Source organism: Candidatus Spyradosoma sp. SGI.093, from assembly GCF_050314555.1.
Classification (GTDB): domain Bacteria; phylum Verrucomicrobiota; class Verrucomicrobiia; order Opitutales; family UBA953; genus Spyradosoma.
Window position 1 is genome coordinate 401386 of the sequence record NZ_JBNPNH010000001.1, and the last position, 56418, is coordinate 457803.

The following is a 56418-nucleotide window of genomic DNA, read 5'->3' on the forward strand; positions in this document are numbered from 1 at the left end:
AAACGCCTGCGCCGCCGCGCCCGGCTCGCCCGAGGCGCATCTCGGCAAGGCGGTCGCGCAGATTCTTCTCGAGAAAAAGGCGGAGGCGCGCGCCTCGCTCGCCCGCGCGGAAGCCCTCGCGCCGCAGGATCTGCCCCTGCTTTTCCAGATCGCCGAAGCCGACCGCGCGCTCGACGGCGCGACCGAAAATTCCTTCCGCATCGCGGAAAAGCTCGACAAGACCGCGCCCAACGCCGCGCGCGTCCGCCAGCTCAATTCCGTCATTCACATCATCCGCGGCGAAAACGGAGCGCGCCCCGACGACGCGGCGCAGCCCGACCGCAGCCTCTTCGAATTTTAAGCATTCCGATTTTCCATGGACGAACGCAAACGCCTTTTTCTGAAAATCCGACTCCGCGTCGCGGCGAAGACCTACGGCGCGATCGCGCTGCTGCTCGCGCTTTTCGCGGGAATCGCCGCCGCGGAAATCGCGCTGACGGAAAACCGCGGCGACGCGCGGGACGCCGTCCGAAACGCGATGCGCGCCCGCGGCGACGGCGAGGACGCGGCGACGAAGCTGCTCCCGACGCTGCCGTTCGCGGAGAATCCGGACTTCGCCGACTTCAAGAACGGACGCCGCTCATGAACGCTCCCGCGACGATCGTTCTCGGCACGCGCGGCAGCCCGCTCGCGCTCGCGCAGGCGGAACTCGCCCGGGCGGAACTCGCGCGCGTCTTTCCCGGCGCGGAAATCCGTATTCGGAAATTCACGACGCAGGGCGACAGACGCCTCGAATGGTCGCTCGAAAAGACGGGCGGCAAAGGGCTTTTCACGAGCGAGCTCGAGGAGGCGCTGCTCGCCGGGGAAATCGATATCGCCGTGCACAGCGGCAAGGATCTGCCGACGGAGACGCGCGCCGGGCTCGCGCTCGCGGGCTGCCTGAAACGCGCGCGCGCCAACGACGTGCTCGTCGTCCGCGAAGGCGTCTCCGTCCCCGAGCGCGTCGCCACGGGATCGCCGCGCCGCCGCGCCCAGGCCGCGAAGATTTTCCCCGAAGCCGCGTTTTCCGAGCTGCGCGGGAACGTCAGCACGCGCCTGCGCAAAATCGCCGACGGCGAAGCGGACGCCACGTTCCTCGCCGCCGCCGGGCTCGCGCGACTCGGCGTCTCCGCGTTCCCGGGGCTGATCTTCCGCGAAATGCCGCTCGAGCTCATCGTTCCCGCCGCCGCGCAGGCCGCGATCGCCCTGCAGTGCCGCGAGGCGGACGCCGCGAAATTCGCCGCCGCGGGCGACGCCGAGACGACGCACGCCGTGAACGTCGAACGCGCCTTCCTGAGCGCCCTCGGCGAAGGCTGCCACACCGCGTTCGCCGCGCACTTCGACGGCGGGCGCATCCTGCTCTTCCGCGAAGACGTCGGCTTCGTCGCCCGCAGGACCGCGTTCCCGCGCGAACCCGGCGCGCTCGCGCGGCGCGTCTCGCAGATCCTTTCCGAAATTTTTTCCGCATGAAAAACGATTCCGAAAAATCCAAGTCTCTCAAAGGCAGACGCGTCGTCGTCACGCGCCCGAAGGAACAGAGCGCGGAGCTCCGCGACCTGCTCGCCTCCCACGGCGCGGACGTGCTCGAAATGCCGCTCATCGAAATCCGCTTCGGCGGCGACGAGGAGCTCATTCCCGAAATTCTCGCGGGCTTCGGCGAATACGACTGGCTCGTCTTCACGAGCGCGAACGGCGTGCGCGGCTTCTTCCGGCACTTTTTCGCGCGCTACAAAGACCTGCGCTCGCTCGGTCCGTGCCGCATCGCCTGCGTCGGTCCCGCCACGGCGCGCGCCGTCGAGGAGCTCCACCTCGAAGTGGACTGCCTCCCGGAAACGCACACGGGCGACGCGCTCGCGGAAAAACTGCTCGCGGAACACGGCATCGAAAACCTCAAGATCTGCGTCGTCACGGGCAACCGCAATCCCGACGCGCTCCCGAAAAAGCTCGAGGAAATCGGCCGCGCGATCGTGGACACGTTCCCGGTGTACGCGACGGAGGACGCGGACCTTTCCGAGCACCCGTCCGCGCGCGCGTTCCGCGAAAAGGGCGCGGACGCGATCGTCTTCGCGAGCGGCTCGGCGGTGAAGTCGTTCCTTTCGCAGGCGGCGGCGCTGAAGCTCGAAGCCGCCGCGACGCGCCCGCGCGTCGTCGCCATCGGCGAGCCGACCGCCTCGACGCTCCGCGCCTCGGGCATTCCCGTCGCGGGAACGGCGCGCGCCGCCACCCCCGCCGCCGTCCTCGAAGCCCTCATCGACGCCCTGAACGCCGACTGAGCGTTCCCGCGTTTCGATACTCTTAAAAACAAAAAATCCCGCCTCGTCCTCCGACGAAGCGGGATTTTTCGCGAAGAAAAGTTTGTTTCCGCGGATTTCGAGGAAGCGACTGGAAAGATCGCTTCTCCGAAAAGAAAACTTCCGTCGACTCAGCGGTCTTCTTCGGGTTTCGGCGAAGAGCTTTCCGCGGGAACGGCGACGAGCGCCGTGCTTTCGCAGCAGAGCTTCTTCAGGCGTTTTTCGAGCTCGTCGAGGCAACGCTTCGGCGTCAGCCAACGGTCCGCGATCCGCGCGCGCAGCAGGTTCCAGCCGAGCCCGCGGAGCACGTCTTCGCGCAGGATTTCGCGGTCGCGCACGGCGGCGGGAGCGCGACGCCCCGAGCCGTCGCAGAGAACGCCCGCGACGAACGCGTCCGGATTCGCGGGATCGACGACGGCGACGTCCACGCGGACGCCGGAAACGCCGACGTCGCGCACGCAGTTCCAGCCGCGTTTCCGCAGTCCTTCCGCGACGGCGTCCTCGACGCGTTCGCGGGAACGCGGCTCCGCGGCGGCGTCCTTTCCGCCCGCGTCGGGCGCGGGTTTCGCCCCGGCGCCGGCGGGAATTCCCTCGGACGCGAAGCGCAGGAACTCGCGCAGATCCGCCGCGCCCGCGCTTCCGGACGTGATTTCGCCCGGGCGCATCGACGTGAAGACGCGCATGCCGGCGCGCGCGCGCGTGATCGCGACGTTGAGCCGGCGCTCTCCCCCGCCCTGATTCACGGGACCGAAATTCTGCGCCACCTCCGCGGGAGCGCCGTCGGCGCGTTCCTTCGCGGGGCCGTAAGTCGTCGAGAAATAAATCACGCCGCGCTCGTCGCCCTGCACGTTTTCGAGATTCTTGACGAAGACGGGCTCGGCGACTTCCTCGGAGAAATACCTGCGGATTTCCGGATTCGCCTCCTGCGCGTCCTCGAGCAGCTTTTCGATGAGCGTCTGCTGCTTTTCGTTGAAGGTGACGACGCCGACGCTCGAAAATTCGTCGTACGTGAAGCCCGGGCGCGAGAGGTCGGCGACGATCTGCTCGACGAGCGCGCGCGCCTCGACGGGATTCGTGCTCTTGGCGTAAACGCCCTTTTCGACGAAGACGCATTCGAGCGCGCGGTCGCGCGTGCGCGGCGCCGGGAACGTGGCGAGCTCGCCGCCGTAGTAGCGGCCGTTCGAAAACGCGATGAGCGATTCCGCGCGGGAACGGTAGTGCCACGAAAGCTTCATCGCGGGAACGCCGCAGTTCCTGCATTCATCGAGGACGCTTTCCGCGTCGGGAACGCCCTCGCCCGCCTCCGCCGCCTTTTCGGCGCGGGAGAAGAAGCTCGTCGGCGGCAGCTGCTTCGGGTCGCCGACCACGACGGCGCTCCTGCCGCGCGCGAGCGCACCGACCGCGTCCCAGGCGCAGATCTGCGAGGCTTCGTCGAAGACGACGAGGTCGAACGGCTCCGCCTCCGCGTCCAGATACGTGGCGACGGAAAGCGGGCTCGCGAGCATGCAGGGCTTGAGCAGGAAGCGCAGGCGCGGCGTCTTTCCGAAGAACTGCCGCAGCGACTGGTGGCGCTTTCTGTTGATTTCGGCGCGCGCCGCCGCCAACTCTTCGACGAGCTCCGCGCCGAAGACGCCGCGGGCGCGGGCGATCAGGCGTGCGCGGACGGCCTTCGCGGAAAGCCGGCGCAGGGCGTCGTCCGCCGCGCGGAATTTTTCGAGCAGCGCGCGCTGATTCGCCGCGGAAGTCTCCTTCAGCGCGGGATCGGCGTCGAAAACCGCCTCCGCCCAGCGGCGGCAGTAATTGGTCTCGAAGACGCGTTCGACGGCGTCCGCGGCGAGGCTTCCGTCGAGCAGCGCGGCGGCGAACGCCGCCATGCCGTTGTCGGAGGCACGCTTGGCGGCGGCGTTCCATTCGCAGACGGATTTCCAGAACTCGCGCGCGTCGAGCGCCTCTTCGGCGAAGGCGCGCGCGCTTTCCGCCGAGGCGAGCGCGGTCTCGGGAAGCGGCGCGGCGAAGCGCTCTTCGAGCGCGGCACGGGCGGCGGCGAAAGCGTCTTCGGCGGCGTTCACGTCGGCGAGCGCCTTTTCCGCGGCGCCGCCGGGCGCGCAGACGTTCCCGCGGAACGCGGCCTCGACCGCGGCGCGGAACGCCCCGCGCGCGTCGGGCGCGAGCGTTTCGGCGGCGGAATCGACGGCGGCGCGGGCGGCGTCGAGCGCGTCGAGCCGCGGGAGCGCGCCGCAGTCGGACAAATCCTTTTTGAGTAGCGACGGGAACGCGTCCGCGAGCGCGGAGAACTTTTCGGCGAACTCGCGCTTCTTGTCGCGCAGCGCGACGAGATTGCCGAGATCGACGCGCGGATCCTCCGGCGATTTTTCCGAGCCGCCGGCGAGCACGCGCAGCGCGCGGACGACCTTGCGCTGCTTGAGCCAGCGCGGGAGCGCCCACGAAATCTTCGATTCGTCCCAGAGGCGGAGCAGCGCGTCGAGCTCGGGCGCGTCCGTCGCCGTCGCCGCGTAGGGCAGCGAAAGCAGCCCGCGGTGCGTCGCGCAGGTTTCGGAGAGCTTCGCGGCGTCGCGCAGGGCGGCGAGATTTTTCGCGCCGTCCGCGCCGAAGACGAGCGTTCCCGCGTCCGCTTCGCCGCGCACGGCGATCAGCGCCGCGACGAGGCCGCGCAATGCGCGCAGACGCTCCCGCGGGAGCGGCGCCTCGCCCGCGAAATCCGCGAGCCGCGCCGCCGAGAGAAACGCGTCCGCGCGCGCGCCGAGCTCGCGTGCCCTGTCCGCGAAGGCGCCGGCGGCGGCTTCCGCCGCGCGCTGAAATTCCATGGACCAGACGCGCGCGGCGACGCTTCCCGCGGCGCCCGAGAGCTTTTCGCCCGCGGCGTCGAAAGTCCTGCCCAGTTCCTTCGCGATGTCCTGCTTCTTGCGGCGGTTGCCTTCCGTCGCGTCCACGGGATTCTTCCAGGAAAGCTCGATCTTCGGGTCGTTCTCGCGGCAGCAGACGACGCCGATCGCCTCCGCGAACGAAAGCCCGTTTCTGCGCCTGTCGTGGAGCCCCTTCGAGATCCGCGAGAACGCGACGCGCAGCCCGCCGATTTCCGCGGCGGCGGCGAGGCGGAGTTTTTCGGGATCGTCCGCGCCGGAGGAGGCGCTTTTTTCGGCGAGCTCGAGCGCCGCCCCGAAGCTCGCGTAGGCGTCCTTGCGCGCCGCCTTTTCGGAATGCAGCTCAAGGCAGAATTCGCCGAGCCCGATGTCCTTCAGGCGCTTGAAAACGACGTTGAGCGCCGCCGCCTTTTCCGCGACGAAGAGCACCGTCTTGCCCTCGGCGAGCGCGTCCGCGACGAGGTTCGCGATCGTCTGGCTCTTGCCCGTGCCGGGCGGCCCGACGAGGATGAAATTCTTGCCCGACGCCGCCGCGCGCACCGCGGCGAGCTGCGACGAGTCCGCCGGGAGCGGGCAGAAAAGCTCGTCCGCGGCGACCTTTTCGTCGAGCGTGCGGACGTCCGGGAACGGAATCTTCGTCTCGAACGTCGTCGGCGCGTCGGCGAGCAGATGATTCACGACGCGGGAACGCCGGAGCACGTCCGCGCGCTTTTCCAGGTCGAGCCACATCTGGTATTTCGAGAACGAAAGATTCGCGAGCGCGCAGGTCTCCTCGACCGCGAAGTCGGGGCGGCTCTTCACCGCCCGGCGGAAAACGTCGAAGATCTCCCGCACGGCGACGCCCGCGCCGTCGGTCGGCAGCTCTTCGCAGAGCGCGTCGAGCCTTTCGCCGCACAGGCCGTATTCCCGGCGCAGCAGCTCCACGAGCGTGAGATTGATGCGCACGCCTTCGTCCGCCGCGCGGATTTCGGCGCGCTGCCCGCTCCGCAACGAAAGCGTCGCGGGAACGAGGAGAATCGGCGCCGCGAGCGTGCGGTTCTTTTTGTCCTTGTCGCTTTTCCAGCGCAGGAATCCGAGCGCGACGAAGAGCGTGGTCGTTCCCGTCTCTTCGAGGCTTTTGCGGGCGTTTTTGTGAATCGCCGCGAGGCGCGCCGCCGTGCGCTCGGCGGCGGTCCTGCCGGCGTTCCTGCCCGCTTTCGGCGGCGGCTCGACGATGATTTTTCCGGAGGCGAGCGCGCGCGCGACGAACGCCCTGCGCTCGGCGTCGCCCGCTTCGTCCGCGGCGGCGAAGCCCTTGATTTCCGGCGGCGAGAAGATTTTGAAGCCGCGGACCTTGCCGTCGGCGTCCGGCGCGAGCGCGTCCTCCAGCGCGTCGAGCCCCGCGTCGTGGATCCGCAGCGCCTTGCCCGAATCGAAATTCAGCAGCCTGTTCTTCAGCGAGAGGTCGAGCAGGCGCGCCTTCCAGCGCTCAATGCGCGTCTTCGCGGCGGAGACGCCGAACTCGACGTCGTCCTCGGCGTCCACGTCCGCGCCGTCCGCGTCGCTCTCGTCGTCCGCGAGCACGCCCTCGACGACCGCGGACGCGGCGGCGGGCTTTTTCGCGGCCGCGGGCGCGTCTTCGACGACGGCGTCGGCGGCGAGCGCCTTCGCGGCGCCGGGAACGGCTTCGTCCTCGATCACCTCGAAGGTCTCGACGAGCGCGGTCTCGGCGGCTTCGAGCGCGGCGGCAGGTTTCGCGGGAACGCGTTTTTCCGGCGCGGCGGCGAGCTCGCCGGGCGCGGGCAGTTCGGGAACGCCGGACGCGGCTTCGGCGGGAACGGGAGACGTTTCCGCGGGAACGATCTCGGGCACGGTTCCGAGGCTGCGGCGCTCGGGAAAATTCGGGTCAAACTTCGACATAATCGGCGATTTTCTCGGTTTTTCCCGCGCATGGCAAATCTTCAATTCGCGGTGAAGCGCGGCGGGAGCCTTCTTTTCGGCGCGAAAAAATCCGCCGCGGGAACGCGTCCGGCGGCGGATTTTTTGCGGAGAGATTTGCGCGGAAGCTTATTTTCCGGGCTTGCCGTCGAAGACGAAGACCTCGAAGGGCTTCAGCTTGAACGTGATTTCCTTGTCGAGCGGAATCGTCGCGCCGGTGATGCCCTGAAGGCTGCGCTGGCCGCTCTTGAACGCGGGCGTGAGCCGGATCGAGCCCTGCACGAACGCGGGAACGTCGAGCGCCTTGCGCAGCGTCGTCGTGAACGTCTTTTCCTCCTTGGAGGAGTTGCGGAGCGCGAGCGTGGCTTTGCTCTTGTTCCACGCGGCCCAGCCGTAAACGCTTCCGGCGTTCGCGCTCTTGTCCCACGGATTGCCGCCGACCCAATGCACGTCGTCGAACACGTCGGCGTTCCCGCGGAACCACTTGATGCACTCGGCGAGGTCGCCCCAGAGGTCGAGCTCGGTCATCAGGTCGTTGTCCACGTAGAGTTCCTGCAGGGCGCTCCCGCACGCGAACGCGCAGCGCATTTCCTTGAGGGCGCTTTCCTTGTTGCGCGGCATGCAGGCGGGCGGACCGAACTTCGTGACCATGAGCCCGTGCGTCATCAGCGAATTGATCGGGCACAGCGGCGAGCCCTGGACGAAGACTTCGTGCACGAGGCGGTCGCGGTAGGTGATCCATTTTTCGCGGTTGTCGCCGTCGCCGATCATGCCGTGGTCGTTTTCCTGGCGCCACACGGAATCGGCGATGTGGAACCAGAAGGGCGACGCCCAGGTGCCAACGGTCGTGTTGAGGAAGAGGTCGCCGCGTTTTTTGCGCAGCGCGCGCTCGACGCTGATGATGCCCTCGGCGTCTTCCTCGCTGCCGGGACCGTCCGCGTGGAACTTCGTGCTGATGCCGTCGAACTTGAAGTAGCGCATGTCGTAGTCCGCGATCATCTTCGAGCACTGACCGACGAACGCGTCGAAGTATTCCTTGTTGGAAAGCTGGAAGTTCCCGATCTGATTGTTCGGGTGATTTTTGTTCCAGAAGCCCAGGCGCTGCGCTTTGGACGAGCCGTAGCCGCCGACCGGTCCGAGCCACGCGCCCATTCCCGCGCCCTGCTTGCGCGCGGCGGCGTCGATTTTCTTGAAGCCGTTCGGGAAGCCGACGTGGAATCCCCACAGCGAATTGAAGTCGTCCCAGCCGTCGTCCCAGACGAACGCGTCGATTCCGACTTTATATTTCTTGAAAAGATTTTTGTCCCAAGCGGCGACGACGTCGAGGCACTGCTGCTCGTTCATGCGCTTCTTCGGATCGGGGAAGTCGTTGCGGTTGATGTTGAGCTCGTACCACGAATTGTAGTGCACGAACGGGCGCCACGGCATCACGCGCTCGCGCTCGTTGTAGGCGAGGAACGAGCGGCGCTCCTGCCCGAGAACGAGCGAGCCGACGACGGCGGAGACTTCCCACACGTCGCCCTTCTTCAGCGTCGTCTTGCGCGACCACGTTCCCGTCATCTTGTCGCCGGAGACTTCGTTCTTGCCCATCGGCGTTTCGAGCGCGGCGAAGGCGTTCTTCGTCACGACGGGCGATCCGCGCGTGTTGCCGAGCACCTTCGCGCCCTTCATCGTGAGCGCGAGCGGCACGATCGCCGTCATCGGCGTGTCCTTTTTCGCGGAAATCCTGAGCTCCTGGCGGACGTAGTGCGAACCGTCGCGCAGCACGGCGCGCCATTCGACGACGAGGTCGCCCTTGGTGAACTTGCCTTCGAGCGCCTGGCCGGGAAGGCGCTCGGAGAGCTTCAGCGCCTTCGGGTCGCCCTTGAGCGCGACTTTCTTGATGCCGCCGCAGCTCATCTTGGACGCGGGAACGCTTTCGCCGTTCCCGAGCACGATTTCAAAAAGTTCCGACGCGGACGCGACTTTCTTCCCGTCGATCTTGACCGCGAAGCCTTTGCTCGGCGAGAACTGGGCTTCGACGATCTTGTTGCCGTTGGCGAGCGTCGTCGAACCTCTGGCTACGGCGACGTCGGGCTGTTTTTCGGAGGGATAAATCACTTCCGCGTTCAGCAGCGGGAGCGCCGCCGCAAGAAGCGAAAGGGTGAGGAGCAATTTTTTCAGGGATTTCATAGACTGTCCGAAACGCTAAGCGAAACGGCGCTTTTCCGCAACGGGAAAGAAGGGAGGAACGGATGAGGGATGGTGAATAGTGGATAATGAATAATGGGTGAGGGATGAGAGGTGAGAGAAATTACACCTTACACGTTACACCTTAAACCCTACACCATAAACAGCGGCGCAACCGCTCCTGGCTCAGCCGCTTTAAGCTTTCAGAAACACTTTCGCGCGGGCGCAGAGCCAGAGAATCAGAAAGAGCACGAGCGCGTTCCCGCAGGCGACGAGCGCCTCGAACGCCGCCGGCTCCGTGAACTGCGCGAGCCCGCGCAGCAGCGGCCGCGAGACGCCGTCGAAGCTCACCAGCCCGACTTCCGGCGAGAGCATGTACGCGAGCACGGAGTTCATGCCGACGAGCTTCAGCCAGCCGCTCCCGCGCTTGAGGCCCGCCCAGTCCATCACGCCGAAGAACGCCGCCATCAGCAGCATGCCGTAGCCGCTCGTCACGAGCACCATCGAGCTCGTCCAGATCGTCTTTATGACGGGCGCGACGCCGCAGAAATCCAGGATCCAGCCCGCGCACGCGAGCGCCGCGCCCGTTCCCGCGAGCGCGAAGAACTTCCGCGCGGGCGAGAGCGCGGTGTTTTTCAGCAGCGCGCCCGTGAACACGCCGCTCGCGACCGTGGCGACGAAATTCAGCGACGGAAAAATCCACGCGTAGTGATACCACGGCGCGAAGACGACGCTCCCGTCCTCGGCGACGCGCGCGCCGTCCGTCCAGCGGCCGAGCAGAAATTCGTCGATGCGCTCGGGCAGATTCGTGTCCGGATTCCAGTCGCCGAAAATCGCGCACGCGAGCCACGAGACGAAGAGCAGCGCTCCCGCGACGGCGATCTGCGCGCGCATCCGGCAGTGCAGAAAAAGCAGCGCCGCGCCCGCGTAGCCGATCGCGATCGCCTGAAGCGTGTTCGAAAGCGGCTTGAACGTCGCCGCGTCGAACGCGAGCAGATTTCCCTGCGCGGCCGCGCCGAGCAGCCAGAGCACGAGCACGCGCTTCGCGATGCGCAGATGCGCGCGCCGCATCGGCTGCGCGGGAACGCCGTCCGCGCCGGCGCGGAATTTCGCCATCGCGAACGGAATCGACACGCCCGCCATGAACAGGAAGAGCGGCATCACCATGTCCCAGCAGTTGAAGCCGCGCCAGGCGACGTGCGAAAACGCGTCCGCGAGCGGCTCCGGCAGCAGCCCGCCGCGCGTCATCACGTGCATGACGGGGCCGAGCATCGTCAGCGCGAAGAGGTCGAAGCCCCTCAGCGCGTCGAGCGAATCGAGGCGCGGAGCCTTGGCGGCGGGAACGGTCGTTTCTGCGGAATCGGACATGCCGTGAAGTGAAAGGCGGAAACCGGAAAATGGAAAGCGGAAAATGCCGCGGGAACGCGCGCGGCGGGAACGCGAAATTCGTTTGAGAAATTTTCCTTTTCCTGCAAAATGCCTCCCCCGTTGCCGAAGTGGCGGAATGGTAGACGCTGCGGACTTAAAATCCGCTGCCTTCGGGCGTGCGGGTTCGAGCCCCGCCTTCGGCACCAGAAAAATTCAAAAAAAAACATGCTCCAGACAACTGCAACGACGCGAGTCCGCTTTTCCGAAACCGACGCCATGGGCGTCGTCTATCACGCCAATTATCTGCCGTGGTGCGAGGTCGCGCGCACGCAGCTGCTCGCGGAAGTCGGGCTGCCCTACGCCCGCCTGCAGGATCTCGGATTTCTGCTGCCCGTGCTGGAGATCAATCTGAAATACCGCGCGCCCGCGCGCTTCGGCGACCTCGTTTCCGTGCGCGCCCGCATGGAGGAAATGCCGCGCGTGCGCATCCGCATCGACTACGAGATCTTCCGCGGAGACGGCGAGCTCATCACGACCGGGCATTCCCTGCACGCGTTCATGAACCGCGAGGGCGTCGCCGTCAAGCCGCCGACGTTCTTCCTCGAAAAGCTGCAGGCGGCGTTCGACGCGCGCGAAGGAGGCGCTCCGCGATGATTCCCCCGCCGAGAGAACATCGGGAAATCCGCCGCCCGGAATTCGTCGCCGACGCCCGGCTCTCCGCCGCGCAGAACGAAAAGCGGCGCCTGCGCCAGCGCCATCTCGCGCTGCGCGACGAAATCAACGGTCCGGAGGCGCTGACGCTCTCCGGCTTCGTCCGCAACGAGCTGCGCGCGAGCGAAATCTTCCAGCGCGCGGAATGCCTCTCGAGCTACATCTCCATCCGCAGCGAAGTCGGCAACCACGGCGGCATTCTGCGCTCGATCGAGGCGGGGAAAATCACCTGCGTGCCCAAGGTCTTCGGTAAGGAGCTGCGCCTGTTCCGCATCCGCAACATGGCGGAGGACCTCGCGCCGGGCACGTTCGGCGTGCTCGAGCCGCTCCCGCACTGCGAGGAGATTCCCGTCGAAGTCCCGACGCTGCACATCATTCCCGGCGTCGTCTTCGATCTGCACGGCAACCGCATCGGCTACGGCAAAGGCTATTACGACCGCTTCCTGCGCCGCGTGCCGCCGAGCGCGATCACGGTCGGGCTCGCGTTCGACTGCCAGGTCGTCGATTCCGTTCCCGCGGAGCCGACGGACGTCCCGCTGAAGTACCTGATCACGCCGGAACGCGGCTGGATCAGATGCAGCTGACGGCGTTCCCGCCGGCGAAAATTCCCCGGAGACGCCCGAAAGATTTTGCAATCCACGCGTTCTCGTGTAGCTTCGCGGGCATGGCGAAATATCTTTTTCTCGAATATCCGAAATGCTCGACCTGCCGCAAGGCGCGGGCGTTTCTCGAAACGAACGGCGTCGATTTCGAGGCGCGCCACATCGTCGAAAATCCGCCGACGGCGGACGAGCTTCGCGCGTGGATCGCGCGCGCCGGCGTTCCCGCACGCAAGTGCTTCAACACGTCCGGCCTCCGCTACAAGGCGCTCGCGCTCAAGGAAAAACTGCCCGCGATGAGCGAGGAGGAGCAGATCGCCCTGCTCGCTTCGGACGGCATGCTCGTGAAACGCCCCGTGCTCGTTTCCGCGGACGCGGCGCGATTCGGGTTCCGAAACTGGGAGACGCTCCCGGAAGCCGCGCGATGACGCCGCTCCCGTTCGCCCGACTCCGCGCGTGGGACGACGCCTCCGCGGACACGCGCGCCTTCCGCGAAATCTTCGACGCCGCGTTCCCGGAAGAAGAAAGGCGGACGGACGCGGACTGGCCCGCCGCGCTCGCCGACCCGCTCTGCAACGCGCGGCTCTACCGCGCCGACGGAGACGCGCGCGCGATTCTCGTTTTCTGGGACTTCGGCCGCTGCCGCTACGTCGAATACTTCGCGCTCGCGCCGGAAGCGCGCGGCGGCGGGCTCGGCAGCCGACTGCTGCGAGAATTTCTCGCGGAAAGCGCCGTTCCCGTCGTGCTCGAAATCGAGCCGCCGGAAGACGAGACGACGACGCGCCGCCTGCGTTTTTACGAGCGGCTCGGCTTCGCGCGCGACGCGCGGGAGCACTTCCACCCGCCGTACCGCGCGGGCTTCGGACGCCAACGGCTCGTCGTGCTCAACAGCGGCGGGAAACCGCTTGCCGCCGACGCGCGGGAACGCTTCGAACGCGAGCTCGAGACGCGCGCGATGCGCGGCGTTCCCGCGGCGAAAACGCGCTGAAAAGCGCCGCCCCGCGCGCCGCGAATAAATGAGACATTGCAACCCACAGAATTGGCACGGGGGGTGCAACAGGGAGGGGCATTATGGATTTCAATAAATTTACCGAAAAAAGCCGAGAGGCGATTCAAGGGGCGCAGACCCTGATGACCGAGCGCGGGAACCCGATGCTCGAAACCTGGCACGTGCTCGCCGCGCTGCTCGCGCAGGACGGCGGGATCGTGCCCGCGCTGCTCGCGAAGATGAAGCTCGACGCGGCGGGATTCCGCGGGAACGTCGAACGCGAGCTCGACCGCCTGCCGCGCGTCAGCGGCGGAGGGAACGTGCAGGAAGGCGCCGCCTCGGGAACGGTCCGGCAGGTGCTGGGCAAGTCGCTCGAGGAGGCTCGCGCGCTGGGCGACGACTTCGTGAGCACGGAACACCTCTTCCTCGCGCTCATCTCCGCCGCCCCGGAAATGAAGGGCGTGTTCAAGGCGTTCGGCGTGTCGCGCGAGAGCGTGCTCGCCGCGCTGAAGGAGCTGCGCGGGAACCAGCGCGTGACGACGGACAACCCCGAGGCGACCTACGACGCGCTCGGCAAGTACGGCGTCGATCTCGTCGATCTCGCGCGCAAGGGCAAGCTCGATCCCGTGATCGGGCGCGACGAGGAGATCCGCCGCGTCATCCGCATTCTTTCCCGCAAGACGAAGAACAATCCCGTGCTCATCGGCGAGCCCGGCGTCGGCAAGACGGCGATCGTCGAAGGGCTCGCGCAGCGCATCGTGCGCGGCGACGTTCCCGAAGGCCTGCGCGACAAGACCGTGTTTTCGCTCGACATGGGCTCGCTGCTCGCGGGCGCGAAATACCGCGGCGAGTTCGAAGAGCGCCTCAAGGCCGTGCTCACGGAAATCAAAAAATCCGACGGGCGCATTCTGCTCTTCATCGACGAGCTGCACACGCTCGTCGGCGCGGGCAAGACCGACGGCGCGATGGACGCGGGCAACATGCTCAAGCCCATGCTCGCGCGCGGCGAACTGCACTGCATCGGCGCGACGACGCTCGAGGAGCACCGCAAATACATCGAAAAGGACGCCGCGCTCGAACGCCGTTTCCAAAGCGTGCTCGTGGAGCCGCCGAGCGTCGAGGACACGATCTCCATTCTGCGCGGCCTGCGGGAACGCTTCGAGGTGCACCACGGCGTGCGCATCATGGACGGCGCGATCGTCGAGGCCGCCGTGCTTTCCGACCGCTACATTTCCGGCCGTTTCCTGCCCGACAAGGCGATCGACCTCGTGGACGAGGCGTGCGCGCAGATCCGCACCGAAATGGATTCGATGCCGGAAGAGCTCGACACGCTTTCGCGCCGCGTCATGCAGCTCGAAATCGAGGAGACCGCGCTGAAGAAGGAGACGGACGACGCGTCGAAGCTCCGGCTCGAAGCGCTGCGCAAGGAACTCGCCGAGGCGCGTTCCGAGGCGACCGCCCTGCGCGCGCGCTGGGAGGCGGAAAAGGACAGCGTCGGCAAGGTGCAGAAGCTCCGCGCCGAACTCGAAGCCGCGCGCCGCGACGCCGAAGTCGCCGAGCGTAAGGGCGATCTCGGCAAGGCGAGCGAACTGCGCTACGGGAAGATTCCGCAGCTGCAGAACGAGCTGAAGAAATTCGAAAAAATCGCCGAAGAAAAATCCGGCGGGAACGACAAGCTCTTCCGCGAAGCCGTTTCGCCGGACGAAATCGCCGAGGTCGTCGCGCGCTGGACGGGCATTCCCGCGACGAAGCTGCTCGAGGGCGAAAAACGCAAGCTGCTCGGCCTGCAGAGCGAGCTCGCGAAGCAGGTCGTCGGGCAGGAAGAGCCCGTGCGCCTCGTCTCCGAGGCGATTCTGCGTTCCCGCGCGGGCGTGCAGGATCCGCGGCGCCCGGTCGGTTCGTTCCTGTTCCTCGGACCGACGGGCGTGGGCAAGACGGAGCTCGCGAAGTCGCTCGCGCGCCAACTCTTCGACAGCGAGGACGCGATGATCCGCATCGACATGTCCGAGTACATGGAAAAGCATTCCGTGTCGCGGCTCGTCGGCGCGCCTCCGGGCTACGTCGGATTCGAGGAGGGCGGCCAGCTCACCGAGGCGATCCGCCGCAAGCCGTATTCCGTCGTGCTGCTCGACGAAATCGAAAAGGCGCACCCGGACGTGTTCAACATCCTTCTGCAGATTCTGGACGACGGCCGCCTGACCGACGGCCAGGGACGCACCGTCGACTGCCGCAACGCCGTGTTCATCCTCACGTCGAACATCGGATCGCGCTTCCTCGTCGAAGGCGTGACGGGCGACGAGATTCCCGACAAGGTGCGCGAACAGGTCATGGCCGAGCTGCGCGCGGGCTTCCGTCCGGAATTTCTGAACCGCATCGACGACATCGTGCTGTTCCGTCCGCTCGGGCTGAAGCAGATTTCCGCGATCGTCGATCTGCTCGTCGCCTCGCTGAACCGCCGGCTCGAAGACCACCGCATCACCGTGACGCTGGACAAGTCCGCGCACGAATGGATCGCGGAAAACGGCTACGATCCCGTTTACGGCGCGCGCCCGCTGCGGCGCTTCATCCAGAAGGAAATCGAGACTCCGCTCGCGAAGGAAATCATCGAAGGCAAGATCGCCGACGGGAACACGGTGAAGTTCACCAAGCCCAAAGGCGACGCGCCCGGCCTGAAGATCAAGGTCGAGAACGGAAAATGAGAAGAAGAGCTTAAAGCTTAAAGGGTTAAAGCTTAAAGGGAAGTCCGTTCGGACGGATTCGGAGGGCAAGCGGGAACGCTTGCCCTCCTGTGAAATTCGCGTTCCCGAAAAAGAAAATCTCTGAAAATCCCCGCAATCCCTGTTTTTCGCTTTTTGCGCCTCGGCGGGAATGGATTTCGGCGAGAAATAAATGTCGCGTTCCCGCGCGGGAACGCGTATTTTTTGCGCTTCCATTTTTTATCGATCTGAAGTTATGAGCGAAGCACAGAAAAACTCCCTCGCCGACATCTCGCACGACCTTTTCGCCGTGCGCTCGGAAAAGCTGAATCAGCTCCGCGCCGCGGGCGAAGATCCCTTCCGCGCCAACTGGGCGCAGACGCACACCTCCGCCGACTGCGCCGAGCTGATGCGCCCCGCGATCGAGGCCGCCAAGGCCGCGGGAACGGACGTGCACGAGATTCCCTCCTCGGCGGAGGAAGTCTCCGTCGCCGGGCGCGTGATCGCGATCCGCGTCATGGGCAAGGCGAGCTTCATGAAGCTGCTCGACCGCGACGGCGTGCAGCAGGTCTATCTCACGCGCGACATTCTCGGCGAAGACCGCTACAACAAGCATTTCAAGAAGATGATCGACATCGGCGACTTCGTCGGCGTGCGCGGCGAGCTCTTCGTGACGAAGACCGGCGAAGTGACCGTGCGCGCGCGCGCCTACGGGCTCGTCGCCAAGGCGCTCCGCCCGCTCCCGGAAAAGTGGCACGGCATCACGGACGAGGAGCAGGTTTCGCGTCAGCGCTACCTCGACCTCATCGCGAATCCGGAGTCGAAGAAACGCCTGCTTGACCGTTCGCGCATCATCGCCGAAATCCGCAAGTTCCTCTGGGAGCGCGACTTCGTCGAGGTCGAGACGCCCGCGCTGCACCCGATCGCGGGCGGCGCGGCGGCGCGGCCGTTCGTCACGCACTTCAACGCGCTGGACTGCGAATTTTATCTGCGCATCGCGCTCGAGCTGCACCTGAAGCGTTGCCTCGTCGGCGGCATCGAGCGCGTGTTCGAGATCGGCCGCGTCTTCCGCAACGAAGGCATGGACCGCCGCCACAACCCGGAATTCACGATGATGGAAATCTATCAGGCGTATTCCGACTACGAAGGCATGATGACGCTCATCCGCGAGATGATTCAGCACCTCTGCAGAACCGTCGTCGGCACGACGACGATCACGCGCTACGACGGGCAGGTCATCGAGCTCGGCGGCGAATGGCGCGTCGCCGACTACAAGGATCTCGTGCGGGAACGCACGGGCCGCGCCGACTGGTTCGAGCTTTCCAAGGCGGAAAAAATCGCCGAATGCCGCCGCATGGCGGACGAAATCCGTTCCCGCGCGCAGGCCGAGGCGGAGGCGCGCGGCGAAGAGCTCCGCAACAAAGACCTCATGGTGCCCGACCCGCGCGAGGACTGGGAGGACTACGAAGTCACCAACGAAGTTTACGGCAAGCTCATCGAGCCGAATCTGATTCAGCCGACCTTCGTCACGCACATCATGAAGGAGCTCTGCCCGCTCGCGAAGATCAACGAAAAGGATCCTAGCGTCATCGACGTCTTCGAGCTCTGCATCAACGGGCAGGAAATCGCGCCCGCGTATTCCGAGCAGAACGACCCGATCACGCAGCGCCGCATGTTCGAGCTGCAGGCGGGCGAGGAAATCCAGAAAATCGACCAGGACTTCCTCGTCGCGATGGAGCACGGCATGCCGCCGGCGGGCGGAATGGGCGTCGGCATCGACCGCCTCTGCATGCTCCTCACGGGCTGCGCGAACATCCGCGAAACGATTCTGTTCCCGACGCTGAAGCCGGACTACGTCTCCGGCCCGCAGAAGAAGGAGGCCTGAGCCGCGCGTTTTTCCCGAAGGCGCCGACGGAGAGAACTTTCGACACGGCTCTCCGCCGGCGCTTCGACTTTTTCCGTCCTTCCTCGTTTTCCCTTTTTCAATTTTCTCCATGCCCTGGTCCGTCTATTTGGCTTTGAAACAGCTTTTCCCGCCGGGAAAACGCTTTCCGGCGTTCGCGCTCGTCTCCATCGTCGGCGTGGCAATCGGCGTCTGCTCGCTGCTCGTCGTGCAGACCGTGATGAACGGCTACGCGCGGGAACACCGCGAAAACATTCAGCGCATGTACGGCCACGTGATCGTGCGCAACATCGACGACGGCTTCATTTCCGACTACCGCGCGGTCGCGGAAAAGCTCGAGCGCGTGCCCGGCGTCGTCGCGGCGGCGCCCTACGCCGAGGGGCAGGTCATGGTGAAGAACGGCGACACGCCCGCCCTGCCTTTCGTGCGCGGCATCGACCTGGAGCAGGAGGACAAGGTCATTCCCGTGCGCAGGAACATCGTCGCGGGAACGCTCGACGCGCTCGACGACGACCGCGTCGTCCTCGGCAGCGAGCTCGCGCGCCAGCTGCGCGTCCGCTTCACGCGCGGCTACGAGACGGCCGACGGCAAGCGCGTTCCCGCGCGCGTCCTTCCCGGACAGGTGCTCGAAATCTATTCGCCGACGATGATTTCCGACCTGCAGCGCGAGGAAGTTCCGCTGCCGGTCGAGCTCGAAGTCTGCGGCATCTTTGAATCTGGCTACCGCCCGGCGGACGAAAGCACGATCATCGTTTCGCTGCGCCGCATGCAGGAGCTCTACGGGCTGGGCAAAAGCGTGCACGGCATCCGCCTCCGCGTCGCCGACGCCGAAGGCGCGACGGCGATGCTGCCCGCCGTCAACGCGGCGCTCCCGCGCGGGCTGCGCGCGTTCTCGTGGATGTCCGTCAACTGGAATTTTCTTCAGGCGGTGCAGTTCGAAAAGACGATGCTGTTCTTTCTGATGTTCATCATCACGCTCGTCGCGTCGTTCTCGATCGCGAGCACGCTGTTTTCGGCGGTCGTGAAGCGTTCCCGCGAAATCGGCATTCTCGGCGCGCTCGGCGGGCGCCCGCGGCAGATTCTGACGATCTTCGCCGCGCAGGGGCTCTTCGTCGGCGCGATCGGCTACGGCTTCGGCTGCCTGCTGACGTTCGCTATCGTCGCCGGGCGCGACCGCATCGTCGCCTTCATCAATTCGATTTTCGGCGACGGCGAAATGATCCAGACGCAGTACATGTTCTCGCAGATTCCGGTGCACTACAGCGCGGCGGACTTCGTCATCGCGGCGGCGTTCACGCTGGCGACGACGACGGTCGCCGGGCTCATTCCCGCGATCTGGGCAGCGCGCAGAAAACCCGCCGAAGCCATGAGGGAAAGCTGAGGCGCGGGAACGCGAGTCCTTCCCTCGCCCGAAAACGGAACCACGAATGAACACGAAAGAACACGAAAAAGAAAAAATCATTTTTCGCGATGAAGTTTACGCGATCGTGGGCTGCGCCATGCGCGTCCAGCGCGCGCTCGGTCCCGGACTCCTCGAAAAGCCCTATGAAAACGCGCTCACGGTGGAGCTCTCGGAAGCGAAGATTCCGTTCGAACAGCAGAAACGCATTCAGATTTTTTACAAAAAAAGACTCGTCGGCGATTATTACGCGGACCTGATCGCTCACGGGAAAATCATCATCGAACTGAAGACCGTCGAGCGGATCACCAACGTCGAACGCGCGCAGACGCTCAATTACATGCGCCTTGCACAATGCCCCGTCGGCCTCATCTTCAATTTCAAAAAAACGATTCTGGAATGGGAACGGCTCGTGCTCTGAAAAAATTCGAGTTCGTTCGTGTTCATTCGTGGTTTCAATAAAATTTCATACGACATGGAAAAATCGCCCGTCCTCGCAGCCAACGCCATCAGAAAATCCTTCGCTTCCCCCGCGGGAACGATCGACGTCCTCAGGGGCGTCGATCTCGCCGTCGCCGCGGGCGAACGCGTCTCCGTCCGCGGCGAAAGCGGCGCGGGAAAAACCACGCTGCTGCAGATTCTCGGCGGCCTCGACGCGCCCGACTCCGGAGAGCTCTTCTGGAACGGAGAGCGCATCACCGGCCGCGGGAACGCCTTTCTCGCCAGGGCGCGCACGAAGCTCATCGGCTACGTGTTCCAGTTCTTCCACCTCGTCCCCGAGCTCACCGCGCTCGAAAACGTGCTGCTCGCCGCGCGCATCGCGGGAACGCCCGTGCGCGCCGCGCGGGAACAGGCGCGGGAACTGCTCGCGCGCGTCGGGCTCGGCGAGCGCGTCGGCCACCTCCCGGCAAAGCTCTCCGGCGGCGAATGCCAGCGCGTCGCGATCGCGCGCGCGCTCGTCAACCGCCCGCCGCTGATTCTCGCGGACGAGCCGACCGGCAATCTCGACGAACGCACGGGCGAATCCGTCATGAGCCTGCTGCTCGACGTCTGCCGCGAGCGCGACGCCGCGCTCTTCCTCGTCACGCACAATCTCGAGTTCGCCGACCGCGCCGACCGCCGCCTCGTTCTCCGCCGCGGCGTGCTCGAAGAGCTGAGCTGACGAGAGAGGTTAAGAGGTTAATGAGGTTAGGAAGGTTATGAGGCTGATCTCCTTCCGTTCCTTTTTCCCGTTGCCGCCGCGCCGCGGGAACGCATAGACTCCGCACATCATGAGCAAAAAATCTCCGAAAAATTCTTCCGAAAAACCTTTTGAAATTCCCGCGTTCCTGCGCGAGCTCCTCGAAGCGAAGGCGCCCACCGGGCACGAGTTCGAGGCGCAGGCCGTCTGCGACAGATACATGAAGAACGTCGCCGACGAATACCGCGGGGACGTCCTCGGCAACCGCATCGCCACGCTCAACCCGAAGGCGAAGACCTCCGTCATGTTCGCCGGGCACATCGACGAGCTCGGCCTACAGATTTCCTACGCGGACGACAAGGGCTTCCTCTATTTCAACCTGCTCGGCGGGCACGATCTCGTGATGCCCAGCGGCCGCCGCGTGCTCATTCTGACGAAGAACGGCGTCGTGCGCGGCGTCGTCGGCAAGCGCGCCGTGCACCTGATGAGCGCCTCGGAGCGCACGAAGGTGCCCGAGGTTCACGAAATGTGGATCGACATCGGCGCGCGCTCCCGCGAGGAGGCGCTCGCGCGCGTCGCGATCGGTGATCCCGCGGTTTACGACGAGACCGTCGAGCTGCTGAACGGCTCGATCGCCGCCGCGCGCGCGTTCGACGACCGCGCCGGCTGCTACATCGCGATGGAGGCGGCACGCCGCCTCGCGAAGGAAAAGAAGCTCGCCGTGCGCGTGGACGCCGTCGCGACCACGCAGGAGGAAATCGGCACGCGCGGCGCGCAGACCGCCGCGCAGGGGCTGAACCCGACCGTCGGCGTCGCAATCGACGTCACGCACGCCACCGATCACCCCGACGCGGACAACCGCAAGTTCGGGCGCATGACGCTTTCCGGCGGTCCCGCGATCTGCCGCGGGCCGAACATCAACCCGCTCGTCTTCGACAAGCTCGTCGCCGCCGCGGAAAAGGCCGGCGTGCCGTATCAGGTCGAGGCGGATCCGCGCCCGACGGGAACGGACGCGCGCGTCATTCAGATGGCGAACGCGGGCGTCGCGGCGGGGCTGATCTCCGTGCCGCTGCGCTACATGCACACGCCGGGCGAAGTCGTCGATCTCGCCGTCGTCGAGCAGTGCGTGAAACTCCTCGTCGAGTTCACGAAATCCGTCGGCGCGGACGAAACGTTCGCGTGGTGAAATCTCCCGCCACCATGCCGGAAGGAATCAAAGTCCAAAAGATGTTCGCGGGCATCGCGAAGCGCTACGACCTCGCGAACGTCCTGCTCAGCGGCGGCGCGTGCCGCTGGTGGGCGCGGCGGCTCGTGAAGCTCGTCGCGCGGGAACGCCCGCGGGAAATCGCCGACCTCGCGACCGGCAGCGGCGATGTCGCCTTCGCCCTGCGCCGCGCCCTGCCCGACGCCGAAATCCGCGCCTACGACTTCTGCGAGGCGATGCTCGACGTCGCGCGGGAACGCGCCGCCCGCCGACGCGAAAAGAACGCGGCGGAAAAGCCCGTCTCCTTCGCGTTCGGCGACTGCATGAACCTGCCGCTCGCGGACGCGTCGGTCGACGCGCTCACGATCGCCTACGGCGTACGCAACTTCGAAGACCGCGCGCGCGGGCTCCGCGAGCTGCGGCGCGTCCTGCGCCCGGGCGGCGCGGCGTTCATCCTCGAATTCACGCAGCCGGCGACGCTTTTCCGCCCGTTCTACTATCTTTACCTCAAGCTCGCGCTCCCGCTCATCGCGTGGGCGATCACGGGCGACCGCAAGGCGTACGACTATCTCGCGGGCTCGATCGAAGCGTTCCCGCCGAAGGAAGGACTCTCGGCGGAGCTCCGCGCCGCGGGCTTTTCGGACGTGCGCGCGCTCGGCATGACGTTTTCCGTCGTCGCCGTCCACATCGCCCGCAGGTGACGCGGGAACGCGCCGCGCGTCAGCGGTTTTCGCGCAGCGCGAAAATCAGGAAAATCGCGGGAACGAAGAGAAAGGCGCAGACGCACGCGGCGAGCGCGGCGATTCCCCCGACATCGAAAAACAGGCACGGAATCCCGCAGAGAAAAACGAGCATCGCCGCGCCCAGCGCAAAGGTCGCCAGGCGCCGCAGCGTTTCGGAAAGGCGCGTCGGCGCAACGTTCGTGTTTTTGAACATAGAGCGCGCCATTAAATCCTTTTTTCGCGCGCGCGCAACGAGGAAAAGCGTTCCCGCACGGGCGCGCGACGCGCGCGGCAGGTGATGAAGTGATGGCGGTTATGAGGTGATGAAGTTCTTTGCGCTCGGCTTCGCCGAGAGGAGCTTAAAAGCTGAAGAGTTTAAAAGTTGAAAAGAAAATTTTCCGTTAAGCTTTTAATCTTTTAAGCTCTTAAGCTCTACTCAACCTTCATAACTCCATAACCTCATCACTTCATCACCTGCGCTGTGCGCCTTCACGCCGCGTCGGGATCGGTGAGGACTTCGACGAGGACGGGACCGGGCGTCGCGAACGCGCGGGCGAGATCCTCGCGCAGCGTCGCGGGATCGGAGACGCGCACGCCGGCGCTCCCGCAGAGCTTCGCGAACTCCGCCAGATTCGGGTTGTGCAGGCGCGTCTCCCACACGCTCACGCGCGCGTTGCGCTGTTCGAGCGAAATCTTCGCCAGCTCGGAATTGTTGAATACGACGCATTTCACGTCCATGCCGCAGCGCACGACCGTCGTCCACTCGGCGAGATACTGCCCCAGCCCGCCGTCGCCCACGACGGCGACGACCGGGCGCCTGCCGAGCGCGGCGTTGTCCCGCGTCGCGCACCACGCGCCGATCGCCGCGGGCAGCCCCACGCCGATCGAGCCGAGGTAGAACGACAGCAGCGCGCGCTGATTCTTCGCCTCGAAATATCTGCCGAACGCGTAGGCGACGTTCCCGACGTCCACGGAGACGACGGCGTTTTCGGGAACGCATTCCGACAGCGCGGCGCAGACGGCGGCGGGAGCGATTTTCCCCGGCGCGCTCCGCTCGGCGCGGCGGCATTTCTCGGCGCGCCACTCCGCCCAGAGCGCGGCGACGCGTTCCCGCGGATCCTCCGCCGCGACGTTCCCGCGCAGCAGGCGCGTCAGCTCCGGAAGCGTCTCCGAAAGCTCGCCGAGCACGCCGCAGTCGATCTTGCGCAGGCGGCCGAGCGCGGCGGGATCGCGGTCGATCTGCACGGTCGGCTTGCCCTTCGCGATTTCGGAGTGATTGCTGAAGGAGACGCCGAGCCCGACGACGCAGTCGCTCTCCGCCATCATCTTCGCGGAGACGAGCGTGCCGCTGCGCCCGACGACGCCGCAAGCGAGCGGGAACGCGTCGGACACGAAGCCCTTGGCGCGATACGTCGTCGCGACGGCGGCGTTCACCGCCTCCGCGAACGCGAGCGCCTCGGCGACCGCGTGGCGGCAGCCTTCCCCGACGACGACGAACGGACGCTTCGCGCGGGAAATCAGCGCGACCGCCTCGGCGAGAGCGGCGTCGGACGCGCGCGTCGCCGTGCCGTTGAAGATTTCGCCCGCGGGCGTTCCCGCGGGAGCGTCGGGCGCGACGGGCACGTTCTGCACGTCGTCGGGCAGCACAATCTGCGCGACCGAGCGCGTCAGAATCGCGTGCCGTGCGGCGCGCGCAGCGACCGCGGCGAAATCGGACGAAGCCGTCGCCGTCTGCTGCAGGCTCGCGGCGGCGCCGAGCGCGCGCACGAGATCGATTTCCTGAAAAGCGTTGCGCCCGAGCTCGCGGCTCGGCACCTGCCCCGTGAGCGCGATCGCGGGAGCGCGGTCGAGCGCGGCGTCCGCGAGGCCCGTGAGGAGATTCGTCGCGCCCGGCCCGGCGATCGTCAGGCACGCGGCGGGCATGCCCGTGAGCTTGCCGTAGGCCGCCGCCGCGAACGCCGCCGCGCCCTCGTGGCGGATGCTCACGAACTCCATTTCGCCGCGCTCGGCGCAGCGGCGGATCGCGTCCGCCATGCCGAGATTCGAGTGCCCAACCATGCCGAACACGCGCCGCACGCCGAAGTTGCGCAGCGTCTCCGCGATCAGGTCGGACGCCGTGCGCTTCGCTTCCGCCGTTCCCGCGGGAACGGGCTCCGCGGCGGCGGCGACCTTTTCCGCCGGAGCTTCCGCCGCCTCGGGAACGGGCGCGAACATGTCCTTGCCCACGCCGCAGATCGGGCACGCCCAGCCTTCCGGCAGCTCGCCCCAAGCCTTGTTTTCCTTTTCTTCGTCATAGACGAAACCGCAAACGCCGCACTTGTATTTCATACGAAAATAAAACCATTCCAAATCGTCCCGCGCAACGCCTTTTTCCGACGCGGAGACACGGAGGAACGGAGAAACAGAGGTCTGCGGGAACGCGATTCTTCAAACGCAAAGAACGCAAAGATTTTTACTGGAAGTCTCAGAAGTCGATAGAAGTTTTCTTTTTGGGAAAAACCGGAAAGGCGCAGAAGAGAAAAAAGACTTTTTCTTTGTCCGGCTTCGCGGGAACGGAAAGGAGGGTAAGCGTCTCGCTTGCCCGCCGAATCCGCAGACACAAATTTTTTCCCGCAGATGACGCGGATTTCCGCGGATTTTTTGATTTCGCGAATCGCGTCTTCACGCGAACATCGACGCGCTTTCCGCGCTTTCCGGTCCGCGTTTCCGTCGCGCGGCGCGCGCGTCCGCCAGCTGCTTCAGCGCGCGGGCGCGTCCTTCCGGCGTTTCCATGTCGTTGCGCGTTCCTTTCGGCATCTTCATCCATGCGGGATTGTAGAAAATGCCGCGTTCCCGCAGTTTTTCCGCGAGCAGAAGCCTCATGAACTCCGAAACGCTCTTCTCCGTCTCCTGGGCAAGCTGTGACGCCAGAGCGAAAAGCTCCGGGTTCATCAGCACGGTGACTCGTTTCGGTTTCAACATCTGTAGAGAATTGAACGGACGCGTTTTTCTCCCTTCAAGGCAAGAGCCTTTCCGCAACGAAAATATCCTTGACCAAGTGATAATTATGACAGTAATATCTCGGCTAAAATTTAACCTCGTTACCATAAACTTCATGAAAAACATCATCGCAATCACATCACTCCTCGCCGCGGGAACGCTCCTCGCGAACGCGGCGACGGCTGTTCAAAACGAAGACAGCGGATGGACGCTTTCCGGCTCCGGCGCGGAAGTGAACTCGCTCTTCTCCGAGATTCTCGCGGGCTCCGACTATCAGGTCGGCGACGCGTTCTCAATTGACTTCAAGGTCACGAGCTCGACGTTCGACGGATATACGTCCGGCTCGGTCGCGACGCTGGCGGACAGCTACTATCTCTTTTCGCAGGCGGGAAGCTACCTCGGACTTTCAGCCTCGACCTCCAATCTTAGGAACGCCTCCAATGTGGATCCGGGAGCCAAAGCCGCCACATCCACCGACACGACGAACCTTCTTCACACGATTACGACCAACAGCGGCGAACTCGCCTATGGTTGGGTTTCGCTGAACACTGCGGGAACCGGTAGCAATGCCTCTGGACTCATCAATACGCAGATTTCCATCAGTACGGACGGAGCGAACTCCGTCATCCTGCTGAATTTCTCCAATGCTTCCGTGTACGACACGAAGATCGAGCTCGTCGGGACGGTTCTCGACGCGACGAAATTCGCTTTCAGCGACAAGATTTCCGCCGTCGACTTCACGACCTCGATTCCCGAGCCGTCGGCGTTCGGGCTGTTGGCGGGTCTGGGCGCGCTGGCGTTGGCGGGAACGCGTCGCCGTCGCGCGAAGAAGGCGTGAGCTGAATTTTTCTCAGTGTGTTAAATAAGTGGCGTCCCCGCGGAGCGATCCGCGGGGGCGTTTTTTTGGGGAGGAAGGACGTCCGCGGCGGCGGATTTTGCAGCGGGAGCGAAAAATTTGTTGACGGGGGAAAGGCGGAGGAGTTTGATCGCGGCAGTTTCAGTATGATTCTTAATCGCAACAACAGCTGGTGGTGGCGTCCCTCTCACAAAGACGGGCGTTCGCTTGGCGCGTAAGATTTTTTCAGAGAATTCCGCACTCGACGAAACGTTTTTCAACGAATGCCCGCTTTTCGAAAGCGGGCTTTTTTATTTTCACGAAAACCACGATCCACGAACAAAAAATTTCAACGATGAACACGCAGAAACAACTTCCGAAAATCTCGGCGAAATACGTCGGCGAACCGCTCGACCTCTACGAGCGCGTGCGCCGGGGACGCGCGGCGAACACGCTGCTGCTCGAATCCGCCGACATCACCACGCACGCGGGAACGCAGAGCCTGATCCTCGCCGACGCGAGCCTGCGCGTCAGCTGCCGCGGGCGGCGCGTCTCCGTCGAGGCGCTCGACGCGAACGGCGCGGCGGCGTTCGCGCCGTTGCGCGCCGCGCTCGCGGACGTTCCCGCCGAGGCGGAGAGCCCGGCGACGCTCGTCTTCGCGTTCCCGCCGATCGATCCCGAGCAGGACGAGGAAACCCGCCTGCGCGCGCGTTCGCCGCTCGACGTGCTCCGCGCGCTGCGCGAGACGTTTTCGCCGCGCGACGACGCAGAGCGCTTTCTGCTCGGCGGCATTTTCGGCTACGACCTCGTCGAAGTCTTCGAAAAGCTCCCCGCCGTCGCCGAGGGCGCGAACACCTGCCCGGACTTTCTTTTCTACCTCGCGGAAACGGCGGTGAAGATCAACCACGTCGAGCGCACGACGGAAATCTTCTCGCTCGCGCTGGGCGACTCCGCCGAAGAGCTCGAAAGAATCCGCGCGCGCGCCGAGGCGCTCGCCGCCGCGTGCGACGCCTTCGTTCCCGCGGGCGTTCCCGCCGTTCCCGATCCGGCGCGGCAGCCGACGGAGACGCTCCCGGTCGCGCTCGGCAAGAGCGACAAGACTTACTGCGCCGAGGTCGAATACCTCAAGACCTTCATCCGCAAGGGCGACATCTTCCAGGTCGTGCCGTCGCGCAGCTTCAGCGCGCCCTGCCCGAATCCCGAAACCGCCTACCGCGCGCTCAAGAAGAACAACCCGAGCCCGTACATGTTTTACGTGGACGACCGCGAGTTCACGGTGTTCGGCGCCTCGCCGGAAATTTCCGTGAAGTTCACGGCGGCGACGCGCCTCGTCGAACTCTACCCGATCGCGGGAACGCGGCGGCGCGGCTTCAACGCGGACGGCACGATCAACTGCGACCTCGATTCGCGCGTCGAGTTCGGGCTGCGCATGGACACCAAGGAGCTTTCGGAGCACCTGATGCTCGTCGATCTCGCGCGCAACGACCTCGCGCGCATCGCGAAGCCGAACACGCGCCGCACGAGCGAGCTGCTCAAGGTGGACCGCTACAGCCACGTGATGCACCTCGTCTCGCACGTCGTCGCGGAGCTGCGCGACGATCTCGACGCGCTCCACGCCTATCTCGCGTGCATGAACATGGGCACGCTCACGGGCGCGCCGAAGATCCGCGCGACGGAGCTGCTCCGCGAAGTCGAGCGGGAACGCCGCGGCAGCTACGGCGGCGCGGTCGGCTGGCTCGGCGGGAACGGCGACATGGACACGTGCATCCTGATCCGCTCGGCGTTCGTGAGAAACGGCGTCGCGACCGTCCAGGCGGGCGGCGGCGTGGTGCTCGATTCCGTGCCGCAGAACGAGGCGGACGAATCCCGCAACAAGGCGATGGCGCCGCTCGTCGCCGTCGCGCAGGCGCAGGGGAAGGTCCTGACCTTCAACGGCTGAAGAACGGCGCTTCGAAGGAGCTTTCCCTTTTTTGCAATTAAATTTCAAATACAAGACAGACCATGGGCAAAAACATTTTCCTGCTCGATAACTTCGATTCGTTCACGTACAACCTCGTGGACGAGTTCCGCTCCGCCGGGCACGACGTCCGCGTTTACCGCAACAGCATCGCGGCGGAGAAGATCTTCGAAAAGATGAAGGAGGCGAAGGACCCGATCCTCGTCATCTCTCCCGGCCCGGGAACGCCCGACGAAGCGGGCTGTCTGCTGCGGCTGATCGCGCTCTGCCACCGCAAGTTCCCGATCGTCGGCATCTGCCTCGGGCACCAGGCGATCTGCCGCTTCTACGGCGGCGTGGTCGGGCCCGCGCCGGAAATCATGCACGGCAAGAGCTCGCTGATTTCGCACACGGGAACGGGCCCGTTCGAAGGCATGCCGAGCCCCCTGCCCTTCGCGCGCTACCACTCGCTCGCGGCGACGGTCGTTCCCGCGACGCTCGAAGTCATCGCGCAGTGCGACGGCACGGCGATGGCGGTGATGAACCGCGCCGACCGCGTCGTCGGCTTCCAGTTCCACCCGGAATCGATCATGTCGCCGAACGGCTCGGAGCTGCTCCGGCGGACGCTCGACCTCGTCTCCGGCGAATCGCGCCGCGCGGACGTGCAGGCGCTGCTCAACCTGCTCTACGCGGGGAAAAATCTCTCGGCGGAGCAGACGCGCGAGCTCTTCTCGGAAATCATCCGCGGGAACGTCGAGCCCGCGACGCTCGCGGCGATTCTGACCGCGCTCAAGCTCAAGGGCGAGACGCCGGAGGAAATCAGCGGCGCGGCGGCGGCGCTCTCGGAGAACGCGCGCCCGTTCCCGCGCCCGGACTACGATTTCTGCGACATCGTCGGCACGGGCGGCGACGGCGTGGGCACGATCAACATTTCGACGACGTCGGCGATCGTCGCCGCGACCTGCGGCGTGAAGGTCGCCAAGCACGGCAACCGCAGCGTGTCGTCGAAGTCCGGTTCGTCGGACCTGCTCAACGCGCTCGGCGTGAAGACGACGATTCCGCCGGCGGCGGCGCGCGAATGCCTCGACCGCTTCGGCTTCTGCTTCCTTTTCGCGGCGTATTACCACGGCGGCATGCGCTACGCCGCGCCCGTGCGCCAGGCGATGAAGACGCGCACGATCTTCAACGTGCTCGGCCCGCTGATCAATCCCGCGAACCCGACGTTCATTCTGCTCGGCGTGTATTCGCCGGCGCTCGTCCGTCCGATCGCGGAGGCGCTGCGTCGGCGCGGATTCCGCCGCGCGATGGTCGTCCACGGGAACGGGCTCGACGAAGTCTCCGTCAGCGGAAAAACGCAGTGCGCGGAACTTCTCCCCGACGGCGAAATCCGCGAATACGAGCTCGCGCCGAGCGACTTCGGCCTGCCCGCGTTCCCGCCGGAAAGCGTGCTCGGCGGCAATCCGGAGGAGAACCGCAAGATCACGGAAGCGATTCTGCGCGGGAACGGCACGGACGCGCACAACGCCACGATCGCCGCGAACGTGGCGCCGCTGCTCTACATGAACGGCAACGTCGCGACGCTCGCCGAGGGCGCGAAGCTCGCGCTCGAGACGCTCGCCTCCGGCAAGGCGTGGGAGCGCGCACGCGAGATCACGGAGTTCACCCAAGGCAAATGAAAAAAGCGGTGGCTGGGAGCTCGGAGACGGTGACTTGTGAATTGCGGATTTTGCCGTCGGCAAAATTTTTCGAAATCCGAATCCGCTGAGCGCCAGTCACCAGTTACCAGCTCCAAGCCACTCGACTCCGTTTCCCATTTTCCACTTTCCGTTTTTCCCATGAACATTCTCGAAACCATCGTCGCCGCGAAGCGCGAAGAGCTCGCCGAACGCAAGCGCGTCCGCCCGCTCGAAAGCTTCCGCGGGAACGTCGTCCCGAGCGACCGCGACTTCTACGGCGCGCTCGAACGGCGCCGGCGTGCGGGCGTTCCCGCGTTCATTCTCGAATGCAAAAAGGCGTCGCCCTCGCAGGGGCTGATCCGCGCCGATTTCGATCCGGGCGCGATCGCCGACGTTTACGCGCGCCGCGCCGACGCCGTCTCCGTGCTCTGCGACGAAAAATTCTTTCAGGGCCGCTACGAAAACCTACCGCTCGTGCGCGCGCGCCTCGCGCAGCCCGTGCTCGCGAAGGAATTCGTCGTCGATCCGTATCAGATCTTTCTCGCGCGCAGTCTCGGCGCCGACGCCGTGCTGCTGATGCTTTCCGTGCTCGACGACGCGACGTATTCCGGGCTCGCCGCGCTCGCGCATTCGCTCGGCATGGGCGTGCTCACCGAAGCGGATTCGGCGGACGACGTGCGTCGCGCGAACGCCCTCGGCGCGCGCGTGATCGGCATCAACAACCGCAACCTGCGCACGCTCGAGACCGACGTCGCGCGCACGCGGGAACTTTCCGCCGCCGTGCGCGCGGACGCCGTGCGCGTCGCCGAATCCGGAATTCGCTCGCACGCGGACGCGCTCGCCACGGCGCCCTTCGCCGACGCGTTTCTCGTCGGCACCTCGCTCATGCGGGAACGCGATCTCGACCGCGCCTGCCGCGCGCTGATTCTCGGCGAGAACAAGGTATGCGGGCTCACGCGCGCGGAGGACGCCCGCGCCGCGCGCGACGCGGGAGCGGTCTTCGGCGGGCTCATCTTCGCGGAAAAATCGCCGCGCCGCGTCTCGCAGGAACGCGCGGCGGAAATCGTCGCGGGAACGCCGGGACTCGATTTCGTCGGCGTGTTCCAGAATCAGCCGCTCGAAACGGTCGCGGAAACGGCGGCGGCGCTCGGGCTCCGCGTCGTGCAGCTCCACGGCGAAGAGGACGCCGATTTCGCCGCGCGCCTGCGCGAAAAGCTGCCCGCGGGAACGCGCGTGTGGAAGGCGCTGAGCGCCGACGCGGCGGACGCGTTCCGCGCGGGCGCAAGCGACGCGGCGGCGTTCGACCGCTTCGTGCTGGACAGCGGGCGCGGCGGCACGGGAACGCCCTTCGACTGGGAAAAAATTCCCGCGGAGACGAAGCGACACGCCCTGCTCGCGGGCGGAATTTCGCCGGAAAACGCGCGCGCCGCGCACCGCGTCGGCTGTCTCGGGCTGGATTTCAATTCCGGCGTCGAGAGCGCTCCCGGCGTGAAGTCCGCGGAAAAAATCCGAGCAGCCTTCGAGGCTGTCCGTTCTTTTTGAAACCACGAATGAACACGGATTTCCACGAATGAAAAAAGTGGCTGGCGATCGGGAACTGGTGACTAGAACTTTGCGGATTTTGCCGTCGGCAAAATTTTTCGAAATCCGATTCCGCTGATCTCCAGTTCCCAGTCACCAGCTCCGAGCCACTTCCCTTTCCTTTTCAAACAAACGTAACCAGACCATGAACACAAAACTCAATCCGTTCTTCGGAGAATTCGGCGGCATGTACGTCCCGCAGATTCTCGTTCCCGTGCTCCGCGAGCTCGAAAGCGCCTTCGTCGAGGCGCAGGCCGATCCCGCGTTCCGCGCCGAGCTGCGCGAGCTGCTCACGGAATTCGCCGGCCGCCCGACGCCGCTCACGCTCGCGAAAAACCTCACCGCGGGAACGCGCACGAAGCTCTACCTCAAACGCGAAGACCTGCTCCACGGCGGCGCGCACAAGACGAACCAGGTGCTCGGCCAGGCGCTGCTCGCCAAGCGCATGGGCAAAACGCGCATCATCGCCGAAACCGGCGCGGGCCAGCACGGCGTCGCGACCGCGATCGCGTGCGCGCTGCTCGGGCTGAAATGCCGCGTCTACATGGGCGAAAAGGACTGCGAACGCCAGCGCCCGAACGTCTTCCGCATGAAGCTGCTCGGCGCCGAAGTCGTGCCGATCAAGACCGGCTCGCGCACGCTCAAGGACGCCTGCAACGAAGCCATCCGCGACTGGACGGCGAGCTACGCCGACACGCACTACCTGCTCGGCACGGCGGCGGGTCCGCACCCGTTCCCGACGATCGTGCGCGAGTTCCAGCGCATCATCGGCGAAGAAGCCAAGGCGCAGTGCCTGAAGAAGGAGGCGCGCCTGCCCGACGCCGTGCTCGCGTGCGTCGGCGGCGGCTCCAACGCGATCGGCATCTTCGCGGACTTCATCGACGAGCCCGGCGTGCGCCTCATTGGCGTCGAGCCCGGCGGCAAAGGCGTCGAGACCGGGCTGCACGGCGCGGCGATCTCCGGCGGCGGGAACATCGGCACGGGAATTTACCTCGGCATGCGCGCGCCGCTCATGCAGGACGACGACGGCCAGATTCAGGAATCCTACTCCGTTTCCGCGGGGCTGGACTTTCCCGCCGTCGGCCCGCAGCACGCCTTCCTCGCGCAGACCGGGCGCGCGGAATACGTGAACGTGACGGACGCCGAGGCGCTCGCCGCGTTCCGCGACCTCTGCCGCGAAGAAGGCATCATTCCCGCGCTCGAATCCTCGCACGCGCTCGCCTACGCGCTGAAGCTGATCCGCGCGAATCCCGATAAGGAGCAGATTCTCGTCGTCAACCTCTCCGGGCGCGGCGACAAGGACCTGGAAACGGTGATGAAATTAGTGAACAACGATTGATCCGTCTTTTAAGAATCAAACTTCAGCCTTACAAAAAATGCGTTACCAAAAACTTTTTTCCTCGCTCGAAAGCGCGCGCGAAGGCGCCTTCATTCCCTTCGTCGTGCTCGGCGATCCCGACAAAAACGCCTCGCGCGAGGCCGTCGAAGCGCTGATCGAAGGCGGCGCGGACGCGCTCGAGCTCGGCTTCCCCTTCTCCGATCCGCTCGCGGACGGCCCGACGATTCAGGCCGCGGACAACCGCGCGCTCGACGCGGGAACGCGCATCGACGACTGCTTCGCGATCATCGCGGACGTGCGCCGCGCCCATCCCGAAATCCCGATCGGGCTCCTCGTGTACGCGAACCTCATCGTCCGCCGAGGCGCGGAAAAATTCTTCCGCGACGCGCTCGCGGCGGGAGCGGATTCGCTGCTCGTCGCCGACGTTCCCGTGGAGATGAGCGCGCCGTTCCGCGAGATTTCCGCGAAGACGGGGCTGCCGCTCGTGTTCATCGCGCCGCCGAACGCGGACGAGGCGACGCTCGAAGCCGTCGCGGAATTCGGGCACGGCTACACCTACCTGCTCTCGCGCGCGGGCGTCACCGGAACGGAATCCCGCGCCGGCGTTCCCGTGGACCGCGTGCTCGCCGCGCTGAAGAAATTCGGCGCGCCGCCGCCCGTGCTCGGCTTCGGCATCTCCGAGCCCGCGCAGGTGCGCGCCGCGCTCGACGCGGGCGCCGCGGGAGCGATTTCGGGCTCCGCCGTCGTGCGCCTCATCGAAAAGCACCGCGACGACGTTCCCGCGCTGCGCGCCGCCCTCCGCGCCTTCGCCGCCTCCATGAAGGCCGCCGCCCGCAAAGCCCGCTGACGCGAAAAAAAACGCGAAGTCAAAGGAAGTTTTTAGGGGAGAAGCGACATTCTTGTCGCTTGTCGGAATCCGTCCGCAGAAACTTTTTCCCGCCAAGACGCCAAGGCGCAAAGATTTTTTACTGGAAGTCTCAGAAGTCGACAGAAGTTTCTTTTGAAGAAAGCGATCCTTCCTGCCGCTTCCCCGAAAAATCCGCCCGCACGAACTTCCCTTTAAGCTTTGAGCTTTTTCCGAAAAGTCATCGGGAAAGAGGCGCAAAAAAAGGCGTTCCCGCGCGTGTTTCGCGGGAACGCCTTTTTCTCGGGAAGGAGGCGCGGATCAGCGCATTTCCTCGCCGGTCTCCATGTTGACGACCTTGAAGTTCTCGACGTGGAACGACGGGTCCGCGCGGAACGAAAGGCGGATGTTGTACGCCTTTTCCAGATCCGCGATGCTGCTGCGGTCGTCCCCGCGCAGACGGTCGAGATTCATCGGGTGCAGGAACACGCGGAAGGCGAGTTCCTTGCCGACGTTCTTCGCGTCGGAGCGCAGGCGGCGCGTCACGCTGACGATGCGGCGCTGGATTTCGACGCTGATCGCGCGGGAGTTCTTCACGGTGCCGCGTCCCTGGCAGTACGGGCAGCCCATGTAGAGCGACGTCGTGTTGCTTTCCTGCTGGCGCTGACGCGTCATCTGCAGAATGCCGAGCTGCGAAATCGGCAGAATCTGGTGCTTCGCGCGGTCCATGCTCATCGCGTCGCGGAGGGCGTTGAAGACGGCCTTGCGGTCCTTCGGGTTCTTCATGTCCACGGTGTCGATGATGATGAGCCCGCCGAGGTTGCGCAGACGGATCTGGCGCGCGGATTCCTTCACTGCCTCGATGTTCGCCTGGACGATGAAGTCCTTGGCGTCGCCCTTGCCCTTATGACCGCTCGTGTTGACGTCGATCGCGGTGAGCGCCTCGGTCTCGTCGATGACGATTTCGCCTCCGGACGGGAGCGGCACGCGGCGCATGTAGGTCTGCTCGATCTGGCGCTCGATGTTGAAGCGTTCGAAGATCGGAATGTTGTCCTTGTAGAGGACGACCTTGCCGCGGGAACGCGGCGAGATTTCGCCGACGAGCTTGAGGATCGTCTGGTAGTCCTCTTCGGAATCGACGAGGATGCGGTCCACGTCTTCCGTGAGGAAGTCGCGCACGGTGCGTTCGATGAGCCCCGGCTCCTGGTAGAGCATGCAGGGCTTCGACGTCGTGTTGATGACGTTGCAGATCGCCGCCCAGCGCTTGAGCAGCATGTGCAGGTCGCGCACGAAGTAGCGGAGCTTCTTGCCCTCGCCCGCCGTGCGGATGATGACGCCCATGCCTTCCGGAATCGTCAGGCGGCGCAGCATTTTCTTGAGGCGGTCGCGCTCGGCGGAATCCTCGATCTTGCGGGAGACGCCGCATTGGCCCGAGAACGGCATGAGGACGATGAAGCGACCGGGAATGGCGATGTTCGTCGTCGTGCGCGGGCCTTTCGTGCCGATCTGCCCTTTCGTCACCTGAATGACGATTTCGGAACCGATCGGGAAGAGCTCGGGAATGTCCGTGATCTTGTATTTTTCGCGCTTGGACTTCTGTTCGGCGCTTTCGTTGTCGCGGATGAACTCGACGGACGAGTCGTTCGCGGCGGGCAGCATGTCCCAATAGTGGAGAAACGCGTTCTTGGGCTCGCCGATGTCCACGAAGGCGGCCTTCAGACCTTTTTCGAGATTCTGAATGCGGCCCTTGTAGATGGCGCCGACGACGCGCTTCTCGTCCGTGCGCTCGAGCTCGTATTTTTCGAGCACGCCGTCGGTGAGGAGCGCGGCGCGCTTTTCGAGCGGCTCGGAGTTGATGACGAGTTCGCGGAAGCGTTCCCGATCCTTCGAGAAATGCTTGATGATGCGCTGAATGATGGGAAGCTTCTTCGCGCGTTGGGCCGCGTCTCCCTTGATTTTTTCGGGCGGGAGCGCTTCGACTTCGTGAGGTTTCGGCGGGCGGCGCAGATCCTCGTTTTCGTCGTGCGGCAAATTATCGTTTTCAGGAATATCCGGCATGGTGTTTATTTGGTTGGTTGCATTGTGTTTTTAAGCCGGAGAGATCGTCGCCCGAGCCGTTTCCGCCGCGTCGGGCACGGCGGCGCCGTTGCGCTCGCCCTCCCGCAGCGTATGGCTGTGCACGCTTTGCAGCAGCCCGAAAAGAATGAAGCAGCTCAGAACAAAAGATCCTCCGTAGCTCAGAAACGGCAGGGACAGCCCCGTCACCGGCATCAAGCCGATGTTCATTCCGACGTTGATGAGCACATGCGTCATCAGCACGACGGCGATCCCCGCCGACAAAAGTGAAGCGAACGCGTCGCGCGCGTGGGCGGAAATCCGCAGGGCGCGAAACGCCATCAGAAGATACAGTGAAATCAGTCCCGCGCACCCCGCGAAACCGTATTCCTCCGCCAAGACGGAGAAAAGAAAGTCGTTGTGCGCCGCGAGTTCCGGCAGATAGCCGAGCTTCGCCTGCATGCCGCGGTTGAAGCCCGTTCCCGTCAGTCCGCCCTTGCCCACGGAAATCAGCGCCTGGCGCACGTTCCAGCTCGAACCGATACCTTTCGGGTCGATCGCGTTCGGATCGACGAACGAGAGCAGACGTTCCCGCTGGTAGTCCTTCAGCGGCAGCCAGGAGACCGCCTGATACTGCCCGCGGATGTCCAGCGCGGGATTGCGCGGACGCTCTCCCTGCTCTTGGTAATACGTGACGATGCGCTCGCGGTAAAAATAAATGTCCGTCGCGACCACCGAAGCCAGCAGCGCACCCGCGATCCCGACCGTCAGAAAGAACTTCCGCGAAAGCCCCGCCAGCCAAAGCAGCGCCAGCACGACGGGAACGTAAACGATGCTCGAGCCCAGATCCGGCTCCACGACGATGAGAAACCACGGCACGCCCGCGACGATCGCCGCCTTCAGCACCCACCGCCACGAATCGCGGAACGCGCCCAGCGGCTTCAGCGAAAGCAGCTTCGCGAGCATGATCAGCGTCGTGATCTTCGCGAACTCCGACGGCTGCAGCCCGAACGAACCCAGGAAATACCAGCGTCGCGATCCGTTCACCGAGTGGATGAAGTTCCCCAGATTCATCTTCAGCAGCGCGCAGACCGCGATGGGAATCAGCAGCGCCACGCCCAGAATGTAAAAAAGATTGCTCCAGTCCTTGTAGAATTTGAACGGAATCGCCGCGACGATCACGTAAACGACCGCGCCCGCCGCCAGAAAGCCCAGCTGCTTCTCCCAGTCGTCGCTCCCGCGGAACGTTCCCGAAGAATAGATGCCCGCCACGCCGAGCGCGCTCAGCAGCCCGATGAGAAGCGGCGTGAGCTTGTCCGAACGACGCAGAAAGTCCCAGGCCTTTTCAAAAAATTCCGAAAAGACCGAGCCCCAGGAGCGAAGGTATGGCGACGAAACGGACACGTTGAGAAAAATGAGGAAATTGCGACGAAAATACGCTCCCCTTCCCCCCGCGGCAACGAAATTTTTGAAACGCCCCGCCCGCGGTTTCGCCGCGCCGTTCAGTCGGATCTGCCGAGGAAGTCGCCGCAGGCCCACGCCGCCATGAAGCCGCAGAGGAGCAGGAACGAGCCCGCCGCGAGCAGCGGTTCAGCCGCGCCGAAAGCCAGCGTCGCCGCACGGTAGATCACCGCGCAGAACGCGAGCGCAAGCACGCGCGCCGCCGTTCCCGCGACGAGCCGCGCGTTCTGCCCGAAACTGCGGAAGACGCAGATCAGCGCGAACGGCGCGATCACGCAGGAAAGCGCCTCCGGGTGTTCCTTGAGCGGGATGATGAACGTTCCCGCGCAGGCGAGCGCGAACGAAAAGACGGAAAGCCCGGCGAGCGGCACGAGCCGTTCCCGAAAAATTCTCCCGCAGACCACGTAGGCGACCACGGGAACGGCGCAGATCAGCACCGCGCCGAAAATCGGCAGCGCGGGCGTCGCGCCCGCCGTCTTGCCGGAAAGCAGATACGCGAGCAGCGGAGGACCGCATTTTTCCCACGGCGGAAGCGCGAGCAGGTAAACCGCGAGGCTGCACGTCAGCAGCGTCAGGCAAAGCCGTTCCCGCCATTTCCACGGGCGGCGCGGCTCCCCGCTTTTCGGCGCGGTCGCCGCCTTTTCTTTTTTCGCGTCCTTTTTCGCGCCCTTCTCGGCCGCCTTGCGGGCTCCCGCCGAACGCTTCACGCGCTCGCGGAGATACGACGCGCGCACGACGTCGAAGGCCGCGCGCTCCTGCGGGTTCGAAAGCACGGCGTAGGCGGCGTTGATCTCGCGCGAAATCTGCTCGTAGCGCGCCTCTTCGCCCAAGTGGCGGTCGGGGTGGCATTCCAGCATCTTCGCGTGCCAGGCGTGCCTGATTTCCGCGGGCGTCGCGCTCGGCGAAACGCCGAGAAGCAGATAAAAATCTTTGAAGTCGGAGTTCATTTGAAAAGTCAGAAGCTTGGCGGGAGCGCGAGCGTCAGCACGGAGGCGTGTTCGGGAACGACGCTTTCGCCGAGGAGGCGAAAGACGCCCGAATCCTCCCAGAAAATCTCCACTTCCGTTCCCGCGGGAAGCGCGGCGGAGAAATGCCGATTGAAGTCGGAAGAGGCATCGCGCGTTTCGCCCTCGGCGAGAATCTTTCCGCTCGCCTTTTCGACGAGGCGCACGCGCACGGAAACGCGCCGTCCGGCGGCGTCGCGCAGGTCGAGAGCGAGGCGCGGGAGCGCGGGCGCGGCGTCCGCGGGAGCATAGCGCGCCGTGACGTCGCGCGCGGGAACGGGCGCGCGGACGTCGTCCGCTTCGCGCCAGGCGGCGGGAAAGCGCGTTCCCGTCGGCGCCCAGGCGGTCGCGTAAATCGCGTATTCGGACGCGGCGACGGCCTCGCGCGCGTCGTCGGCGAACCAGAGCTCGTCCGCCTTCGGCGAGTCGAAGGCGCCGATCGCGCGCCACGCGCCGCGGTCCCAGATCTCCACCCAGGTGTGATTGCCGGGCTTGCGGCGCCAGCGGCAGCCGACGAGCCGCGCGGGAACGCCGACGGCGCGGCACGCGTCCGCGAGCAGAATCGAAAGCCCCGTGCACGACGCGACGCCGAGGCGCATCGAATGAAAAGGCGACTGGTCCGGGCGCTCGCGTCCGGGGCCGTAAACGACGCCGAGCGTCTTCCAGATTTCCCGGTTCAGCGTTTCCGCCGCCTCGGTCGCGTTCCCGCAGCGCGCGACGAGCGGCAGAAAGCGCTCGCGGAAAAGCGGCCGCCAGCGTTCAGGCGCCTCGCCGACCGAAGAATACGGCAGGACGGCGTCGAAGAAAACGTCCTCGGGCACGCCGCGCGCCCACGGCGCCGCGTCGCGCGTCTCCAGGGCGAGCCTCCAGTTTTCGCGCAGAAAATCTTCGGAGACGAGCGCGCGGTCCTGCGCGGGAACGTTGTCCGCGAGAAAGCGCCAGGCGCGTTCGGCGAAGTCTTCGGAAACTTCCGCGCGCGCGGCGGGAACGCCGGCGAAGCACGCCGCCGCGCAAAGCCCGAAAAAGGCGAAGACCGTCCGCGCGAAATTCATCGTTCAGGCGTGCGTGAATTCCCAGACTTTCGACGAATCCACCGACGATTCGAAGGTGAGCTTGCGGCGCACGGCGCGCCCCATGTGGATGTTCATCAGCCCGCGGGAACGCAGGTCCGGCAGGTGTTCGGGCTTCACGCCGCCGCCGACGCGCAGACGCACGGGCGCGCGCGGCAGCAGGTCGAGCGTCGGCGAAACCGTCGTGAGAATCGAGGCGACCTTCAGCCGCGCCAGCTGCGCGTAGGCGGCGACGGGATCGTTCGCCTGCTCGAAGGCGCGGTTGAAGGAAATCTTCAGCGTTCCCGCGACCTCGATCAGGCGCCGCAGCCGCTCGACGTCGACGTTCCCGTCCGCCGTCAGCACGCCGACGGAAATGCCTTCCGCCTTGGTCTCGCGCGCGACGTAGGCGACGTCGTCGAGCATCGTCGCGAACTCGTCTTCGGTATAGACGAAATCGCGGTCCGTCGGGCGGATCATCACGGAAACGGGCAGCCGGCTCTGCGCGCAGGCGTCGCGCATCAGCGCGCGGTCCGGCGTAAGCCCGCCGAGTTCCGGCGCGGAACAGAGCTCCACCGCCGCGGCGTCGGAGTCGTTGATTTCGGCGATGTCGCTCATCGAGGCGGCGACGACCTGCAGATTGAAGCAGCCGACGCCTTCGGAGGGCGTCTTGCCGAAATCGCGCCAGACGCGGCTGTCGTTCTCGTCGTATTCGGCGACGTCGCGGCGCAGCACGGGAAGCGTCCAGTGGCGCGTCATCGCGATGCCGCGCAGGGCGATGACGCTCAGCGCGGTGACGATCTGCGTCGTGACGGAATCGAGCCCGAGCGCGACGCAGCCGACGTAGACGAGCCCGCCGAAGACGCACGCGAGCGCGTAGATGTCCTTGCGGAAGACGAGCGGCTCGACGTTGATGAAGATGTCGCGGAAGACGCCGCCGCCCGCGCCCGTCACCATGCCCATCAGGATCGCGACCCAGATCGGGAAGCCGCACGCGAGCGTCTTTTCTATGCCGACGACCGTGAAGAGCCCGAGCCCGATCGCGTCGAAGATGAAGATCGTGTCGTTCATCCGCAGCAGGTAGCGCCCGAGCGCCGAGACGAGCGCGAGCGCGAAAAGCACGACGAGCAGATACGTGAAGCCGCCTTCCCAGAACGGCGTCTTCGACTGCATCCAGAACGGCGTCTGCCCGAGCATGATGTCGCGCAGCGTGCCGCCGCCGCAGCCCGTGGCGAAACCGACGACCATCGCGCCGAAGAGGTCGAAGCGTTTGGCGGACGCGCGGCGGATGCCGCTGATCGCGAAGGCGAACGTGCCGAGGTAATCGATGAATAAGGTGAAGGTCATGCGGAGAGGGGAAAAGGTTCGGAGGGTAAAAGGTCAGAAGGCGGACCGGCGGCGGGCGGCGGGAAGCGCGGAAATCGGTTCTTCCCGCCTCATCGCAGAAATTCCGCGACGGCGTCGAACGCGCGCGCGGCGGGAACGCCCTCGATGTCCGCTCCGCCGGTCGGCGGGCAGCCCTCGGGCTGGAGAATCTTCACGGGCGCGTCGAAGATTGGACCCGTGCGCACGGGATTCGTCGGCCCGAAGACGCCGACCACGGGAACGCCGAGCATGTTCGCCAGGTGCATGCCGCCGGTGTCGTTCCCGCAGATCACGCGGCAGGACGCGAGCTCGCGCATGTAGGTCGGCAGATCGGTCTTGCCGGCGCGGTCCACGACTTTTTCGTCCTGCCCTTCCGCGACGCGCGCGGTGATGGCGCCGTCCTTCGCCGTGCCGAAGAGGCAGATCTCGACGTCCGGGAACGCTTCGCGGACGAGCGCGATCAGCTCGCGCCAGCGCCCGACGCTCCAGCGTTTTTCCGGAGAATTTTCCGTGCCGCAGATGAGCCCGAGGCGTTTCTTCTTTTCCGCGGCGATCGCGATCGGCGAAGCGTCGAGCGGCGCGAGCAGCCCGCACGACTCGCGCAGCCAGCGTTCCCAGACGCGCGTCTGGTGGACTTTCGTCAGATCCAGATCCGCAGGAACGCGCCACTTCTTCGTGAGCAGCGGGCGCGGATGCCCGGGCCGCACCATGCCGAAGCGACGCGGCGCGCCCATGAGCAGCGCCTCGAGATCGCCGCGCAGCGAGTTCGTGAAAAGCAGGTACTGGTCCGGATACTCCGCGCGCAGCGAGCGGCAGAATTTCCAGTAGCCCTTGCCCTTGGGCGGGAGCGCGACGAGGCGGTCGGCGACGCCGAGCGGCTCCAGCATCGGCAGAAAATGCTTCCGCGCGAGCAGCGTGATTTCCGTGTCCGGACGCGCAGCGCGGATCGCCCGGATCAGCGGGAACGCCATCACGACGTCGCCGAGCCAGTTCGGCAGGCGGATCCACAGGCGTTTGCCGCGCGGCAGTTCCGCGAGCCCGCGCGCCGCGAGCGTCTCCGGCAGAATGCTCTTGCGGTGTTCGAGATTGAAGCCTTCGAGCCCTTTCCAGCGATCGTGCATCCAGAGCCAGTCCGCGCAGAGGTCGTCGCTCTCGGCGAGCTTCGCCTCCAGCCAGCGGTCGAGCGCGACTGTGCAGTCCGCGATCGTGCGCCGCGCGGGCTTCAGCCGCTCGACGACGACGCGCCCCCGCCAGAAGCCTTCGCGGCGGCAGTACACGGCGACCAGCTCGGAGTTCGGCTTGCCCGCCGCGAGCGTTCCCGCCAGCGTGCTCGACGTGACGACGCGGTTGCCGAAAAGCGAGAGCGCGCCGCGGCGCTTGCCCGCGCTCTGGTCGAAGAGCACGCACACGATGCCGTTGCGGTCGAGAAAGGAAATCGCCTGCGTCAACCCCTTTTTGCGCGAAAGCAGACGGAAGCCGAAGCGTTCCCGCGTCGCCTTCACCCAACGCTCGATCGCGGGAGCGTCGAACGGCCGATAAAAGACGCCGCAGTCGCGCCCGCGCACGCTCTCGGAGAAGACGGGAATCATCGTCAGCGCCTCCATCAGCGAAAAATGCGGCACGCCGGCGACGACCGGCACGTTTTCGGCGACGATGGCGTCGACGACGGACGTGTCCATCGAAAAATTGCGCCGGATGCGCGCCTCCGAAAAATGAGGCGACGCCAGCACGAACATGCCCATCTCCACCATGCGGCACGCGCTTTCGCGCGCGATCGCGCGGCGCTCCGCCTCCGTCTTTTCCGGGAAACAGTGGTGCAGGTTGCGCAGCATCAGCGCGCGGCGGGAACGCATCAGCAGAAAGACCGCGTTCCCGAGCAGGCGGGCGAGAAGCGCCGCGACGCGTTCCGGCAGCGCCGCCGTGAAGAAACCGAGCAGACGAATGAGAACGCTCATCGCACTCCCTCCGTGATTTCGCGGATTTTTTCGAGCACGCGCGCGGTCGCGCCCTGGTTGTCGGCGTGCCATTTGCGCTCGCGCTCGGACATGCGCGCGCGCGCCGCGTCGTCCTTGAGCAGGCGGCGCAGCGTCTCCGCCGCTTCGTTCCCGTCGCGCACCTTGATCGCCGCGCCGATGTCCTCGAGCATGCGGCAGACGTCCTTGAAATTGCTCATCTCCGTGCCGTAAACGAGCGGCACGCCCGCGGCGGCGCACTCGATCGGCGTCTGCCCGCCCTTGTTCGGCGGCAGGCTTTTGCCGACGAAGGCGACGGACGCCGCCTGCGTCAGCCGCCGCAGCTCGCCCGTCGTGTCCGCGACGCAGACGTCCGCGTCCGCGGGAACGTCCGCCGGCGCCGTCTTCGAGCGCAGATACCAGCGGAACTCGCTCTTCTCGAGCAGGGCGACGATCTCCGCGCGGCGTTCCGCGTGGCGAGGCACGACGAGCAGCTTCAGCGCGGGATCGTCCGCGCGCGCGCGGCGGAACGCGTCGAGCACGACCTCTTCTTCGCCCGGCCAGGTGGACGAACCGAGCAGCACCGCGCCCGCCTTCCCGGTCGGCGCGCTCGGCGCGAAAAGCTCGCGGTAGAGCGCCGCCTTCTCCGCGTCGGAGAAAGCCCCGCCGCCCGCGGCGTCGAATTTCATGTTGCCCGTCAGCGCGAGCTTCGTCTCGGGAACGCCGAGCGCGCGGAAGCGCTCGAAGTCGTTGCGCGTTCCCGCGCAGACGAAATCGACGAGCCCGAAGACGCGCCGCGCGATGCGTCCCGCCGCGCGGTAGCGCCGGAAGGATCTGTCCGAAAGCCGCGCGTTCACGAGCAGCACGGGAACGCCGCGCGCGCGCGCCTGATGCAGGTGCTCGGGCCAGAGCTCGCCTTCCATCAGCACGACGAGCGTCGGGTCGAAGCGCCGCCACGCCTTCGCCGAAAACGGCCAGAAGTCGATCGGAAAACACGCGTAGGCGGAGACGAGATCCGCGTATTTTTCGCGGATGATCTTGTAGGCGGTGCTCGTCGTCGTCGTCAGCACGACTTCCGTGTCGCCGCGTTCCTTGAGCTTTCGGAGCAGCGGCGCGACGGCCTCCGTCTCGCCGACGGAAACGGCCTGTATCCAAATGCGCTTCACGCCTTCGCGGCGAGGCGGCAGCGCGGGAACGTTCCCGAAACGGTGCGAAAAATCCTTGCCGTAGCCGCCGCGCTTGAGCATGCGTCCGACGAAGTACGGGCTCATCGCCAAAAGAAACGGGAGAATGAAGATGCGGTAAATCCAAATCATGGGAAAGACGAATTTCCCGCAATTTATCGTTCCCGCGCCCTCCGCGCAATGCGAGAATGCGTCCCCGGACCGCGGGCGTTTTTTTCAGCGCGGCGGCGTGTGGCGCGTCCACGTCCCCGAGCGCGCGGCGGCGACGGCGAGCGCGACCGCGACCGCCGTTTCCGTGCGCAGCACGCGCGCGCCCAGATGCGCGAAGACGAAGCCGCGTTCCCGCAGCGCGCGCCGCTCGGCGTCCGTCCAGCCGCGTTCCGAGCCGATCGCGAACGCGCGCGGCGTTCCCGCGGGAAGCGGCGGGAAGGCGACGTCCGCGAGCGAGCTTTCCGCCTCGTACACGTCGAGCGCGAACGCCGCGCCCGCGGGGCTTTCGGCGAAGTCGGCGCAGGCTTCCGCAAGCGACGGGAAGAGCCGCGCGGGCGGCAGAAACGTCGTGCAGGTCTGTTCCGCAGCCTTGCGCAGGAGGGCGCGGAGCTCGTCGTTCCCGTCGCGCCAGAGCGAGCTCCGCGCGTAGGCGGGATCGCCGTTTTCGGTGACGAAAACGCGGATTTCGCGGCAGCCGATTTCGCCCGCGGCGGCGAAAATCTTCTTCATCGTCTGCGGGCGCGAAAGCCCGACGAGCAGACGGATCGGCGGCGAAAAAGCGTCCGCGGGAACGCCGCGTTCCCAGGCGACGGAGAAGGCGAAGCTCCCGTCGGGCTCCGCGGCTTCGACGGTCGCGATCCCGCGCGCGCCGTTTTCCGCGCCGCACCAGAACGTCGAGCCCGCGCGCGCCTTCAGCACGTCGCGGAGATGCGTCGCCGCCGGCGTTCCCGCGGCGAGACGCTGGCGCGGCTCCTCCGTTTCGAGCAGAATCAGATTCATGCGCGCGCCTCGCTTTCGGGCGTCGCGGAAGTTTCCGCGGCGTCGAGCAGATTCGCGGGCACGACGGCGCCGCCGGAGACGACGGTCTTCATCGCCTCGGCGACGGAGACGTCGAGAAAGCGCACGTCTTTCTCGGGCACGAAAATCATGTAGCCGCCGGTCGGATTCGGCGTCGTCGGCACGAAGAGATGGACAAGCTTTTCGCCCGTCATCGCGCAGAGCTTCGTCGGCTTCTCGCGCGTGAGAAACGCGAAGGTCCACGCGCCCGCGCGCGGAAATTCGACGAGCGCGACCTTGCTGAAGGTCTGCTTCTTGCCCGCACCGAAAGTGTCGATGACCTGCTTCACCGCGGCGTAAACGGAGCTCACCATCGGCAGACGGCGGAACACGCCGTCCAGCAGATTGAGAAACCATTTCCCGAAGACGTGGCGCGAAACGTGCCCGATGAGCACGAGAAACGCCGCCACGCAGAGCGCCGAAACCAGCGTCACGCCCGCGTGAAAGAACGGCGCGTCGCGCACGCCCGAAAGGTCGAACGCCTTGAGGACCGCCTCGAAGATGCCCCGCGCCGGCGCGGCGATGAGATTGACGAGCCAGACGATCAGGCACGCCGTGAGCGTCACCGGCAGACAGACGAAAAGCCCCGTGAAGAAAGCCTTGCGGAGCCAGGAGAAAAATCCCGCTTCATCGGGAGCGTTTTCGGAATCGTTCATGCCGGAAATCTTGCCGTTCCGCCGCGTTCCCGCAAGCGATTTCCGCGGGAACGGGCGCGAAAGCGTTTCTGCTCCCGCGGCGGAAAAAAGACTCCGATTCGGAAGGCGGACGCGTATCCTTCTGAAAGCCTTGAAGCATTCGACGGCTCAAATCGGAGTCGCCGAAAATGCTCTGCGGCGAGCACGGAGAGTCAAACAAAAAGCCGCCGGAACGAGGAAATGAATCCATAAATGGAGAACCCGAAAACGAGCCGCACCACACTTCCGACGGCGGGAAGAAGCTCGCGCGGAAAGCGGGAAAAGTCAAGACGCTTCGAGGCAGGAAACGATCGAACGTCGGAAGAGGCTCCCGCGCGAGGCGGCGGCGCGCTCTCCGAAAAACTCCGACGGAGCGCCGCGCTCGCGGAGGCGCATGCCGCTCGTCCGCTGCACGGGAAGATACTCCGTCCAATGCACGGCGACCCGGTGCAGTCTGCCGTCGCCGCCGTACACGTCTTCGTAATCGACGCGCTCCGCCCCGCGGTAGCCGTACGCGGTCACCGCCACTCTGCTTTCGCCGTCCGCGCGCGCGACGACTCTCGTTTTGAGCAGGCTTCGGGTGACGCAGTCCGGATGGCGGAACTCGGCCTCTCCGTAATGATTCGCCAGAGACTCGAGCTCCCAGAAAGACGCCGCCGCGTCCGCGGGAACGCCCTGACGCGCGCCCTCGCGCGGCGGCGTCTGCCGGTAGAGCGGGATCGCGAGAAGCGGCGCCATCGCGAAGTAAACGGCCTTGAAATAACTCTCGTTGAAGCGGACGAAAAAGGAGAACGCCGCGTCGTAATCCCAATTGAAGAAGCGCGAAGGATCGGTGTCGAGCGTCGCCTCGTCGAGATGCTTCGAGAAAAGCACGTTCATCTTCTTCCGCTTGATGAACGTGAAGTCGTCGCCGTAGCCGACGGTCGAGTCCTTCATCAGATTCAGCATCTGCGTCTGCGCCGCGGGAGTGAAGAGCAGACGGAACTCGACTTCGTGATCGCGGTCTTTCGCGTGGAACAGCGTCTCGAACTCGTGGTTGCTCATCAGCGTGAAGTCGGAATCGTCGGTCAGGTCGCGGGAATAGGCCTTCAGCCGGTTCAGGCGCCACCGCTTGCGGACCGAGCTCCAAAATCCCTCGTCCTTTCCGGTCAGACCGGACGGACGGCGTGAAAACGAAAGATTCGGGGCGGCGGCGTTCCCGTACAGGAGAAGCTTGCGCTCGTCGTAAACGGGAATCGGCCTGGTCACGTGCGCGCGCAGCGTCTCGTATCTTCGGACGGAACGCGTTTTCCCGTCGCTTCCGCGCACCGTCTCCGTCCACGAAATCTCCTTTGCGCCCTCGTAGATCTTCTCTCCCCACTTCATCTCGAGGTAATGCCCGAACACGAAGGGATTCCCGCAGACGGCGCCCGACTGCGCGAAGATGACGGACTTGCCGTCGTTGAAGGAATCGTCCCAGTCGAACCGCCCGCGCAGCGACGCCAGCCTCTCCGCCGTGAAATACGGGTCGAACTTCAGCCGGGGCACGGTCGCCTCGATCAGCCCGACGGTGATGTCCCAGGTGTAGAGCCGATTGAGCGGCTCCATCTGCTTCCACGCGATTTCTTTTTTCTCGGCGATCAGCGCCCGGAGCTCGACGACCCTTTTCGACGCCGCGCGGAACCGCGGAATCACGGCGATTCCCAGAATCAGCCCCGCGACGACGCCGGAAACGCACCACGCCTGCGCCCGCCCGGGCTCGCCGTTCGCAGCGACCGCTCCCGCGAGCGACGCCGCCGCGGTCAAAAAACCGACGACCGCCAGACAGCCGTAGCCGGTCTTCCTGTTTTTCGCGGAATCGGCCTCGGTCTGCAGTTTTCCGACTTCCGCCGCGAGCCTGCGGTTCGCCTCGACGTCCACGCGGGAACGCTTCGCAAGCTCCGCGAATTTCTCGCGCGCCAACCGGGCGAACTTCTCGCGAAATTCGTCGCGGTAACGCGCAAGAGGCTCCTGAACGTCTTCGTTCAAAAGAACGTTCCTCTCGCCTGCGCCTTGACCTCGGCGGACGCGGTGAACGGAATGCGCGTCGTGTAGCCCGCGCGAGCCGCGACGATCTGCTTCGTCGGCCAGGAGAAGACGTCGGTGTTCCACTGCATGACGGAATCGTTGTACAGCTGCCGCGCGGCGGTGATTTCCTGCTGAAGACAGCTGTTCTGCCGGATCGCCTCTGCGATCGCGGCGTGCGCCTTGAGGTCGGGATAAGCCTCGACCTGCGGGAAGAGACACCCGAAACAGCCGTCGACGCGCGCCGCGACGGCATTGCGCTCGCCGTCGCCCAGCCTGCCGCCGCGAAGGGCGGCGACGGTCTTCATGACGTCCTTGTCGAGATCGATCGCCTTTTCGAGCAGCTTGGCGAGATTCTGCAGAATCCGCACCCGCTGCTCGAGATAGTTGTCGATGGTCGAAGCGTCCGCCTGGATCTTCTGCTGCAGCTGCCGGAAGTAGTTTTTGGCGCCGATCTTCATGAAGAGAAAAACCAGCCCCGGAAGAATGCCGAGACACCACAGCACGATTTCGAACAGAGTCGAGCCCCACCCGATTCTGACGGGAAGCTGCTTTTCGATCACGTTCACGTCGCGCCCCGCGCCGTTGACGGGACCGGTCATTTCGTCCAATTCGTTAGCCATTTTATTTGCACCTTTCGTGGCGGGAAAAGTACCGCGCGCGCCCCGCGCTGTCAAGAATCCGCGCCCGCCGGAAACGCGTTTTCGGGCCTCGGTTGCAAATACCGGGGCAAGAACGAAGTTTTCGTTCCCGGCGAAAAGCCTGGCATCGTTTCCCGCGAGTCAACGGGCAAAACATCTCCGGACCGATACGCGCTTAATCTCGCGGAAAGGGAAGCCGCAGAAAGGAAAGATCGTTCAGTCCGTCGAATTGCGCGCCATGCGCGAGGTAGCGGGAAATCGCGCGCGCGTTCCCGTCTCGGACCCAAAACTGCAGGGCGGCGCCTTCCTTCGCCGCAAGTCTCATCAAATCGCGGAGCACCTGCGTTCCGCCGCCTGTCGCGAACCAGAAGTTCAGTACGATTTTTCTGCCGACTCGGGAAAACGCCGCGCAGGCTCGGACGTTCCCGTCGGACGCGCGGCGGACGAGCACGCGACGCTCCTCGACGATTTTTCGCCATTCCGTCTTCTCCGGCACATAATCGGTGCGGACGGAAAACGTTTTCAAGAGCTCCTCGTGGATTTTTTCCGAGTCCGTATCCTTCGCGAACTCCGGTTCGTCGTCCGCCTTCTCGACACCGAGCAGAGCCGCCCGCGGAAAGAACATTCGGCGATAACGCGCTATTTCCCTGAAATTCGCGCCTTCGAGCGCGCCGCGGAGCGATTCGGGCGCATCGCCGCGCGCGGGAACGTTCACGACGTATTCGGCGGCGTCAAGCAACGCGAGCGCGCGCATCAAAGCCGAAAAACTCTCCGCGAAAAAGTAGAGACGAAAGTGCGCGTGCTCGCGGGCGCGGAAAAACGTCGCGCCGTCGGACTCCGCGATTTCCCACGTCTCTTCGGGTTCGCGAAAAACGTTATGGCATTCCGGCGCACGGGAGCGCCATTGCGCCAGACGTTCCCGAAGCGCGCCGCAGTCTTCCTTACGCCAGTTCATTTTCCGCGTCGAGAAGCGATGCGAGCGCCTTGCGGTCGATTTTTCCGTTGGCGTTCTGCGGGAGTCTTTCGAGGCGCCGCAGCTCCGTCGGAATCATGTATTTCGGAAGCGATTTTCCGAGCGCGAGCACGAGTTCGCGCGGCGCGATTTCCTCTTGCGCTTCGTAAAAAAGCGTGATGCGCGAGCGCGCGCGGTCGTACACGACGCAGACGTTTTCAAGCGCGGGAACGCGACCGAGCGCCGTCTCGATTTCGCCGAGCTCGATGCGGTACCCGAGATGCTTGATCTGAAAATCGCGTCGTCCTTCGAAGATGATTTCGCCGCGTTCGTTGAGATGCACGACGTCGCCGGTGCGGTAGATCCTTTCCGGGAAATTTTCGTTCTCGGGATTCTGCACGAACACGGCCGCGGTTCGCGCGGGATCGTTCCAATAGCCGAGCGCGAGCGAGGTGCCGCGCACGCAGAGTTCACCCGAAACGCCGGGCTCGCGGACGCGGCGGTTCTGCTCGTCCAAAATCATCACGTCGGAATTGCGGCAGGGGCTGCCGATGGGCAGCGGTTCGTCGTCGCGGAACTCTCGGTCGAGCGTGTAGAACGTGCAGTCCACGCAGATTTCCGTCGGTCCGTAAAGGTTGGAGAACACGGCGTTCGGATAGTGGCGCCGCCAGACGTTCAGCTGCTTCGTCGGCATGACTTCGCCCGCGAAGAGAATACGCTCGAACGGCGGACGTATCTTTTCGAGCACGCCGAGATTGGCGATGTTCACGAGCACGGACGGAACGAAGAAAAACGTGTTCACGCGCTTTTCCGCGAAAAATTCCAGAAGACGAATCGGAAACGAAAAAAGTTCCTCCGGCGTGAGGATGAGCTTCAGCCCCGTCGCGAAGCAAAGATAGACGTCGAGCACGGAATTGTCGAAATGAAGCGGCGCCTGGTTCGCCATGACGTCGCTTTCGCGCACGCCGTAGCACGCGCGCGCCCATTCGATGTAGTCGATGACGGAACGGTGCGCGATCGTCACGCCTTTCGGCGTTCCCGTGGAGCCGGACGTGTTGATGATGTAGGCGGGATCGGTGTCGATGAGCGTTTCGAAATTCGTCGCGGGGGCGGAGGCACAGGCTTCGGAAACGAGCAGAATTTTTTCCGGCGGGCAAATTTCGGCAAGCGCGGGCGCGTGCTTTTCGTCGGTGACGACGAGCTCGGGCTCGATGTTTTCGAGAATCGCGCGAACGCGTTCCCGCGGACTTTTGACGTCGAGCGGCACGTAGACGTTCCCGGAGAAAAGCGTGCCCGCGAGCGCGCAGAGCGCGTCGATTCCTTTCGGCAGGAAAATTCCTATCGGGCGCCGAGAAACCGCGCGGCGGCTAAGAATCGCCCCGGAGACGGACTTCGCCGCCGCGACGAGCTCCGCGAACGTGATCGTTCCCGCGCGGTCTTCGAGCGCGATTTTTTCGGGAACGCGCGCCGCCGTTTCGAGAAGAAATTCAAGAACGTTGATTTTCATTTTTCAGGAAGGAAGAAAATTTTCAGAGAACGCCGCCGACGTCCTGCGCCGGATTGCCGAGGAGAATCCGCCCGTCGCGATGCTTTTTGTAGACGACGCTTCCGGCGGCGACGCGGTTGCCGTTCCCAAGCTTCGACGACGGCAGCATCGACGCGTGCGAACCGAAGAAATTCAGATCGCCGATTTCGGCGTGACCGCAGACGTCGCAATGTCCGGAAAGAACGTTGAAATCGCCGATGCGCGTGTCGTGCGCGACGGTCGTGAGAGAGTTCACGACGTTTCCGATTCCGAACTCCAACGAAACCGTGAGAGAATTCGGGCAGAAAATCGACGCTTCCGTACGCTCGAGAATCTCCTCGCTCACGATTGCACTCGGATCGACGAGATTCATGAAGCGCGCGCCGCGGGTTTTGAAGCGTTCGTAAATCGCCTTGCGCGCGTACGGAAAACCGACGGCAATGATGAATTCGCGTTCGGGACGGATTTCAACCGCGTCTTCGTCTCCGAGAAAAAATTCTCCCAGTCCGTAAGAAAGAATCGAGCTCGCCTCCTTCGCCGCGAATCCGGCAAACGTCGCGGGCGCGCCCATATCGAGAAGTTTTCGGAGCATGAGCCAGCATTCGTAAGCGAATCCGCCCGCGCCGATGATTATGATTTCGGTGTCGTTCATTTTTCGGAAAATTTTCTTCAGATGCAGAATCCGCCGTCGGCGGGAATTTCCGCGCCGGTGACGAAACGCGCGGCTTCGGAAAAAAGGAACGCCGCAAGCCCCGCGACGTCCGCGGGAACTCCGACGCCGAGCGGCTGGGACGCCTCGGCGCGCTCCCGAGCGCCCGCGTCGCGAAATAAGGCTTCCGTCATCGGCGTGAGAATCGCGCCGCACAAAAGCGAGTTCACGCGGACGCGGGGCGCGAGTTCGCGGGCGAGCGACCGCGCGTAGGCGTTGAGCGCTCCTTTGCTCGAAGCGTAGAAGCTTTTCCCGGCGCAGCCGCGCACGGAAGAGACGCTGGAGATGAAAAGCACGTCTTCAAGAGTCTTCCCGTTCACGCGTTTTTTCAAAAGCGCGGAAACGAACGCCATCGCGGAGAAAAGATTGACCGAGAAAAGTTCGCGCGTGCGGGCGTCGTCGTAATTGCGGGCGGTTTCGAAAAAATCCGTTCCCGCGCAGTGGACGAATCCGGAGATTTCTCCTTCTCGGGCGATTTCTTCGGCGAGCCTTTCCCGCATGTCCGAGAAATCCGTCTCCGCCAGGTTCGCGACGAATACCGCGTGCGCCGCCGCGTTCGAAAGGCGTTCCCGCAAGGCTTCGAGCTTCGCGGAGTCGCGTCCGTGCAGAAGCAACGCGTGCGTTTCCGCAAGCCGCTCGGCGATCGCGGAACCGATTCCGGACGTCGCCGCGGAAATCAGAATGCGCTTCGTCATGGAAAAATCGTCAGCGCAGTTTTCCTGAAACCGCGGCGACGAAATCGCCCACGCTTTCGCAGGCGCGGACGTCTTCCGTGCTCAGGAAAACTTTGTATTCGCGTTCGACATACGCGAGAAGCGAGATGACCGCGACGGAATCCCATTCTTCGAAGTCGCGCAGTTTTTCGTTCGCGGAAACGACGTCGACGTCGAGAATTTCCGCAATTTTTTCGTACAGTTTTTCCATAAAGATTTCAGATTTCGATGAGTTTGCAGAAGTCGAGCGGCCCGAGGTCGAGCAGCGCGGCGGAAATCGTGAGACCGACACCGAAGCCGCACAGAAGCGTCCGATGCGTTCCCGCGGAAAGCGGCGCGCGCAAATTGTCCGCGAGCACGGTAGGAATCGTCGCTGAACTCGCGTTCCCGTAGCGCGTCACGATGTCGTTCGGCATTTTTTCGCGCGGCACTCCGAGCGCGTCCGCGAGTTTTTCGAGCATGAACCGGTTCGGCTGGTGGAAGGCGAAGAACTCGACGTCCTCCTTGCGCGTTCCCGCGTGCGCGAGCAGTTCCGCGACCGCGGGCGGAACCTTCTCCTGGACGAAGGAAAATACGCTCGCGCCCTGCATGACTAGGTCGTTCGCCGATCGGATGTTGCCGTCGGGATCTTCGGTTTCGCGCGCGGTTTCGGGCGAGGCGGGCGTGCGGAATCCCCCGGCGGGAATGCGGATCGCGAAGGCGCCCTCTCCGAAAGTCTTGTTGAGGCAGAAAATCGGCGACGCCTCGCGGGAACGTTCGACGATGGAGAGCGCCGCGCCGTCGCCGATGAGCGGATGACTGTTGCGGTCGCGCGGATTGACTTTGCGGCTGAGCACGTCGCCGGTGACGACGGCGATTTTGCGGAACTCCGGGTTTTCCAAAAGCAGAAACGCCTCGAAAAGTCCGTGCAGATAGCCGGCGCAGCCCTGATTCAGATCGAGGCACAGCACGTCTTCCCGAAGACCGACGGCATGCTGAACGATGACGGACGTCTGCGGAATGAAATGATCCGGGGATTGCGTGACGAAGACGAGTGCGTCGATTTCGTCGGCGCGTACGTCCGTGCTTGCGAACAGTTCGCGGAACGCCGCGATCGCCAAATCGGACACGCACGTGCCGCTTGGAGCGACGCGGTGGCAATCGTACCCCATGAGCTCTTTGAGCTTCATGGATTTTCGCAACGGGAAATTGTAGCGCGTCGCGTCGTCGTCGAAACGCCGCGTGTTTGCGGGAACGCAGGCGATTACGCCGGAGAGACGCTTGCCGGAAAACTCGAAAATCATTTCATGCTTCTCCGGACGAGTTCCGCCATGCCCGCGATCGTGTCGAAATTCTCGGGCCTGATGTCCGCACCCGCTATGGAGATGCCGAAAGCCTTGTCGAACGCGGCGGACAGCGTCAAGACGTCGAACGAATCGAGCAGCCCTTCTTCGATGAAATGGGCGTCCGCGGAAACGTCGATGTCCGGACGGTTTTCGGAAATGATCTGCAGAATTTTTTCTTCAATCGAATTCATAGCTAAACCTTGATTGACATTCTGGAATGTAAAAGTGAGGAAACGCAAGTAAATACATTCCGGAAGGTCAATCATGCTCCTTTTGCGGAAACACGGCGGCGCGATTAGACCTTTGGCAATGTCTAAAAGCTCACGAGAGTTTTCCATTTCTGTCCCGCAAGAGGTGCTTGAGGCCTACGCGTCGTGTCAGAACATGAAAAACTTCGCGTCTTTCGCGCGTGAAGCGATCATTCGTAGGCTGAACACGGAGTTCGGATTTTCACTGGACGAAAAAATGGGGAATTTTCGTCAGGGACAACGCGTCGATTTGCTCGGCGAAAAACGCACGGCGAAGTTGCCGGAACTGCGCCGCCAGGCAGCCCGCGCCCGTGCCGGGAAAAAGAAAAAAGACTGACCCGAACATCGTTCATCTTTCAAAGGGCATGATCACGGGATTTTTCGCGGTTGTCATAAAGTTGCTGTCGAAGAAGATTCTGCCGCATTGCGGGATTTTTCGTCCGCGCCGTCATGAATCCCGCATGGACGGCGGGACGGGCGGCGGAAAAAGTTTAGCAAGAATCCTTGCAAGGAAAGGGCATTTTTAGGCATTTTCGGGCGATTTTCGCGGAGAGCGGGAAAACACGAAAAAGCCCGCAATCCCTTTGTTTATGCGGAATTGCGGGCTATTTGAAGGTATAGTTGGTCGGGGCGAGAGGATTTGAACCTCCGACCTCTTCGTCCCGAACGAAGCGCGCTAGCCAGACTGCGCTACGCCCCGACACTCAAAAAGGTAAGAGTGAATAAATCGATTTGTCCGCGGGAACGCAAGCGTTTTTTCAAAAAATTTTCGGTGCTTGCGGGCGCGCGCGGGAACGCCTTTCATGATTCGCCATGCGAATCGAAATCGAACAAGCGCTCGACATGCATCTGCACCTGCGGGACGGCGACATGCGCCGGCTCGTGACGCCGCTTTCCGCCGCGCATTTTTCCGGCGCGGTCGTGATGCCCAACCTCGTGCCGCCCGTCGTCGACGCCGCCGCGATGGCCGCCTACCGCGCGCGCGTTCTGGAAGCCGCCGGCGAGAACGCGGGAACGTTCGCGCCGCTCATGACGCTTTTCTTCAAGAACCAGACGCCCGCCGAGCTCGAAGCCGCGCGGGCGCAGCCGGGCTTTTTCGCGCTGAAGCTTTATCCGGCGGGAGCGACGACGAATTCCGACGGCGGCGTCAGCGATTTCGGCGCCGCGGAGGCGACTTTCCGCGCGATGGAGGAGATGGGCGTTCCGCTGCTCGTCCACGGCGAGAGCCACGGCTTCGTCATGGACCGCGAGGCCGAATTTCTGCCGACCTACCGCCGCCTCGCGCGCGCGTTCCCGCGTCTGAAGATCTGCATGGAGCACGTCACCACGGCGGCGGCGCTTTCGCTGCTCGACGAATTCGAGAACGTCTTCGCGACGGTGACGCTGCAGCACCTGCTCATCACGCTCGACGACGTCGTCGGCGGCATGATGCGTCCGCACCTTTTCTGCAAACCGATCGCGAAGCGTCCCGAAGACCGCGCGGCGCTGCTCGCGGCGGCGCTCGCGGGGCACCCGAAGCTGATGTTCGGGAGCGATTCGGCGCCGCACCCGCTCCACAAGAAGGAATGCTGCGGCTGCGCGGCGGGCGTGTTCACGGCTCCGCTCGCCCTGCCCGCTCTGGCGGCGCTTTTCGCGAAGCACGGCGCGCTCGACCGGCTCGGCGATTTCGTCGGCGGGAACGCGCGCCGCATCTACGGCATCCGCACGCCCGCGAAGAAGGTCGCGCTCGAAGACACGCCGACGCGCGTCCCCGACGCCTACGAGGGCTTCGGTCAGCGCGTCGTGCCGATGTTCGCCGGGGAAACCCTGCCGTGGAGCGCGACGGCCGCCGCCTGATCCGCCGCGGCGTTCAAATTTGTTTTAACAAATCCCGTTTTGGCGCATAATGGAGGCTTTCCGTTTTTCAAGATGAAACGAACGACCAAGACAATTCGGCAGATGAAGGGCTCGGACCAGATCGTCTGCATCACGGCTTACGACGCCGTCACCGCGCGCCTCGCCGACGCCGCGGACACGGACGTCATTCTCATCGGAGATTCCGTCGGGAACGTCGTGCTCGGTTTCGAAAGCACCGTTCCCGTGACGGCGGACATGATGGCGCACCACACGGCGGCGGTCGCGCGCGCCCGCCCGAACGCGCTCGTCGCGACGGACATTCCCTTCGGCGTCGCGCACGGCGATTTTTCCGACCTGCTCAAAATCTGCATGCGTCTCATGCAGAAATGCGGCGCGGAGGCCGTCAAGATCGAGGGCGGCGCGGAAATGGCGCCGACGGTCGCGCGGCTTACGGCGGCGGGCGTTCCCGTGTGGGCGCACATCGGACTGCAGGCGCAGAACGTCTTTCAGGAAGGCGGCTACCGCAAATACGGCAAGACGCCGGAGGAGCGCGCGTCGCTGCTCGCCGCCGCGAAGGCGCACGAAAAGGCGGGCGCGTTCGCGCTGCTGCTCGAAATGATGCCGTCCGACCTCGCCGCGGAGATCACGCGCGCCGTCTCGATTCCGACGATCGGCATCGGCGCGGGCAAGGACTGCGACGGGCAGATTCTCGTCATGCACGACGTTCTCGGCCTCACGCCGCGCCGCCCGTCCTTCGCGAAGCTCTACTGCGACGCGGGCGCGCAGATCGTCTCCGCGCTCCGGGCATACCGCGACGACGTGAAGAAGAGAAATTGATGACTGATAACGGATGACGGATGGTCTGAACATGCGGAAAGACGAGCTGACGAAACGGTTGAGAGATTTTTCGGTCCGGGTCGTGAAGTTCTGTGATTTTTTCTGTATGCGCGAACGTTCCCGCGTGCTCGCCGTTCAGATCCTGCGGAGCGGGACCAGCATCGGCGCCAACATCCGCGAAGCGCAAAACGCTTCGAGCAAGAGAGATTTCATTCAGAAAATGTCCATCGCCTTGAGGGAAGCGAACGAAACTCAGTATTGGCTGGAAATTCTGCACGGCGCGGGGAAACTTTCCGATGCGCATTTCTCGTCGCTTTACGGCGACTGCACCGTACTCGCCAAGATGTTGTCCGCGACCGTCAAGACGGCCAAGAAAAATTTGAACGGGCAATGAACGCCCGAAAATCATCCACTATCCCTCATCCATCATCCGTTACCATGACGATTGCAATTTTAGGCGCGGGAGCCTGGGGCTCCGCGATGGCGATTCACCTCAACCGCTGCGGGCAGCGCGTGACGCTCGTGCCGCGTCGGCTCGAACAGGCGCTCGAAATCGCGGGA

50 protein-coding genes, 2 tRNA genes and 1 pseudogene (2 of these 53 cut by a window edge) are annotated in these 56418 nt (G+C 64.7%); 27 read left to right on the forward strand and 26 right to left on the reverse strand.

Annotated elements, in window-relative coordinates:
* The 4 genes in view from ACQREB_RS01650 to ACQREB_RS01665 are tightly spaced (at most 15 nt apart) and all read left to right on the forward strand, a layout consistent with a single transcriptional unit that may run on beyond the window.
* On the forward strand, positions 1 to 340 hold the final stretch of the coding sequence (locus ACQREB_RS01650) for an O-antigen ligase family protein (protein WP_427764511.1). The gene continues 1679 nt to the left of window position 1, outside the view; only the last 340 of its 2019 coding nucleotides appear in the window; its start codon lies beyond the left edge, outside the window; its stop codon occupies positions 338 to 340.
* A 15-nt stretch (positions 341 to 355) separates the two neighbouring features.
* Positions 356 to 625, forward strand: a complete 270-nt coding sequence (locus ACQREB_RS01655; RefSeq protein WP_427764514.1) for a hypothetical protein — start codon at positions 356 to 358, stop codon at positions 623 to 625.
* Entirely contained in the window at positions 622 to 1488 is an 867-nt protein-coding gene (gene hemC / locus ACQREB_RS01660; protein WP_427764516.1) for a hydroxymethylbilane synthase, read from the forward strand. The genes ACQREB_RS01655 and hemC overlap by 4 nt, the downstream gene beginning before the upstream one ends.
* On the forward strand, positions 1485 to 2291 hold the full coding sequence (locus ACQREB_RS01665; RefSeq protein WP_427764519.1) for a uroporphyrinogen-III synthase: 807 nt from the start codon (positions 1485 to 1487) through the stop codon (positions 2289 to 2291). Before hemC ends, ACQREB_RS01665 begins: the two co-directional genes overlap by 4 nt.
* Before the next feature lie 149 nt (positions 2292 to 2440).
* On the opposite strand, the gene ACQREB_RS01670 is transcribed toward ACQREB_RS01665, so the two are convergent.
* From ACQREB_RS01670 to ACQREB_RS01680, 3 genes are all read right to left on the reverse strand, one after another.
* The gene (locus ACQREB_RS01670; RefSeq protein WP_427764522.1) at positions 2441 to 7090 is read right to left on the reverse strand and encodes a DUF4011 domain-containing protein; all 4650 of its coding nucleotides are present in this window, start codon (positions 7088 to 7090) and stop codon (positions 2441 to 2443) included.
* Positions 7091 to 7237: 147 nt separating this feature from the next.
* Complete coding sequence (locus ACQREB_RS01675; protein ID WP_427764524.1) at positions 7238 to 9280, reverse strand: hypothetical protein; 2043 nt, start codon at positions 9278 to 9280, stop codon at positions 7238 to 7240.
* A gap of 192 nt (positions 9281 to 9472) precedes the next feature.
* Positions 9473 to 10645, reverse strand: a complete 1173-nt coding sequence (locus tag ACQREB_RS01680) for an acyltransferase family protein (RefSeq protein ID WP_427764527.1) — start codon at positions 10643 to 10645, stop codon at positions 9473 to 9475.
* Positions 10646 to 10767: 122 nt separating this feature from the next.
* Here ACQREB_RS01680 and ACQREB_RS01685 point away from each other — a divergent pair.
* The 12 genes from ACQREB_RS01685 (at position 10768) to ACQREB_RS01740 (ending at position 22026) form a co-directional block, all read left to right on the forward strand.
* A tRNA-Leu gene (locus tag ACQREB_RS01685) sits at positions 10768 to 10851 on the forward strand.
* Between the two features lie 19 nt (positions 10852 to 10870).
* The gene (locus ACQREB_RS01690) at positions 10871 to 11299 is read left to right on the forward strand and encodes an acyl-CoA thioesterase (protein WP_427764529.1); all 429 of its coding nucleotides are present in this window, start codon (positions 10871 to 10873) and stop codon (positions 11297 to 11299) included.
* Complete coding sequence (locus tag ACQREB_RS01695; RefSeq protein WP_427764531.1) at positions 11296 to 11940, forward strand: 5-formyltetrahydrofolate cyclo-ligase; 645 nt, start codon at positions 11296 to 11298, stop codon at positions 11938 to 11940. Before ACQREB_RS01690 ends, ACQREB_RS01695 begins: the two co-directional genes overlap by 4 nt.
* Positions 11941 to 12020: 80 nt before the next feature.
* Positions 12021 to 12383 carry an arsenate reductase family protein gene (locus ACQREB_RS01700; RefSeq protein WP_427764533.1) on the forward strand — a complete coding sequence of 121 codons (363 nt, stop codon included), beginning with the start codon at positions 12021 to 12023 and terminating at the stop codon, positions 12381 to 12383.
* The gene (locus tag ACQREB_RS01705) at positions 12380 to 12943 is read left to right on the forward strand and encodes a GNAT family N-acetyltransferase (RefSeq protein WP_427764536.1); all 564 of its coding nucleotides are present in this window, start codon (positions 12380 to 12382) and stop codon (positions 12941 to 12943) included. Before ACQREB_RS01700 ends, ACQREB_RS01705 begins: the two co-directional genes overlap by 4 nt.
* A gap of 83 nt (positions 12944 to 13026) precedes the next feature.
* The gene (gene clpB / locus ACQREB_RS01710) at positions 13027 to 15642 is read left to right on the forward strand and encodes an ATP-dependent chaperone ClpB (RefSeq protein WP_427764538.1); all 2616 of its coding nucleotides are present in this window, start codon (positions 13027 to 13029) and stop codon (positions 15640 to 15642) included.
* Positions 15643 to 15895: 253 nt separating this feature from the next.
* Positions 15896 to 17524: a lysine--tRNA ligase gene (gene lysS, locus ACQREB_RS01715; RefSeq protein WP_427764540.1), complete on the forward strand. Its 1629-nt coding sequence runs from the start codon at positions 15896 to 15898 to the stop codon at positions 17522 to 17524.
* Positions 17525 to 17633: 109 nt separating this feature from the next.
* The gene (locus ACQREB_RS01720) at positions 17634 to 18923 is read left to right on the forward strand and encodes an ABC transporter permease (RefSeq protein WP_427764543.1); all 1290 of its coding nucleotides are present in this window, start codon (positions 17634 to 17636) and stop codon (positions 18921 to 18923) included.
* Between the two features lie 46 nt (positions 18924 to 18969).
* Entirely contained in the window at positions 18970 to 19362 is a 393-nt protein-coding gene (locus ACQREB_RS01725) for a GxxExxY protein (protein ID WP_427764544.1), read from the forward strand.
* 54 nt (positions 19363 to 19416) lie between these two features.
* Complete coding sequence (locus ACQREB_RS01730) at positions 19417 to 20103, forward strand: ABC transporter ATP-binding protein (protein ID WP_427764546.1); 687 nt, start codon at positions 19417 to 19419, stop codon at positions 20101 to 20103.
* A 109-nt stretch (positions 20104 to 20212) separates the two neighbouring features.
* Complete coding sequence (locus tag ACQREB_RS01735) at positions 20213 to 21307, forward strand: M20/M25/M40 family metallo-hydrolase (RefSeq protein WP_427764549.1); 1095 nt, start codon at positions 20213 to 20215, stop codon at positions 21305 to 21307.
* A 14-nt stretch (positions 21308 to 21321) separates the two neighbouring features.
* Positions 21322 to 22026, forward strand: coding sequence for a ubiquinone/menaquinone biosynthesis methyltransferase (locus tag ACQREB_RS01740; RefSeq protein WP_427764551.1), 705 nt, complete (start codon positions 21322 to 21324; stop codon positions 22024 to 22026).
* A gap of 19 nt (positions 22027 to 22045) precedes the next feature.
* Here ACQREB_RS01740 and ACQREB_RS01745 read toward each other — a convergent pair whose 3' ends face one another.
* The 3 genes from ACQREB_RS01745 to ACQREB_RS01755 all read right to left on the reverse strand — a co-directional run bounded on the left by ACQREB_RS01745 (position 22046) and on the right by ACQREB_RS01755 (position 25008).
* A complete protein-coding gene (locus tag ACQREB_RS01745; protein WP_427764553.1) occupies positions 22046 to 22261 on the reverse strand; it encodes a hypothetical protein in 216 nt (71 codons plus the stop codon).
* Positions 22262 to 22536: 275 nt separating this feature from the next.
* Complete coding sequence (locus ACQREB_RS01750; RefSeq protein ID WP_427764555.1) at positions 22537 to 24375, reverse strand: thiamine pyrophosphate-binding protein; 1839 nt, start codon at positions 24373 to 24375, stop codon at positions 22537 to 22539.
* Positions 24376 to 24708: 333 nt separating this feature from the next.
* The gene (locus ACQREB_RS01755; RefSeq protein WP_427764558.1) at positions 24709 to 25008 is read right to left on the reverse strand and encodes a hypothetical protein; all 300 of its coding nucleotides are present in this window, start codon (positions 25006 to 25008) and stop codon (positions 24709 to 24711) included.
* Positions 25009 to 25141: 133 nt separating this feature from the next.
* Here ACQREB_RS01755 and ACQREB_RS01760 point away from each other — a divergent pair, with 133 nt between their 5' ends.
* From ACQREB_RS01760 to trpA, 6 genes are all read left to right on the forward strand, one after another.
* Entirely contained in the window at positions 25142 to 25864 is a 723-nt protein-coding gene (locus ACQREB_RS01760) for a PEP-CTERM sorting domain-containing protein (RefSeq protein WP_427764561.1), read from the forward strand.
* A gap of 352 nt (positions 25865 to 26216) precedes the next feature.
* On the forward strand, positions 26217 to 27800 hold the full coding sequence (locus tag ACQREB_RS01765) for an anthranilate synthase component 1 (RefSeq protein WP_427764563.1): 1584 nt from the start codon (positions 26217 to 26219) through the stop codon (positions 27798 to 27800).
* A 62-nt stretch (positions 27801 to 27862) separates the two neighbouring features.
* Positions 27863 to 29473, forward strand: a complete 1611-nt coding sequence (gene trpD / locus ACQREB_RS01770) for an anthranilate phosphoribosyltransferase (protein ID WP_427764565.1) — start codon at positions 27863 to 27865, stop codon at positions 29471 to 29473.
* 159 nt (positions 29474 to 29632) lie between these two features.
* Positions 29633 to 31015, forward strand: a complete 1383-nt coding sequence (gene trpCF / locus ACQREB_RS01775; RefSeq protein WP_427764568.1) for a bifunctional indole-3-glycerol-phosphate synthase TrpC/phosphoribosylanthranilate isomerase TrpF — start codon at positions 29633 to 29635, stop codon at positions 31013 to 31015.
* A gap of 184 nt (positions 31016 to 31199) precedes the next feature.
* Complete coding sequence (gene trpB / locus ACQREB_RS01780) at positions 31200 to 32393, forward strand: tryptophan synthase subunit beta (protein WP_427764571.1); 1194 nt, start codon at positions 31200 to 31202, stop codon at positions 32391 to 32393.
* Positions 32394 to 32430: 37 nt separating this feature from the next.
* Positions 32431 to 33240, forward strand: coding sequence for a tryptophan synthase subunit alpha (gene trpA / locus ACQREB_RS01785; protein ID WP_427764573.1), 810 nt, complete (start codon positions 32431 to 32433; stop codon positions 33238 to 33240).
* A gap of 318 nt (positions 33241 to 33558) precedes the next feature.
* Here trpA and ACQREB_RS01790 read toward each other — a convergent pair whose 3' ends face one another.
* The 19 genes and pseudogenes from ACQREB_RS01790 to ACQREB_RS01880 all read right to left on the reverse strand — a co-directional run bounded on the left by ACQREB_RS01790 (position 33559) and on the right by ACQREB_RS01880 (position 53127).
* A complete protein-coding gene (locus tag ACQREB_RS01790) occupies positions 33559 to 35295 on the reverse strand; it encodes an Rne/Rng family ribonuclease (RefSeq protein WP_427764576.1) in 1737 nt (578 codons plus the stop codon).
* A 30-nt stretch (positions 35296 to 35325) separates the two neighbouring features.
* Entirely contained in the window at positions 35326 to 36696 is a 1371-nt protein-coding gene (locus tag ACQREB_RS01795) for an FtsW/RodA/SpoVE family cell cycle protein (RefSeq protein WP_427764579.1), read from the reverse strand.
* Between the two features lie 98 nt (positions 36697 to 36794).
* Positions 36795 to 37700, reverse strand: a complete 906-nt coding sequence (locus ACQREB_RS01800) for a J domain-containing protein (RefSeq protein WP_427764582.1) — start codon at positions 37698 to 37700, stop codon at positions 36795 to 36797.
* An 8-nt stretch (positions 37701 to 37708) separates the two neighbouring features.
* Positions 37709 to 38809 (reverse strand): transglutaminase-like domain-containing protein, encoded by a 1101-nt coding sequence (locus ACQREB_RS01805; RefSeq protein WP_427764585.1) that lies wholly within the window; start codon positions 38807 to 38809, stop codon positions 37709 to 37711.
* A gap of 3 nt (positions 38810 to 38812) precedes the next feature.
* Positions 38813 to 39541, reverse strand: coding sequence for a copper homeostasis protein CutC (locus ACQREB_RS01810; RefSeq protein ID WP_427764714.1), 729 nt, complete (start codon positions 39539 to 39541; stop codon positions 38813 to 38815).
* A pseudogene (locus ACQREB_RS01815) lies at positions 39533 to 40153 on the reverse strand (trimeric intracellular cation channel family protein); the annotation flags it as partial. The pseudogene ACQREB_RS01815 and the gene ACQREB_RS01810, both read right to left, overlap by 9 nt.
* 89 nt (positions 40154 to 40242) lie before the next feature.
* Positions 40243 to 42126 (reverse strand): glycosyltransferase family 9 protein, encoded by a 1884-nt coding sequence (locus ACQREB_RS01820; RefSeq protein WP_427764588.1) that lies wholly within the window; start codon positions 42124 to 42126, stop codon positions 40243 to 40245.
* Entirely contained in the window at positions 42123 to 43439 is a 1317-nt protein-coding gene (locus ACQREB_RS01825; RefSeq protein WP_427764591.1) for a 3-deoxy-D-manno-octulosonic acid transferase, read from the reverse strand. Before ACQREB_RS01825 ends, ACQREB_RS01820 begins: the two co-directional genes overlap by 4 nt.
* Positions 43440 to 43523: 84 nt before the next feature.
* Positions 43524 to 44297 (reverse strand): RsmE family RNA methyltransferase, encoded by a 774-nt coding sequence (locus ACQREB_RS01830; protein ID WP_427764594.1) that lies wholly within the window; start codon positions 44295 to 44297, stop codon positions 43524 to 43526.
* Positions 44294 to 45010 carry a DUF502 domain-containing protein gene (locus ACQREB_RS01835; protein WP_427764597.1) on the reverse strand — a complete coding sequence of 239 codons (717 nt, stop codon included), beginning with the start codon at positions 45008 to 45010 and terminating at the stop codon, positions 44294 to 44296. The genes ACQREB_RS01830 and ACQREB_RS01835 overlap by 4 nt, the downstream gene beginning before the upstream one ends.
* 303 nt (positions 45011 to 45313) lie before the next feature.
* Positions 45314 to 47035, reverse strand: a complete 1722-nt coding sequence (locus tag ACQREB_RS01840) for an MAG1210 family protein (protein WP_427764599.1) — start codon at positions 47033 to 47035, stop codon at positions 45314 to 45316.
* Positions 47032 to 47694, reverse strand: coding sequence for a LemA family protein (locus ACQREB_RS01845; RefSeq protein ID WP_427764602.1), 663 nt, complete (start codon positions 47692 to 47694; stop codon positions 47032 to 47034). Before ACQREB_RS01845 ends, ACQREB_RS01840 begins: the two co-directional genes overlap by 4 nt.
* A gap of 193 nt (positions 47695 to 47887) precedes the next feature.
* The gene (locus ACQREB_RS01850) at positions 47888 to 48667 is read right to left on the reverse strand and encodes a hypothetical protein (RefSeq protein ID WP_427764604.1); all 780 of its coding nucleotides are present in this window, start codon (positions 48665 to 48667) and stop codon (positions 47888 to 47890) included.
* Complete coding sequence (locus tag ACQREB_RS01855) at positions 48654 to 50171, reverse strand: amino acid adenylation domain-containing protein (protein WP_427764607.1); 1518 nt, start codon at positions 50169 to 50171, stop codon at positions 48654 to 48656. Before ACQREB_RS01855 ends, ACQREB_RS01850 begins: the two co-directional genes overlap by 14 nt.
* A 22-nt stretch (positions 50172 to 50193) precedes the next feature.
* Positions 50194 to 50841 carry a hypothetical protein gene (locus ACQREB_RS01860; RefSeq protein ID WP_427764610.1) on the reverse strand — a complete coding sequence of 216 codons (648 nt, stop codon included), beginning with the start codon at positions 50839 to 50841 and terminating at the stop codon, positions 50194 to 50196.
* 17 nt (positions 50842 to 50858) lie between these two features.
* Entirely contained in the window at positions 50859 to 51593 is a 735-nt protein-coding gene (locus tag ACQREB_RS01865) for an SDR family NAD(P)-dependent oxidoreductase (protein WP_427764612.1), read from the reverse strand.
* Between the two features lie 10 nt (positions 51594 to 51603).
* Positions 51604 to 51822 (reverse strand): acyl carrier protein, encoded by a 219-nt coding sequence (locus tag ACQREB_RS01870; RefSeq protein ID WP_427764615.1) that lies wholly within the window; start codon positions 51820 to 51822, stop codon positions 51604 to 51606.
* Between the two features lie 7 nt (positions 51823 to 51829).
* Entirely contained in the window at positions 51830 to 52894 is a 1065-nt protein-coding gene (locus ACQREB_RS01875; protein ID WP_427764617.1) for a 3-oxoacyl-ACP synthase III family protein, read from the reverse strand.
* Positions 52891 to 53127 carry an acyl carrier protein gene (locus ACQREB_RS01880; protein ID WP_427764620.1) on the reverse strand — a complete coding sequence of 79 codons (237 nt, stop codon included), beginning with the start codon at positions 53125 to 53127 and terminating at the stop codon, positions 52891 to 52893. The genes ACQREB_RS01875 and ACQREB_RS01880 overlap by 4 nt, the downstream gene beginning before the upstream one ends.
* Positions 53128 to 53320: 193 nt before the next feature.
* On the opposite strand from ACQREB_RS01880, the gene ACQREB_RS01885 reads away from it, so the two are divergent.
* Positions 53321 to 53521, forward strand: a complete 201-nt coding sequence (locus ACQREB_RS01885; RefSeq protein WP_427764622.1) for a hypothetical protein — start codon at positions 53321 to 53323, stop codon at positions 53519 to 53521.
* A 285-nt stretch (positions 53522 to 53806) separates the two neighbouring features.
* On the opposite strand, the gene ACQREB_RS01890 is transcribed toward ACQREB_RS01885, so the two are convergent.
* Positions 53807 to 53884: transfer RNA gene (locus ACQREB_RS01890), tRNA-Pro, on the reverse strand.
* Positions 53885 to 53997: 113 nt separating this feature from the next.
* On the opposite strand from ACQREB_RS01890, the gene pyrC reads away from it, so the two are divergent.
* From pyrC to ACQREB_RS01910, 4 genes are all read left to right on the forward strand, one after another.
* On the forward strand, positions 53998 to 55020 hold the full coding sequence (gene pyrC / locus ACQREB_RS01895; protein WP_427764623.1) for a dihydroorotase: 1023 nt from the start codon (positions 53998 to 54000) through the stop codon (positions 55018 to 55020).
* Between the two features lie 72 nt (positions 55021 to 55092).
* A complete protein-coding gene (gene panB / locus ACQREB_RS01900) occupies positions 55093 to 55857 on the forward strand; it encodes a 3-methyl-2-oxobutanoate hydroxymethyltransferase (protein ID WP_427764625.1) in 765 nt (254 codons plus the stop codon).
* 31 nt (positions 55858 to 55888) lie between these two features.
* Complete coding sequence (locus tag ACQREB_RS01905; protein WP_427764716.1) at positions 55889 to 56251, forward strand: four helix bundle protein; 363 nt, start codon at positions 55889 to 55891, stop codon at positions 56249 to 56251.
* Between the two features lie 44 nt (positions 56252 to 56295).
* Positions 56296 to 56418 carry the 5' end (the start) of an NAD(P)H-dependent glycerol-3-phosphate dehydrogenase gene (locus ACQREB_RS01910; RefSeq protein ID WP_427764627.1) on the forward strand. It continues 876 nt past the right edge of the window, so the window shows 123 of its 999 coding nt (coding positions 1–123); its start codon is at positions 56296 to 56298; the stop codon falls past the right edge of the window.

Coding starts and splice junctions, on each gene's coding strand:
- ACQREB_RS01655 (WP_427764514.1), top strand. CDS start 356: ATGGACGAACGCAAACGCCTTTTTCTGAAAATCCGACTCCGCGTCGCG.
- hemC (WP_427764516.1), top strand. CDS start 622: ATGAACGCTCCCGCGACGATCGTTCTCGGCACGCGCGGCAGCCCGCTC.
- ACQREB_RS01665 (WP_427764519.1), top strand. CDS start 1,485: ATGAAAAACGATTCCGAAAAATCCAAGTCTCTCAAAGGCAGACGCGTC.
- ACQREB_RS01670 (WP_427764522.1), bottom strand. CDS start 7,090: ATGTCGAAGTTTGACCCGAATTTTCCCGAGCGCCGCAGCCTCGGAACC.
- ACQREB_RS01675 (WP_427764524.1), bottom strand. CDS start 9,280: ATGAAATCCCTGAAAAAATTGCTCCTCACCCTTTCGCTTCTTGCGGCG.
- ACQREB_RS01680 (WP_427764527.1), bottom strand. CDS start 10,645: ATGTCCGATTCCGCAGAAACGACCGTTCCCGCCGCCAAGGCTCCGCGC.
- ACQREB_RS01690 (WP_427764529.1), top strand. CDS start 10,871: ATGCTCCAGACAACTGCAACGACGCGAGTCCGCTTTTCCGAAACCGAC.
- ACQREB_RS01695 (WP_427764531.1), top strand. CDS start 11,296: ATGATTCCCCCGCCGAGAGAACATCGGGAAATCCGCCGCCCGGAATTC.
- ACQREB_RS01700 (WP_427764533.1), top strand. CDS start 12,021: ATGGCGAAATATCTTTTTCTCGAATATCCGAAATGCTCGACCTGCCGC.
- ACQREB_RS01705 (WP_427764536.1), top strand. CDS start 12,380: ATGACGCCGCTCCCGTTCGCCCGACTCCGCGCGTGGGACGACGCCTCC.
- clpB (WP_427764538.1), top strand. CDS start 13,027: ATGGATTTCAATAAATTTACCGAAAAAAGCCGAGAGGCGATTCAAGGG.
- lysS (WP_427764540.1), top strand. CDS start 15,896: ATGAGCGAAGCACAGAAAAACTCCCTCGCCGACATCTCGCACGACCTT.
- ACQREB_RS01720 (WP_427764543.1), top strand. CDS start 17,634: ATGCCCTGGTCCGTCTATTTGGCTTTGAAACAGCTTTTCCCGCCGGGA.
- ACQREB_RS01725 (WP_427764544.1), top strand. CDS start 18,970: ATGAACACGAAAGAACACGAAAAAGAAAAAATCATTTTTCGCGATGAA.
- ACQREB_RS01730 (WP_427764546.1), top strand. CDS start 19,417: ATGGAAAAATCGCCCGTCCTCGCAGCCAACGCCATCAGAAAATCCTTC.
- ACQREB_RS01735 (WP_427764549.1), top strand. CDS start 20,213: ATGAGCAAAAAATCTCCGAAAAATTCTTCCGAAAAACCTTTTGAAATT.
- ACQREB_RS01740 (WP_427764551.1), top strand. CDS start 21,322: ATGCCGGAAGGAATCAAAGTCCAAAAGATGTTCGCGGGCATCGCGAAG.
- ACQREB_RS01745 (WP_427764553.1), bottom strand. CDS start 22,261: ATGTTCAAAAACACGAACGTTGCGCCGACGCGCCTTTCCGAAACGCTG.
- ACQREB_RS01750 (WP_427764555.1), bottom strand. CDS start 24,375: ATGAAATACAAGTGCGGCGTTTGCGGTTTCGTCTATGACGAAGAAAAG.
- ACQREB_RS01755 (WP_427764558.1), bottom strand. CDS start 25,008: ATGTTGAAACCGAAACGAGTCACCGTGCTGATGAACCCGGAGCTTTTC.
- ACQREB_RS01760 (WP_427764561.1), top strand. CDS start 25,142: ATGAAAAACATCATCGCAATCACATCACTCCTCGCCGCGGGAACGCTC.
- ACQREB_RS01765 (WP_427764563.1), top strand. CDS start 26,217: ATGAACACGCAGAAACAACTTCCGAAAATCTCGGCGAAATACGTCGGC.
- trpD (WP_427764565.1), top strand. CDS start 27,863: ATGGGCAAAAACATTTTCCTGCTCGATAACTTCGATTCGTTCACGTAC.
- trpCF (WP_427764568.1), top strand. CDS start 29,633: ATGAACATTCTCGAAACCATCGTCGCCGCGAAGCGCGAAGAGCTCGCC.
- trpB (WP_427764571.1), top strand. CDS start 31,200: ATGAACACAAAACTCAATCCGTTCTTCGGAGAATTCGGCGGCATGTAC.
- trpA (WP_427764573.1), top strand. CDS start 32,431: ATGCGTTACCAAAAACTTTTTTCCTCGCTCGAAAGCGCGCGCGAAGGC.
- ACQREB_RS01790 (WP_427764576.1), bottom strand. CDS start 35,295: ATGCCGGATATTCCTGAAAACGATAATTTGCCGCACGACGAAAACGAG.
- ACQREB_RS01800 (WP_427764582.1), bottom strand. CDS start 37,700: ATGAACTCCGACTTCAAAGATTTTTATCTGCTTCTCGGCGTTTCGCCG.
- ACQREB_RS01805 (WP_427764585.1), bottom strand. CDS start 38,809: ATGAATTTCGCGCGGACGGTCTTCGCCTTTTTCGGGCTTTGCGCGGCG.
- ACQREB_RS01820 (WP_427764588.1), bottom strand. CDS start 42,126: ATGAGCGTTCTCATTCGTCTGCTCGGTTTCTTCACGGCGGCGCTGCCG.
- ACQREB_RS01825 (WP_427764591.1), bottom strand. CDS start 43,439: ATGATTTGGATTTACCGCATCTTCATTCTCCCGTTTCTTTTGGCGATG.
- ACQREB_RS01830 (WP_427764594.1), bottom strand. CDS start 44,297: ATGAATCTGATTCTGCTCGAAACGGAGGAGCCGCGCCAGCGTCTCGCC.
- ACQREB_RS01835 (WP_427764597.1), bottom strand. CDS start 45,010: ATGAACGATTCCGAAAACGCTCCCGATGAAGCGGGATTTTTCTCCTGG.
- ACQREB_RS01845 (WP_427764602.1), bottom strand. CDS start 47,694: ATGGCTAACGAATTGGACGAAATGACCGGTCCCGTCAACGGCGCGGGG.
- ACQREB_RS01850 (WP_427764604.1), bottom strand. CDS start 48,667: ATGAACTGGCGTAAGGAAGACTGCGGCGCGCTTCGGGAACGTCTGGCG.
- ACQREB_RS01855 (WP_427764607.1), bottom strand. CDS start 50,171: ATGAAAATCAACGTTCTTGAATTTCTTCTCGAAACGGCGGCGCGCGTT.
- ACQREB_RS01860 (WP_427764610.1), bottom strand. CDS start 50,841: ATGAACGACACCGAAATCATAATCATCGGCGCGGGCGGATTCGCTTAC.
- ACQREB_RS01865 (WP_427764612.1), bottom strand. CDS start 51,593: ATGACGAAGCGCATTCTGATTTCCGCGGCGACGTCCGGAATCGGTTCC.
- ACQREB_RS01870 (WP_427764615.1), bottom strand. CDS start 51,822: ATGGAAAAACTGTACGAAAAAATTGCGGAAATTCTCGACGTCGACGTC.
- ACQREB_RS01875 (WP_427764617.1), bottom strand. CDS start 52,894: ATGATTTTCGAGTTTTCCGGCAAGCGTCTCTCCGGCGTAATCGCCTGC.
- ACQREB_RS01880 (WP_427764620.1), bottom strand. CDS start 53,127: ATGAATTCGATTGAAGAAAAAATTCTGCAGATCATTTCCGAAAACCGT.
- ACQREB_RS01885 (WP_427764622.1), top strand. CDS start 53,321: ATGAAAAACTTCGCGTCTTTCGCGCGTGAAGCGATCATTCGTAGGCTG.
- pyrC (WP_427764623.1), top strand. CDS start 53,998: ATGCGAATCGAAATCGAACAAGCGCTCGACATGCATCTGCACCTGCGG.
- panB (WP_427764625.1), top strand. CDS start 55,093: ATGAAACGAACGACCAAGACAATTCGGCAGATGAAGGGCTCGGACCAG.
- ACQREB_RS01905 (WP_427764716.1), top strand. CDS start 55,889: ATGCGGAAAGACGAGCTGACGAAACGGTTGAGAGATTTTTCGGTCCGG.